General features: G+C 70.0%; 42 protein-coding genes (2 of these 42 only partly in view). 24 read left to right on the forward strand and 18 right to left on the reverse strand.

Going from position 1 to position 57,671, the window contains the following annotated elements; genetic code table 11:
* Both ACIOEW_RS30355 and xylA read right to left on the reverse strand, forming a co-directional pair.
* Positions 1-1,084 carry the 5' portion of a sugar ABC transporter substrate-binding protein gene (locus ACIOEW_RS30355; RefSeq protein ID WP_362548390.1) on the reverse strand. Its footprint begins 155 nt before the window's first position, so 1,084 of the gene's 1,239 nt are visible here — the first part of the coding sequence; it begins with the start codon at positions 1,082-1,084; its stop codon lies beyond the left edge, outside the window.
* Positions 1,085-1,260: 176 nt separating this feature from the next.
* Positions 1,261-2,430, reverse strand: a complete 1,170-nt coding sequence (gene xylA, locus ACIOEW_RS30360) for a xylose isomerase (RefSeq protein ID WP_401967584.1) — start codon at positions 2,428-2,430, stop codon at positions 1,261-1,263.
* A gap of 268 nt (positions 2,431-2,698) precedes the next feature.
* Here xylA and xylB point away from each other — a divergent pair, with 268 nt between their 5' ends.
* Positions 2,699-4,216 (forward strand): xylulokinase, encoded by a 1,518-nt coding sequence (xylB, locus tag ACIOEW_RS30365; RefSeq protein ID WP_401967587.1) that lies wholly within the window; start codon positions 2,699-2,701, stop codon positions 4,214-4,216.
* 68 nt (positions 4,217-4,284) lie between these two features.
* Positions 4,285-6,540 (forward strand): alpha-xylosidase, encoded by a 2,256-nt coding sequence (yicI, locus tag ACIOEW_RS30370; RefSeq protein ID WP_401967590.1) that lies wholly within the window; start codon positions 4,285-4,287, stop codon positions 6,538-6,540.
* Positions 6,541-6,729: 189 nt separating this feature from the next.
* Here yicI and ACIOEW_RS30375 read toward each other — a convergent pair whose 3' ends face one another.
* A complete protein-coding gene (locus tag ACIOEW_RS30375; RefSeq protein WP_401967592.1) occupies positions 6,730-7,014 on the reverse strand; it encodes a hypothetical protein in 285 nt (94 codons plus the stop codon).
* 242 nt (positions 7,015-7,256) lie between these two features.
* Here ACIOEW_RS30375 and ACIOEW_RS30380 point away from each other — a divergent pair, with 242 nt between their 5' ends.
* Positions 7,257-8,249, forward strand: coding sequence for an aminoglycoside phosphotransferase family protein (locus ACIOEW_RS30380; RefSeq protein ID WP_401967594.1), 993 nt, complete (start codon positions 7,257-7,259; stop codon positions 8,247-8,249).
* A 33-nt stretch (positions 8,250-8,282) separates the two neighbouring features.
* On the forward strand, positions 8,283-8,924 hold the full coding sequence (locus tag ACIOEW_RS30385) for a histidine phosphatase family protein (RefSeq protein WP_401967596.1): 642 nt from the start codon (positions 8,283-8,285) through the stop codon (positions 8,922-8,924).
* A gap of 33 nt (positions 8,925-8,957) precedes the next feature.
* On the opposite strand, the gene ACIOEW_RS30390 is transcribed toward ACIOEW_RS30385, so the two are convergent.
* From ACIOEW_RS30390 to ACIOEW_RS30400, 3 genes are read right to left on the reverse strand one after another with little or no spacing between them, the layout of a single operon-like run.
* The gene (locus ACIOEW_RS30390) at positions 8,958-10,442 is read right to left on the reverse strand and encodes a hypothetical protein (RefSeq protein WP_401967599.1); all 1,485 of its coding nucleotides are present in this window, start codon (positions 10,440-10,442) and stop codon (positions 8,958-8,960) included.
* A 29-nt stretch (positions 10,443-10,471) separates the two neighbouring features.
* Positions 10,472-10,681, reverse strand: a complete 210-nt coding sequence (locus ACIOEW_RS30395; protein ID WP_401967602.1) for a DUF397 domain-containing protein — start codon at positions 10,679-10,681, stop codon at positions 10,472-10,474.
* Positions 10,678-11,511 (reverse strand): helix-turn-helix transcriptional regulator, encoded by an 834-nt coding sequence (locus ACIOEW_RS30400; RefSeq protein WP_362548061.1) that lies wholly within the window; start codon positions 11,509-11,511, stop codon positions 10,678-10,680. The genes ACIOEW_RS30395 and ACIOEW_RS30400 overlap by 4 nt, the downstream gene beginning before the upstream one ends.
* Before the next feature lie 279 nt (positions 11,512-11,790).
* Between ACIOEW_RS30400 and ACIOEW_RS30405 the strand changes: the two genes are divergently transcribed.
* Positions 11,791-12,861, forward strand: a complete 1,071-nt coding sequence (locus tag ACIOEW_RS30405; protein WP_401967776.1) for a lytic polysaccharide monooxygenase — start codon at positions 11,791-11,793, stop codon at positions 12,859-12,861.
* 60 nt (positions 12,862-12,921) lie between these two features.
* Here ACIOEW_RS30405 and ACIOEW_RS30410 read toward each other — a convergent pair whose 3' ends face one another.
* Positions 12,922-16,767 carry a GH92 family glycosyl hydrolase gene (locus ACIOEW_RS30410; protein ID WP_401967604.1) on the reverse strand — a complete coding sequence of 1,282 codons (3,846 nt, stop codon included), beginning with the start codon at positions 16,765-16,767 and terminating at the stop codon, positions 12,922-12,924.
* A gap of 499 nt (positions 16,768-17,266) precedes the next feature.
* On the opposite strand from ACIOEW_RS30410, the gene ngcE reads away from it, so the two are divergent.
* From ngcE to ACIOEW_RS30455, 9 genes are all read left to right on the forward strand, one after another.
* A complete protein-coding gene (gene ngcE, locus ACIOEW_RS30415; protein ID WP_401967607.1) occupies positions 17,267-18,709 on the forward strand; it encodes an N-acetylglucosamine/diacetylchitobiose ABC transporter substrate-binding protein in 1,443 nt (480 codons plus the stop codon).
* 53 nt (positions 18,710-18,762) lie between these two features.
* On the forward strand, positions 18,763-19,686 hold the full coding sequence (locus ACIOEW_RS30420) for a sugar ABC transporter permease (protein WP_362548073.1): 924 nt from the start codon (positions 18,763-18,765) through the stop codon (positions 19,684-19,686).
* Between the two features lie 91 nt (positions 19,687-19,777).
* Positions 19,778-20,698, forward strand: a complete 921-nt coding sequence (locus tag ACIOEW_RS30425) for a carbohydrate ABC transporter permease (protein ID WP_401967609.1) — start codon at positions 19,778-19,780, stop codon at positions 20,696-20,698.
* 216 nt (positions 20,699-20,914) lie between these two features.
* Positions 20,915-22,114: an ROK family transcriptional regulator gene (locus ACIOEW_RS30430; protein ID WP_362548393.1), complete on the forward strand. Its 1,200-nt coding sequence runs from the start codon at positions 20,915-20,917 to the stop codon at positions 22,112-22,114.
* A 123-nt stretch (positions 22,115-22,237) separates the two neighbouring features.
* The gene (locus ACIOEW_RS30435; RefSeq protein WP_401967611.1) at positions 22,238-23,305 is read left to right on the forward strand and encodes a sugar ABC transporter substrate-binding protein; all 1,068 of its coding nucleotides are present in this window, start codon (positions 22,238-22,240) and stop codon (positions 23,303-23,305) included.
* Between the two features lie 232 nt (positions 23,306-23,537).
* A complete protein-coding gene (locus ACIOEW_RS30440) occupies positions 23,538-24,326 on the forward strand; it encodes an ATP-binding cassette domain-containing protein (RefSeq protein WP_362548079.1) in 789 nt (262 codons plus the stop codon).
* Positions 24,323-25,621: an ABC transporter permease subunit gene (locus tag ACIOEW_RS30445; RefSeq protein ID WP_362548082.1), complete on the forward strand. Its 1,299-nt coding sequence runs from the start codon at positions 24,323-24,325 to the stop codon at positions 25,619-25,621. Before ACIOEW_RS30440 ends, ACIOEW_RS30445 begins: the two co-directional genes overlap by 4 nt.
* A gap of 193 nt (positions 25,622-25,814) precedes the next feature.
* A complete protein-coding gene (gene dxs / locus ACIOEW_RS30450) occupies positions 25,815-27,794 on the forward strand; it encodes a 1-deoxy-D-xylulose-5-phosphate synthase (protein WP_362548085.1) in 1,980 nt (659 codons plus the stop codon).
* A 162-nt stretch (positions 27,795-27,956) separates the two neighbouring features.
* Positions 27,957-29,462 carry an amino acid permease gene (locus tag ACIOEW_RS30455; protein ID WP_362548088.1) on the forward strand — a complete coding sequence of 502 codons (1,506 nt, stop codon included), beginning with the start codon at positions 27,957-27,959 and terminating at the stop codon, positions 29,460-29,462.
* 58 nt (positions 29,463-29,520) lie between these two features.
* Here ACIOEW_RS30455 and ACIOEW_RS30460 read toward each other — a convergent pair whose 3' ends face one another.
* Complete coding sequence (locus tag ACIOEW_RS30460; protein ID WP_362548091.1) at positions 29,521-30,618, reverse strand: LCP family protein; 1,098 nt, start codon at positions 30,616-30,618, stop codon at positions 29,521-29,523.
* A 306-nt stretch (positions 30,619-30,924) separates the two neighbouring features.
* On the opposite strand from ACIOEW_RS30460, the gene ACIOEW_RS30465 reads away from it, so the two are divergent.
* The 7 genes from ACIOEW_RS30465 (at position 30,925) to galU (ending at position 42,271) form a co-directional block, all read left to right on the forward strand.
* A complete protein-coding gene (locus ACIOEW_RS30465) occupies positions 30,925-32,004 on the forward strand; it encodes a hypothetical protein (protein ID WP_401967615.1) in 1,080 nt (359 codons plus the stop codon).
* A gap of 290 nt (positions 32,005-32,294) precedes the next feature.
* The gene (locus tag ACIOEW_RS30470; RefSeq protein WP_401967617.1) at positions 32,295-33,404 is read left to right on the forward strand and encodes a hypothetical protein; all 1,110 of its coding nucleotides are present in this window, start codon (positions 32,295-32,297) and stop codon (positions 33,402-33,404) included.
* Between the two features lie 387 nt (positions 33,405-33,791).
* Positions 33,792-35,555, forward strand: coding sequence for a stealth family protein (locus ACIOEW_RS30475; protein ID WP_401967779.1), 1,764 nt, complete (start codon positions 33,792-33,794; stop codon positions 35,553-35,555).
* Positions 35,556-35,608: 53 nt separating this feature from the next.
* The gene (locus ACIOEW_RS30480) at positions 35,609-37,279 is read left to right on the forward strand and encodes a stealth family protein (RefSeq protein ID WP_401967619.1); all 1,671 of its coding nucleotides are present in this window, start codon (positions 35,609-35,611) and stop codon (positions 37,277-37,279) included.
* A gap of 3 nt (positions 37,280-37,282) precedes the next feature.
* The gene (locus ACIOEW_RS30485) at positions 37,283-39,289 is read left to right on the forward strand and encodes a glycosyltransferase (protein WP_401967621.1); all 2,007 of its coding nucleotides are present in this window, start codon (positions 37,283-37,285) and stop codon (positions 39,287-39,289) included.
* Between the two features lie 40 nt (positions 39,290-39,329).
* Positions 39,330-41,327: a glycosyltransferase gene (locus ACIOEW_RS30490; RefSeq protein WP_401967623.1), complete on the forward strand. Its 1,998-nt coding sequence runs from the start codon at positions 39,330-39,332 to the stop codon at positions 41,325-41,327.
* Positions 41,328-41,356: 29 nt separating this feature from the next.
* Positions 41,357-42,271: a UTP--glucose-1-phosphate uridylyltransferase GalU gene (galU, locus tag ACIOEW_RS30495; RefSeq protein WP_401967625.1), complete on the forward strand. Its 915-nt coding sequence runs from the start codon at positions 41,357-41,359 to the stop codon at positions 42,269-42,271.
* Between the two features lie 90 nt (positions 42,272-42,361).
* Here the strand turns inward: galU and ACIOEW_RS30500 are convergent, their stop codons facing one another.
* From ACIOEW_RS30500 to ACIOEW_RS30520, 5 genes are all read right to left on the reverse strand, one after another.
* Positions 42,362-44,491 carry a 3-hydroxyacyl-CoA dehydrogenase NAD-binding domain-containing protein gene (locus ACIOEW_RS30500; RefSeq protein ID WP_401967626.1) on the reverse strand — a complete coding sequence of 710 codons (2,130 nt, stop codon included), beginning with the start codon at positions 44,489-44,491 and terminating at the stop codon, positions 42,362-42,364.
* Positions 44,488-45,708, reverse strand: coding sequence for an acetyl-CoA C-acyltransferase (locus ACIOEW_RS30505; RefSeq protein WP_362548115.1), 1,221 nt, complete (start codon positions 45,706-45,708; stop codon positions 44,488-44,490). Before ACIOEW_RS30505 ends, ACIOEW_RS30500 begins: the two co-directional genes overlap by 4 nt.
* 243 nt (positions 45,709-45,951) lie before the next feature.
* Positions 45,952-47,226, reverse strand: a complete 1,275-nt coding sequence (locus tag ACIOEW_RS30510) for an HRDC domain-containing protein (RefSeq protein WP_401967628.1) — start codon at positions 47,224-47,226, stop codon at positions 45,952-45,954.
* A 115-nt stretch (positions 47,227-47,341) separates the two neighbouring features.
* Positions 47,342-48,004: a response regulator transcription factor gene (locus ACIOEW_RS30515; RefSeq protein WP_330829187.1), complete on the reverse strand. Its 663-nt coding sequence runs from the start codon at positions 48,002-48,004 to the stop codon at positions 47,342-47,344.
* A 261-nt stretch (positions 48,005-48,265) separates the two neighbouring features.
* Complete coding sequence (locus ACIOEW_RS30520; RefSeq protein ID WP_401967631.1) at positions 48,266-48,925, reverse strand: DUF3000 domain-containing protein; 660 nt, start codon at positions 48,923-48,925, stop codon at positions 48,266-48,268.
* A gap of 92 nt (positions 48,926-49,017) precedes the next feature.
* On the opposite strand from ACIOEW_RS30520, the gene hemE reads away from it, so the two are divergent.
* A complete protein-coding gene (gene hemE, locus ACIOEW_RS30525; RefSeq protein ID WP_362548124.1) occupies positions 49,018-50,091 on the forward strand; it encodes a uroporphyrinogen decarboxylase in 1,074 nt (357 codons plus the stop codon).
* A gap of 22 nt (positions 50,092-50,113) precedes the next feature.
* On the opposite strand, the gene ACIOEW_RS30530 is transcribed toward hemE, so the two are convergent.
* Positions 50,114-51,496 carry an FAD-dependent oxidoreductase gene (locus ACIOEW_RS30530; RefSeq protein ID WP_362548127.1) on the reverse strand — a complete coding sequence of 461 codons (1,383 nt, stop codon included), beginning with the start codon at positions 51,494-51,496 and terminating at the stop codon, positions 50,114-50,116.
* Between the two features lie 84 nt (positions 51,497-51,580).
* Positions 51,581-52,543: a DUF4349 domain-containing protein gene (locus tag ACIOEW_RS30535; protein WP_362548130.1), complete on the reverse strand. Its 963-nt coding sequence runs from the start codon at positions 52,541-52,543 to the stop codon at positions 51,581-51,583.
* A 127-nt stretch (positions 52,544-52,670) separates the two neighbouring features.
* Between ACIOEW_RS30535 and hemG the strand changes: the two genes are divergently transcribed.
* Both hemG and hemQ read left to right on the forward strand, forming a co-directional pair.
* Positions 52,671-54,158 (forward strand): protoporphyrinogen oxidase, encoded by a 1,488-nt coding sequence (gene hemG, locus ACIOEW_RS30540; protein ID WP_401967635.1) that lies wholly within the window; start codon positions 52,671-52,673, stop codon positions 54,156-54,158.
* Positions 54,159-54,162: 4 nt separating this feature from the next.
* Complete coding sequence (gene hemQ / locus ACIOEW_RS30545) at positions 54,163-54,897, forward strand: hydrogen peroxide-dependent heme synthase (RefSeq protein ID WP_362548136.1); 735 nt, start codon at positions 54,163-54,165, stop codon at positions 54,895-54,897.
* Positions 54,898-55,031: 134 nt separating this feature from the next.
* Here hemQ and ACIOEW_RS30550 read toward each other — a convergent pair whose 3' ends face one another.
* The 3 genes from ACIOEW_RS30550 to ACIOEW_RS30560 form a co-directional block, all read right to left on the reverse strand.
* Complete coding sequence (locus ACIOEW_RS30550) at positions 55,032-55,835, reverse strand: TIGR04222 domain-containing membrane protein (RefSeq protein WP_401967636.1); 804 nt, start codon at positions 55,833-55,835, stop codon at positions 55,032-55,034.
* Between the two features lie 64 nt (positions 55,836-55,899).
* Entirely contained in the window at positions 55,900-56,925 is a 1,026-nt protein-coding gene (locus ACIOEW_RS30555) for a TIGR04222 domain-containing membrane protein (protein WP_401967639.1), read from the reverse strand.
* Positions 56,926-56,930: 5 nt separating this feature from the next.
* A protein-coding gene (locus tag ACIOEW_RS30560; protein WP_401967641.1) for a DUF692 domain-containing protein crosses the window boundary here: on the reverse strand, positions 56,931-57,671 show its 3' portion. 630 nt of this gene lie beyond the right edge of the window; 741 of the gene's 1,371 nt are visible here — the last part of the coding sequence; its start codon lies beyond the right edge, outside the window; its stop codon occupies positions 56,931-56,933.

Raw genomic sequence — 57,671 nt, forward strand, 5'->3', positions numbered from 1 at the left:
GGTCGGCGAGAGCGGCCAGCTCCGGTGCCTTCGTGCGCCACACGGCGGCGGCCTTCTCGTTGGCCGGGACCATCCAGCTGTTGATCGCGTAGGTGATCTGCTCCTGCTCGCCCGACATGCAGCCGATGATCCGGGCGGACATCTTCTCCCGCGCCTCGTCACCGGTGTTCGGGACGGTCAGGATTCCCCCGCCCAGCGGGCCCACCGAGGCGTCACCCGCCTTCGGAACGGGGATCTGGGCGATGCCCCAGTTCAGCCCCTTCTTGGCGTTGAGGCTCTCGACCTGCCACGGGCCGTTGATCATCATGGCCGCGTTGCCGGCCATGAACTGGTCGTTCACATCGGCCTGGGTCCAGTTGACCGTCGACTTGGACAGCGAGCCGTCCTTGAGGAGGGCCTTCCAGTAGTCCAGCGCCCCGGCCACCTGCGGGCTGTCGAGCTTCGTCTCGTCGCCGCCGTTGGACCACATGAACGGGGTGAACTGGAAGACGCCGTCCTCCGCACCACCCGCGCTGAGCGCCAGACCGTACCGCTTGCCCTGGGTGAGCTTCTTCGCGGTGTCCTGCATCTCGGCCCAGGTGGTGGGCACCTCCAGGCCGGCCTTGTCGAGGGTGTCCTTGTTGTAGAACAGCGCCAGGGTGTTCACCGTGCGCGCCGCCCCGTAGTACTTCCCGTCGTACGAGCCGAAGTTGACGATTCCCTCGGGGATGTCCTTCGTCGTCAGACCGAGGTCCTTCAGCGGGATGAGCCCGCCCGCCTCGGCGAAGGTCGGCATTTCCGAGGCGTCCAGCTGGAGCACGTCGGGCAGCGACTTCGAGGACGCCATCCGCAGGGCCTTCGTCATCACCTGCGAGGCCGGGACGCTCTGCTGCTCGATCTTCACCCCGAGCGTCTTGCTGCACCGGGCCAGCGTCTGGGCGTCCCAGCGGTGGTAGGACTCGTCGGTCGACGAGTTCATGACGGTGTACACGTCCGGGTCCCGCTGCTGCCCGCAGCCGGACAGGACGACGCCGCCGAGCAGCGCGGAGACGACGGTGAGCGGGACGACGACCCGCCGGTGATGACGGCGGCGCGGCTGGTGCATGCCGTCCGGAGTAGGTGCTGTCACGATGGTGCCCTTGCGTGAGAGGGGTGCCGGCCCGGGGGGACCACTGTGTCCCGACGAGGTGGATCGATCCGCCCGGGTACGGGTCCGGCAGGCCCGTACCGGGGGAGTGGGGGTGTCCGGCGGCGACGGTCCGCGCCGGACACCCCGGGGCGTCAGCTGACGCCGAGCAGGTGCTCCATGGCGAGCTGGTCGAGCGCCTCGAACGCCATCGAGCGCTGGGCGGCGCCGTCCACGTCGAAGTCCTCGAACGCGGAACGGTCCGCGAGCAGGGCCTTGACGCCGTCGGCGGCGGTGGGCTGCGCCAGCTCGTCCAGGCGGGAGGCGGCGAGCGCCTCCTTGACGGCCGGGTCGGCGCGGAACGCCAGCGCGCGCTCCTTGAGGATCAGGTAGTTGCGCATGCAGTTCTTCGCGGACTCCCAGACCCCGTCGATGCCGTCGGTGCGCACCGGCTTGAAGTCGAAGTGCAGCGGGCCCGCGTAGTCCGAGTTCTCCAGCAGGTCGACGAGCCAGAAGGCCTGGCGCAGGTCGCCGGCGCCGAAGCGGAGGTCCTGGTCGTACTTGATGCCGGACTGGCCGTTGAGGTCGATGTGGAAGAGCTTGCCGGCCCACAGGGCCTGGGCGATGCCGTGGGCGAAGTTCAGCCCGGCCATCTGCTCGTGGCCGACCTCGGGGTTCACGCCGTACATCTCCGGGCGCTCCAGGCGCTCGATGAAGGCCAGGGCGTGGCCGACCGTGGGCAGCAGGATGTCGCCGCGCGGCTCGTTCGGCTTGGGCTCGATCGCGAACTTGAGATCGTAGCCCTGGTCGACGACGTAGTCGCCGAGGAGGTCGAACGCTTCCTTCATCCGGTCCAGCGCGTCCCGCACGTCCTTGGCCCCGCCGGACTCGGCGCCCTCGCGGCCGCCCCAGGCGACATACGTCTCGGCGCCCAGCTCGACGGCGAGGTCGATGTTGCGGATGACCTTGCGCAGCGCGAAGCGGCGGACGTCGCGGTCGTTGGAGGTGAAGCCGCCGTCCTTGAAGACCGGGTGCGTGAAGAGGTTGGTGGTGGCCATGGGGACCTTGAGACCGGTGCGGTCCAGGGCGCCCTTGAAGCGCGCGATGATCGCGGCGCGCTCGCTGTCCGAGGACCCGAACGGAATCAGGTCGTCGTCGTGGAACGTCACACCGTGCGCGCCGAGTTCCGCGAGGCGCTCGACGGACTCGACCGGGTCCAGGGCGGGGCGGGTGGCGTCACCGAAGGGGTCGTTGCCTCGCCAGCCGACGGTCCAGAGCCCGAAGGTGAACCGGTCGGCGGGGGTGGGGGTGAAGCGATTCGACATTCTTCTGCCTCTTGTCGACATGGCCCGGGCGGCTGCTCTGCCGTCCGACCGATTTGTTTGCTGACAGTACTAATACGGCATCCTGGCGTTTGTTTCTAGAGCATCCCTGTGACACATCCGTCACATAGGGGCAACACGGCTGCCCGTCGGGGGTCTTGCGGCCCACGTGGGGTGGGTTGTGGGCCACTTCAGGCGCTGTCGAAGCGCTTCGAAGAATTATTTGTTTTGTGTACGATCAAAATCGGGACCCACAGGAACGAGGTACGACATGCCGTCGCGACCAGCCAGCAACCCGGACACCGCACCGGTTTCGGCCGTCATCGGCGTGGACAGCTCCACCCAGTCCACGAAGGCGGCCGTCGTCGACACCGCGACCGGCCGGCTCCTCGCCGTCGGCCGCGCCCCGCACACCGTGACCGGGCAGGGCGGTGCCCGCGAGAGCGATCCCGAGCAGTGGTGGCAGGCCCTGTGTGCGGCCGTCGCCGCCGCCCTCGCGGAATCGGGCCTGGACCCGTCCGCCGTCACCGGGATCGCCGTGGCCGGCCAGCAGCACGGACTGGTCACCCTGGACGCCGAGGGCCGCCCGCTGCGCCCCGCCCTCCTGTGGAACGACACCCGCTCCGCCCCGCAGGCCGCCGCCCTCACCGCCGCACTCGGCAGGGAGAGCTGGCTGGACCGCACCGGATCGGTCCCCGTCGCCTCGATGACCGCCGCCAAGTGGATGTGGCTGCGCGACAACGAACCGGCCACCGCCGCCGCGACCGCCGCCGTCCGCCTCCCGCACGACTTCCTCACCGAACGGCTGACCGGCGCCGCCGTCACCGACCCCGGCGACGCCTCCGGCACCTGCTGGTACGACCCCGCCACCCAGGGTTACGACCCCGAGCTGCTCGCCCTCACCGGCATCCGCGCGGACATGCTGTCCACGGTCGCCGCCACCGGAGCCACCCGCGCCGGACACCTCACCGCCGAGGCAGCCCGCGCCCTCGGCCTGCCCGCCGGCATCCCCGTCGCCGCCGGCACCGGCGACAACATGGCCGCCGCGGTCGGCCTGGGCCTGGGCGCCGAAGGGCTCCTCGACCACCCGGTGGTCAGCCTCGGCACCTCGGGCACCGTCTTCGCCGCGACCCGCAACCGCCCGCACTCCGCGCTGCTCGCCGGCTTCGCCGCCACCGACGGCACCCGCCTCCCGCTGGGCTGCACCCTGAACTGCACCCTCGCCGTGGACAAGGTCGCCGAGCTGCTCGGCCTGGACCGCGAGGACGCCGTACCCGGCGGCGAGGCCGTGCTGCTGCCCTTCCTCGACGGCGAGCGCACCCCGGACCTCCCGGCCGCCTCCGGGCTCCTGCACGGGCTGCGGCACGACACGACCCGGCAGCAGATCCTCGGCGCCGCCTACGAGGGCGCGGTCGTCGCCGTCCTGCGCGCCCTGGACGAACTGCCACTCGTGCCGCTGCGGGCAATGTCTGCCGCGACACCGGACGCGCCCGACGCGCCGCTGCGCCTGATCGGCGGGGGAGCGCGGGGCACGATGTGGGTGGAGACCGTGCGCCGGCTGTCCGGCCGTGCGGTGATCCTTCCGGACTCCGCCGAGCTGGTCGCCCTGGGAGCGGCCGCCCTTGCCGCGGGCGCCGCCACCGGCCGCGACCCGGTCGCCCTGGCGACGGAGTGGGGCACCGGCGAAGGCCGCGAACTGCCTGCCGTACCGCGGGACACAGCCACCTGGGACCGGGTGACCGCGGTCCTCGACCGGGCGACGCCCGCACTCCTGACGACGCACCCCTGACGACGCACCCGCACCCCTGACGACGCACCCCGCACACCCCCTGTACCACCGGTTAAGGAAGACCCCCCATGAAGTTCACCGACGGCTTCTGGCAGATGCGAGACGGTGTGAACGCCTCGTACGCCACCGAGCTCCGCGACCTCCGCCTCGACACCGACCGCCTCACCGCCCACGCCGCCGTCAAGCGCGTGACCCGGCGCGGGGACACGCTCAACGCCCCCCTGATCACGGTGGAGGCGTACGCCGCCGCCGAAGGCGTCATCGGTGTCCGCGTCACCCACCTCTCGGGCAAGCGCCGCCCCGGCCCGGACTTCGTCCTCCCCGGCGCGACCGGGGACACCACGGCCACCACCCGCGACGCCGGCCCCACCGCCGAACTCACCAGCGGACCGCTCACGCTCCGGCTCCCCACCGAGGGCGGCTTCGGCCTGGAGTTCCTCGACGCGGACGGCCGCGTGCTGACCTCCGCCGGGCGCAAGGGCACCGCCTTCGCCACGGTGCAGGACGGCGGACACCACATGTTCGCCCAGCTCGCCATCGGCGTCGGCGAGACGATCCACGGCCTCGGCGAGCGGTTCACCCCGTACGTCAAGAACGGCCAGGTCGTCGACATGTGGCAGGCCGACGGCGGCACCAGCAGCGAACAGGCCTACAAGAACGTCCCGTTCTACCTGTCCTCACGCGGCTACGGCGTCTTCGTCAACCACCCCGGCAAGGTCTCCTTCGAGGTCGGCTCCGAAGCCGTCGGCCAGGTGCAGTTCAGCGTTCAGGACCAGACGATGGAGTACTTCGTCGTCGCCGGCCCCACGCCCAAGGACGTCCTCACCCGCTACACCGCCCTCACCGGCCGCCCGGCCCTCCCGCCGGCCTGGTCCTTCGGCCTCTGGCTGACCACCTCGTTCACCACCAACTACGACGAGGCGACCGTCACTTCGTTCGTCGACGGCATGGCCGAACGCGGCATCCCGCTCTCCGTCTTCCACTTCGACTGCTTCTGGATGCGTGAGTACCAGTGGTGCGACTTCGAGTGGGACCCGGACACCTTCCCCGACCCGGTCGGCATGCTCGCCCGGCTGAAGGAGAAGGGCCTGAAGATCTGCGTCTGGATCAACCCGTACATCGCGCAGAAGAGCGCCCTGTACGAGGAGGGTGCGGAGAACGGCTACTTCGTCCTCACCCCCGAGGGCGACATCTGGCAGTGGGACAAGTGGCAGGCCGGCATGGCGCTGGTCGACTTCACCAACCCCGAGGCCACCGCCTGGTTCCAGGCCAAGCTGAAGACCCTCCTCGACCAGGGCGTCGACGGCTTCAAGACGGACTTCGGCGAGCGCATCCCCACCGACGTCGTCTGGCACGACCGCTCCGACCCGGAGCGGATGCACAACTACTACACGCACCTCTACAACAAGGCCGTCTTCGACATCCTGGAGGAGGAGCGCGGCCAGGGCGAGGCGGTCCTCTTCGCCCGCTCCGCCACCGCCGGCGGCCAGCAGTTCCCGGTCCACTGGGGCGGCGACTGCTGGTCCTCCTTCGAGGCGATGGCCGAGTCGCTGCGAGGCGGACTCTCCCTGTCCCTCTCCGGCTTCGGCTTCTGGAGCCATGACATCGGTGGCTTCGAGGGCACCCCCGACCCGGCGGTCTTCAAGCGCTGGCTCGCCTTCGGCCTGCTCTCCTCGCACAGCCGCCTGCACGGCTCCTCGTCCTACCGGGTGCCGTGGGAGTTCGGCGACGAGGCGGTCGCGGTCGCCAAGCAGTTCACCGAGCTGAAGCACCGCCTGATGCCGTACCTGTACGGTGCCGCCGTCGAGGCCCACCGCACGGGCGTCCCCACCATGCGCCCGATGCTGCTGGAGTTCCCCGACGACCCGGCCACCCGCACGGTGGACCGCCAGTACCTGCTGGGCCCGGACCTCCTCGTGGCGCCGGTCTTCAGTGAGGACGGCCAGGTCGAGTACTACGTACCCGAGGGCACCTGGACCCACTTCCTGACCGGCGAGACCGTCACGGGCCCCGCCTGGCACCACGGCACCCACGGCTTCGACAGCCTCCCGCTGCTCGTCCGCCCCGGCGCGGTCCTGCCGCTCGGCGCGGACGCCTCCCGCCCGGACGGCGACTGGACGGAGGACCTCCAGCTGCGCGTCTACGCCCCCGAGGGCCTGGGCGACTTCACCCGCACGGTGACGGTCCCCGACCTCACGGGCGCCCCGGCCGCCACGTACGAACTGGTCCGCGAAGGCGGCACGCTCCGCGTCACGGCGGACACGGACCGGCCGTACGAGGTCGTGGTCGTCGGCGACGCGGCGCTGGACGTGGTCAAGAGCTGAGGACGGGCCCTGGCCCCTCCAACCCCTTCAACGGCCCCTTCGGGCACGGCGCCGGGTGTGCCGTGCCCGAAGGGCCGAAGGCGGGAACGCGCCGGGACGGACCACCGCATCCCACTACTCCGGCCGGGGCGAGACCGCCGCCCACACCGCTCGTGCTGCCGGCGGCGCCGGCGGAGCGGTGCGGTGCGGTCAGCCGCGGGTCAGATCCTGGAGGCCGACCACGCGCAGCAGTTCCAGCCGCTCGTAGGACTGGCTGCCCGGCCGGGCGGTGCAGACGACCAGCCGCTGGTCGTGCTCCGGATTCAGCAGCACCTCGCAGTCCAGCGCCAGCAGGCCGACGACCGGGTGCAGGAATCGTTTGACATCGGCGCGGCGTACGGCGACGTCCTGGGTGTCCCACAGCGCCGAGAACTCCTCGCTGCGGGCGCGAAGCCTGCGTACGCTCTGCCAGCCGCGCGTGGTCGGAGCAGGCATACGTGCCGCCGGCTCTCCGGCGGACGAACCTTCGCCGCCGCCCCGTCGGCGAACGCATGCCTGCCTGAAACGGCCTGGGGCCGGGGCATCCTCTCCCGTGATCCTGAGGGAGATCGAGATCTTGTCCTACTCCCATCGCGGACTGTCTCTCTGCCGGTGTTTCGGAACGGGATTGACGGGCGGATCTCCGCCGAGGTCGTATGTCTGCTGACCAGGGAGACCTCTTGATCCGGAAGGTTCCGATGAACGCAGGCAGGATGCACGCCGACGAGCCCGAGATCGACGACGCCCTGGTGCACCGCCTGATCGCCGCGCAGTTTCCGCGCTGGTCCGGCCTGCCCGTCGCACGCGTCGGTGCCGCCGGGACGTCCAACGTGATGTATCGGCTCGGTGAGGATCTCGTCGTTCGGCTCCCCCGTACCGCGGGTTCGGCCGACGACACAGCCAAGGAACACCGCTGGCTGCCGCTCCTGGCCCCGGCGCTTCCGGTTGCCATCCCCGTACCGCTGGGCGCAGGCGTGCCCGGCGAGGGCTACCCATGGCCCTGGTCCGTGTACGGCTGGCTCGACGGGAACTGCCCGGCGGTCGGCGACGCGGCCGAAGCCGCCCCGCTCGCCCGGGACCTGGCCCGCTTCATCACCGCGCTCCACCGCGTCGACCCCACCGACGGACCCCCCTCCTACCGAAGCGAAACCCTGGCCGCCCGGGACTCCGCAGTCCGCGCGGCACTTGCCGACCTTCACGCCGACATCGACACCGGGGCCGCCGCCGAAGCCTGGGAGACGGCCCTGCGCGCACCCGCACCGACCGGCCCGCCGGTCTGGATCCACGCGGACCTGCAACCGGGCAACATGCTCACGGCCGACCGGCGGCTCACCGCCGTCATCGACTTCGGCTGCCTCGGGCTGGGCGACGCCGCCGTCGACCTGATCGTCGCCTGGTACGTGCTGCCCGCCGGGGCGCGCGACACCTTCCGCGACGCGGCCGAGGCGGACGACGCCGCCTGGGCGCGGGGCATCGGCTGGGCGCTGTCCGTCGCGCTGATGGAGCTTCAGTACTACCGGGAGACCAACCTGTTCATGGCCGAAACCGCACGGCACGTCATCGCGGAGATCCTTGCCGAGCAGCGGCACGGCGCATACCCGCATCAGGTCGCTCCCGGGCGCGCCCGCCCGCCCCGACCCGGCCGGAATGCAATCGTGGACCAGGGGGTTCGAACTTCCGACAGCACGTGAGCGGTAACAGCACTGAGAGCGGATGGCCTTCACATGGGCGAGTTGATCCTGATCCGGCACGGCGAGACCGAGTGGTCCGGCAACGGACAGCACACGAGCCACACCGATCTGCCCCTGACGCCCCTGGGCGAACGTCAGGCCCGCGCCCTCGCGCCCCTGCTCGCCGACCGGCACATCGCGCTCACCCTGGTCAGCCCCTCGGTACGGGCCCGGCGCACCGCCGAACTGGCGGGGCTCGCCGCGCCCCGCATCACCCCCGAGCTGCGCGAGTGGGACTACGGCGGCTACGAGGGCATCACCACCCACGACATCCACCTCACCCGCCCCGACTGGAACCTCTGGACCGACGGCGTCACGGCCGGCCCCGAGGCGCACCCCGGCGAGACCCCGGCCGGGGTCGGCGAGCGGGCCGACCGGGTGCTGGCCGAGGTCCGGGACGCTGCCGAACGCGCCGGAGACGAGGACATCGTGCTCGTCGCCCACTCCCACTTCCTGCGCGTCCTGACCGCCCGCTACCTCGGCCTGACCCCCGCCGAGGGCACGCTGTTCCAGCTCGCCACGGGAGCCGTGTCCCGGCTCGGCAGGGAGCACGGCCAGCCGGTCATCACGGCGTGGAACGTGACTCTGCCCGAGAGCCTGTTCCCCACCGCCGTCCCGGACACTCCGCAGCTCTGAAGGGGCGGCCGCGAGGCCCGTTGCCGTCGGCTGTCAGCTTGCGTCTGCGAGCGCGTCTTCCTCGTACAGGTCTCCCAGGTCGGCGATGCACTGCTCGGCGACCGCCGCCGCGAACCGCGGGCAGGTCCAGGACGCCGCGCTACGGGACTCCTCGGCCGGCGGGAACTCCTCCGGGGCCCAGAAGTGCGCCATACCGGCGCGGAACTCCGCGCGTCCCAGCGGCGGGTGCTCGTCCTCGTGCAGGCACTCGGCCGGCAGGGGAGCCGCGGCGACGGCTCGCATGGTGGCCAGGACGCCCCGGACGACGGAGAGCGGTGGGCTCGGGTACGAATTCTTCATCGCCTGATGGGCCACGAGCAGCAGCACGGCGCGATCCCGGCCGTCGGACTGCTGGTGGCGACGGGCAGCCCACAGACCCAGATCGTCGGCGTACTGCTCGTTCCAGCTCTTGTTGTCCGTCCGCTCCACGAGCAGCTCGATGTTCAGCCGGCCGTCCGCACGAAGGTATTCGGCGTCGGCGTGCGAGGTGTCGCGCTCCCCGAAGAGGTCGTCGCGCCGCTTGCGCAGCAGCGTCAGTGTGCGGTCCGCGACCTCCGCCATGAGGACCGGGCACACCACCGCGTCGAGCGGGGCGTTCCGGCCGGATGCGATGCGCCTCCGTTCGTAGATTTCCCGTCCGCCGCTACTGCTCAGCGTGATGCCGAGTGCCGCAGCGTCCGGCCCGCTGTCCGGCAGGGACGGGTGCCCGTCATGGGCGCAGCCGCCGCCGGTGAAGTGCGGCAGCACCTCCTCCACCGCTTCGGCCAGGTCGTCGAGTACGGACTTCGTACGCACCATGCCGGAAACCGCGTACCAGGTCACCGCCCGGACCACCATCAAGCGCCCGGCGCGGTCCGCAGGGGCAGCGCCGGACAGCTCCGACGCCTGGCTGCTGATCTCGTCGTCGATGTCGGTCCACGGCTTCGGGTACCCGTGCAGCAGCGCCGACAGCGTACTGATGCTGTCCTTGGCCTCCACCGGCAGACGGGGCGGCACGTCCGTGACCGATCCGGGGTGGATGATGTCCAGCCCGATCCGCGCGAATCCGGCCGCGTTGCGCGGGCAACGCCACTCGCTCCGAGGACTGTCCTCGTTCCAGTCGGCTGTCTCGTCGGCGAGCGCGAGCACCAACTCGGCGAGGTACTCGTCCTCCTCGTCGTCGTGGCTCAGGTACGGATGCGAGTCGTGGGGGCAACCGCGGTCGCGCAAAGCCCTGTCGGCAGCTTCCAGCGCTGCCGCGGCCTGCTCTGCGACGCCTGCGCCGGGCAGCCAGGTGAGGTAGGGGGCCATCATCGTCAGCCCGATCGCCCACACATGGGCCGACTCGCCACCGGGGTCCGAGGCGAGCCGGGCGGCGCAGTCGAGCACCGCCCGGTCGTAGGCGCTGTTGTCGGATGTGTCGTAGTTCTCCCGTATTTCATCCCAGATTTCGCTGAGTTCTTCGAGCGTCACGCCGTCCATGTCCATCACGATCTTCATGACGCGCGACGGATACGGCGGAGTTCCCGTCAGAGCGAGCCGTCCGCGAGGGCCGCGACGAAGGGTGCCCAGCGAGCCCTGGCGAAGGCGATCGCCGGCCCCTCGGGGCCGGTTTTGCTGTCGCGTACGGGGACGATGCCGGGGAGGTTGTCGGCGATCTCGACGCACTCGCCGCCGTCGCCGTTGCTGTACGACGACGTACGCCAGACGGCGGTGCTCAGGTCGGGTGTGGTGCTCATGACGTCGCGAACTCCTTCGCCGCCGAGGCGATCCGGTCAAGGGACGCCTCCGGCGACAGCGCGGCAGCCCTGGCCAGATCGTATGCGGTGCTGTACTGCTCCACCAGCAGCGGTTCTTCGACGAGTTGGCCGCTGTAGGCGCCCTCCGTATACACGGCGGCGGGCGCCTCGGTGAACTGCATCAGCGTCATTGACGCATGCAGGAAGGGGTGCGCCCCGGCGGAGAACGGGAGCACCTGCGCGACGATGCGCGGGCGGGAGGCCGTCTGCTCGGCGAGGTGGGTGAGTTGCTCGGCCATCACGGCGTTCCCCCCTACCGGAAGAAGCAGAGCGGCTTCGTGAATGACCACCCAAAGCACGGGCGTGGTGGGTGAGTCGAGAAGGCTTGTGCGCTCCATGCGTGTCCGCACGTGACCTTCGATGACGTCCTGGGTGGCGAACGGGTGCGAGGCGCGGGTGAGTGCCCGCGCATACGACTCGGTCTGCAACAGGCCGAGGACGAGCATCGACGTATAGCTTCCGATGGAAGAGGCCTGTAGCTGGAGTTCAGCCGCGTCCGCGAAGTACCCCGCCACCTTCGACTTGCGTGCCAGCAGACAGAGCCGCTGAAGATGCTCGCCGCTCCCCAGCAACTCGTCCAGTGCGCGTGACAGTTCCAGCTGGGGCCTTCGTTCCCCTGCTTCGAACAGTCCGATGTACGTGCCGGAACAGAACGCCCGGGAGCCCAACTCGATCTGGGACATCCCGGCCGCCTCGCGCAGTCGGTGCAACTCGGCGCCGTAGAAGGCGCGGGGATTGGTGTAGGGGTCCAGATCCTTCGGCTGAGGCATGAGCGGAATGTAGCGACAATTCACCCTGCCGCAACGGCGAACAGCCCGGACCCACCCCCACGGGTGACCGAGGGAAAACGGAACCGAAGCGTTTACAGTCCCGCACCGGAGCGCTAGCCTCCCCGAGCAGTGGGAGCGCTCCCAAGCGTGAACCCGAGCACGGCACCGCACGAGCACGGCACCGCACAGCACGACCCGAACGTTGTTCCGCCATTCCCCCCGGACGACAGCAGCGAAGGGACGTACCTCGTGATCCACCGATCGAGCCGCCGATTACTGATCGGAGGCCGGCTCCTGGCCGGCACCCGCAGCAGAGCCCTGTTTCTCACTCTGCTCGCCCTGCTCACGACCATCCCCGCCCTCGGGCTGGTCCTCGTCACCTCCGGCGGCCGGGCAGAGGCCCACGGCACGCCGATGAAGCCCGCCAGCCGTACCTTCCTGTGCTGGCAGGACGCGCTCACCGACACGGGAGAGATCAAGCCGGTCAACCCCGCCTGCCGGGCCGCCGCACAGCAGAGCGGGACCACCCCGTTCTACAACTGGTTCTCCGTGCTCCGCTCCGACGGCGCCGGCCGCACCCGTGGCTTCGTGCCCGACGGCGAGCTGTGCAGTGGCGGGAACCCCAACTTCACCGGGTTCAACACCCCCAGCAGTGACTGGCCGCTGACCCATCTGACCTCGGGTGCGACCGTCGACTTCACCTACAACGCCTGGGCCGCGCACCCTGGTTCGTTCTACGTCTACATCACCAAGGACGGCTACGACCCGACGCAGCCGCTTGCCTGGGACGACATGGAGGAGACCCCCTTCCTCACCATCGACCACCCGCCGCTCAACGGGACTCCGGGGACGGTGGAGGCCAACTACGCCTGGTCCGGGGCGCTTCCGTCCGGCAAGGACGGCCGCAACATCATCTACATGGTGTGGCAGCGCTCCGACAGCCAGGAGACGTTCTACTCCTGCTCCGACGTCGTCTTCGACGGAGGGAACGGTGAGGTGACCGGGGTCAAGGACGGCTCCACCACCACCCCGACCGAACCGCCGCCCGGCCTGTGCTCGGCGGTGCTGAAGACCACCAACAGCTGGAGCGGCGGCTACCAGTCCGAGGTGACCGTCACCAACACCGGCGACGTACCGATGCTCGGCTGGATGGTCGGCTGGACCCAGCCGGACGGACAGAGCGTGGCCAGTCTCTGGAGCGGGGCGATGACCGTCCAGGGACAGGAGGTCATGGTCCATAACGTGGACTGGAACGGATCGCTCGATCCAGGAGAGTCCGCGACCTTCGGATACGTCTCCTCGGGCGGCGACCCCGATCCCGCCACCGAGCTCGACTGCACCGTGGGGTGAGAACGCGGACGGCCGGTACCCCCGCGAGGAGGTACCGGCCGTCCGTGGAGCGGCGCAGGGTCAGGAGATCAGCTCCACCTCCGCGAGCGTCGACTCACCGCTGAGCACCAGCCGGTAATGCGCGTACGCGCCGGGGGCGTTCACCGTGAAGGCCCTCGTCTGCTTGTCCCAGGCGAACGACTGGCCGGACCGCTTGTCGAGGTCCTTCCAGGCCTTGCCGTCCGACGAGCCCTGCAGGACCCAGCCGCTCGGAGCCTTGGCCGCGTCGCCCGACGTCAGCGTGTACTGCACCGCGTTCGTCGCCGACGGGACCGGCAGCTCCACCGTGGAGGCGGTGGCCGTGGTGGCCGAGGTGTTGTCGAACAGCGCGCCCTCGCCCTTCAGGACGTCCTTCCTCGGCGACGGCACCTTGTCGTCCTTGGTGATGGAGACCGGGGCGGCGTCCTTGCCGGTGCCCCAGGCGGACGGCTTGGAGCCCATGTCGAACTCCAGCACCCCGCCCTTGGCCAGCAGGTCGTGCGGCAGCGAGGTGGAGGTCCACTTCTTGCCGTTGACCTTCAGGCCCTGGACGTAGATGTTCTTCGCGCTGTTCTTCGGCGCCTTGACGACCAGGTCGCGGCCGTTCTCCAGGTGCACCGTGGTCTTGGTGAACAGCGGGGAGCCGATCGCGTACTCGCCACTGCCCATGACCAGCGGGTAGAAGCCGAGGGAGGAGAAGAGGAACCAGGCCGACTGCTCGCCGTTGTCCTCGTCGCCGTGGTAGCCCTGGCCGATCTCGCTGCCCGTGTACAGGCGGCCGAGGACCTCGCGGACCTTCTCCTGCGTCTTGTACGGCTGCGAGGCCGCGTCGTACATGTACGTGACGTGGTGCGCGACCTGGTTGCTGTGGCCGTACTGGCCCATCCGCACGTCACGGGCCTCCGTCATCTCGTGGATGACGCCGCCGTACGAGCCGACGAACTCCGGGCCGGCCGTCTCGGGGGTGGAGAAGTACGTGTCCAGCTTCTTGGCCAGACCGTCCCGGCCGCCGTACAGGTTGGCGAGGCCCTTGCTGTCCTGCGGAGCGGTGAAGGCGTAGCCCCAGCCGTTGGTCTCCGTGTAGTCGTAGCCCCAGACCCGCGGGTCGTACTGGTCGGACGGGAGCCGCCAGTCGCCCTTGGCGTCCTTGCCCTGGAAGAAGCCCGCCTTGTCGTCGAAGAGCTCGACGTAGTTGCGGGCCCGGTTCAGGAAGTACTCGGACTCGTCCTTGTAGTGCTGCTTGTGCGTCTTCTTGTAGAGGGCCTGGCCCATCTGCGCGATGCCGTAGTCGTTGAGGTAGCCCTCCAGCGACCAGGACAGGCCCTCGTGGGTGGAGGTGTTGGCGTACCCGGCGAACGGGGACGTCTCCATGCCCTTGCGCCCGACGCCCGAGGACGGCGGGACGACCGTGGCGTTCTTCAGGGCCGCGTCGTACGCCGCCTCCGCGTCGAACTTCACGCCCTTGACGTACGCGTCCGCGAACGCGACGTCCGAGGAGGTGCCGGTCATCAGGTCCGAGTAGCCGGGGGAGGACCAGCGGGAGATCCAGCCGCCGTCCTTGTACTGCTGGACGAAGCCGTCGACCATCTCACCGGCCTTCTTCGGGGTGAGGAAGGAGTACGCCGGCCAGGTGGTCCGGTAGGTGTCCCAGAAGCCGTTGTTGACGTACACCTTGCCCTGGACGATCTTCGCGCCGGTGTGCGTCGGGGTGTCCGAGCCGACCTGCGGGGAGAACGGCGACGCGTACGTGTCCTTGCCGTCGACCTGCTCGAAGCCCGAGTTCGGGTAGAGGTAGAGCCGGTACATGCTGGAGTACAGCGTGGTCAGCTGGTCGGCGGACGCGCCCTCGACCTCGACCTTGCCCAGCAGGTCGTCCCAGGCGTCCTGGGCCTTGTCCTCGACCCGGTCGAAGGACCGCGAGGCGGGGATCTCGGCGGCCAGGTTCTGCTTCGCCTGGTCGAGGCTGATCAGCGAGGTCGCGAGGCGCAGGTTGACGGCGCGGTCCTTGCCCGCGTCGAAGCGCAGGTAGCCGGTCACGTCGTCACCGCCGCCGCCGGAGAGCTTGCCGCTGCCGGTGACGGGCGCGTCGAAGACGCCGTAGACGAAGAGCCGGGTCGCGCCGGTCGAGCCGCCGCTCTTCACGTCGGAGAAGCCCGTGAAGGAGCTCGTCTTCGGGTCGAGGGTAAGACCGCCGTCGTTGGAGACGTTGTCGAAGACCATGCTCGCGTCGTCACCGGGGTAGGTGAACCGCATCCGCGCCGCGTGGTCGGTCGGGGTCATCTCGGCCTTGAGGCCGTTCTCGAACGTCACCCCGTAGTAGTGGGGCCTCGCCGTCTCGTTCTCGTGCCTGAACGGCAGCGCGCGTGCCGTGCGCGAGGCGTCCGGGGTGCCGGAGGCCGCCGACGGCATCAGCTGGAAGGTCTGGCGGTCGCCCATCCAGGGGCTCGGCTCATGACTGGCGCTGAAGGCCTGCAGGGTGGGCAGGTTGTCGTCGTTGTTGCCGCGCGCGTAGTCGTACAGCCAGCTGGTCGATCCGGCGTTGGTGACCGGTGTCCAGAAGTTGAAGCCGTTGGGGACCGCGGTGGCGGGGAAGTTGTTGCCCCGCGAGAAGCCGCCGCTGGAGTTGGTGCCGCGGACGGTCGAGGCGTAGTCCGAGAGGTGCTGCTTGCGCTTCTCGGGCGCCTTCGGGGCGATCTTGACGTCGTCGATCCAGCCCTGGAACTTCGACGGACCCTTGGGGGAGTCGTACGCGACGAGAATCCGGTCGACGGTCTTGCCGGCCGCGACCGTGCCGATCCGCGCGTCGACCTTGTTCCACTGGTTGACGTACAGCCGCTTGGCGTCGGCCTGGCCCCCGGGGGTCAGCAGACCGCCGTTGGAGTCGGTGGCGCGCAGATCGCTCAGGTACGTGCCGTCGGTGAACGCCAGGTCCACGGCGACGTGCGTGGCCGGGTAGGACAGATCCGTCTCGCCCATCTGGGGGTACACCAGGTAGGAAAGTTCGGTGTCCTTGGTGACGGCCGTGTTGACGTCGAAGATCTTGTTGTACGAGTAGGCCCGGCCGTCCGCCTTGTGCGTGCCCGCGTACCGCAGCGCCTTCTTTCCCGTGAAGCCCGCGCCGGCCTTGGCGGTGGGGGAGCCGGACGGGCCGCGGTCGATCTGGCTGCGCATGTCGTCGGGGGCCGGGGCGGAGGTGTCCCCGTCGGAGAACTGGACGTCGGCGAGCTGGGTCGCGTCGTCGGCGCCGTTGTTCTTCGTGATGTTCAGACGGAAGTGCTGGTAGGCCTTGTCCGCGGTGAAGTCGTACGACTTGGTCTGGAAGCGCTCGCTGAAGGTCTGGCCGGTCCGGGTGTCCAGGTCCGTCCAGGCCGTGCCGTCCTCGGAGCCCTGGAGGGTCCAGTCCTTCGGGTCCCGCTCGTCGTGGTCGTCGGCGGATGTCAGCGCGTACGTCACGACCTTGACCGGCTCGACGAGATCGAACTCGACCCAGGCGGTGGGCTCGAACGACAGCCACTTCGTACCGGATTGGCCGTCGACGAGGTTTTCCTTCACCTCGCCGCCGCCGGTGTTCTCGTCGCTGGCGCGGACATCTGTGACCTTGTCGGTCACATTGCCCGGTATTCCGGCGGAGAAGCCGCCATCGATGCCCGATGCCCGCTTCTTGCCGTCAGAGTCTTCTTCAACGGTATTGCGCCAGTCCGGCTGCTTTTCGTCCGCCTCGAAGGACGAACTGAAGGTCCGGTCGCCGGCGGGCTTCTGGCCCTTCGCGCCCGCGCCGGCCGAGGTGGCCGCGGCAGCGGTGGGGGCTGTCACGAGCAGGACGAGTGAGGCCGCAATCAGTGCGGCCGTGCTGCTTTGTCTCTTGCGAGAACCATGTCGGGGCTGCATGCCGAGCCATTCCTCCCGAGGAAGTGCGCTTGGACAACGTTGTCAGAGGGGGGCGCAGGAACCAGTAGGGAGTGAAGTTGCGGTTGATGTCAAGGGTGTTGGATCAGAGCCGGTGTTCGAATCGACCGGAATGCGGAAATCGTTACATCCGAAGGAGGCCGTGCGGTGCCGAGGTATCCGCGAGGTCTCAACTCGGGAAAGACTGCCGCTCAAACCTGCATTCGATCTTGCTCAGTTGGCGACAAGTGGACTATACCTGTCGGCGTCTGCACAGCTTCTTTCCAACTGTGCGGTCAGGGAGACACGGGGGCAGGACAACAGGGCGCCGCAGGTGCGTCCGGTGTCAGGTCTCCTCGTGCCCCCCACTGCATTGATCCAGCCAGAAATCTGCACCACCCAAGCGCAACTGACCGCGGTGGCGGGGCCCTTCGCCTGAGGCGAATATCGACGGGCGACCGGTACACACCGCCTGAGTCCTGGAGAAGGCGAGGACTTGAGCATGGGATCCACCTCCGGCCACAAGAATGAGGGCCTTGGCCGTCGCGATGTGATCAAGCGTTCTGCCGCACTCGGTCTGATCACCGTCCCGACGATGAGCTTCCTGTCTGCCTGCGCGAGCAGCGACGACGGCGGCGACAAGCAGGTCGAGAAGGGCAAGACCAGCGCGAAGAACCCGCTGGGCGTCAACGAGACGGCCGCACTCGACGTGGTCATCTTCGACGGCGGCTTCGGCCAGCAGTACGCCATCGACGCCGAGAAGAAGTACACCGCGGCCTTCCCCAAGGCCAAGGTCAAGCACGCCGCGACCCAGAAGATCCAGTCGCAGCTGCAGCCCCGCTTCAACGGCGGTACCCCGCCGGACCTGATCGACAACTCGGGCGCCGAGCAGATGGACATGGGTGTCCTCGTCGGCAAGAAGCAGCTGCTCGACCTGACGCCGCTGATGGACGCCCCGTCCATCGACGACCCGAGCAAGAAGGTCCGCGACACCCTGCGCCCGGGTGTCCTGGAGATGGGTCAGTTCGACGGCGACCCGGTCTGGATCATGTACTACGCGTACACCGTGTACGGCGTCTGGTACTCGCAGACCAACCTGGAGAAGCTGGACGCCGAGTATCCCGAGGACTGGGATGCCATGCTCGCCCTGTGTGCGAAGGCGAAGAAGCAGGGCATCGCGGGCTGGACGTACCCGGGCAAGTACCCGTACTACCTGCCGTTCTCGCTCTACCCGTTCATCGGCAAGATCGGTGGCCGGGAGGTTCTCGACAAGATCGACAACCTGGAGCCGAACGCCTGGAAGGACCCCGCTGTCAAGGCGGCGTTCGAGGCGTACTACGAGCTCTACAAGAAGGGGTACATCCTCAAGGGCACCCCGGGCCTGACCCACATCCAGTCGCAGACCGAGTGGACCAAGGGCAAGGCGCTCTTCATCCCGAACGGTTCGTGGGTGGAGAACGAGGCGGCGCCGACCACGCCCAAGGACTTCAAGATGATGGTCGCGGCCCCCTCCGGCCTCGACTCGTCGGACAAGATGCCGTTCGGCACCATCTGGGCGTCCGGCGGCGAGCCCTTCGTCGTCCCGGCCAAGGCGAAGAACCCCCAGGGCGGCATGGAGCAGCTGCGCATCATGCTCTCCGAGGAGTCCTCGAAGAACTTCACCAAGCAGGTCAAGTCCCTCAGCGCCTTCAACGGCGGCACCGACGGGCTGACCCTCTCCACGGCCATGCAGGCCGGTGTCGACGCGCTGAAGAAGGCCGGCGACAACGTGGTGAACCCGCGCCTGCAGGACTGGTACGTGAAGCTCCAGAAGGAGCAGATCGGCACCGCCGGCATCGGCGAGATGATGGCCGGGCGTCTGACGCCCGCCGAGGCCATCAAGAAGATCCAGGGCTACGCGGACGCCGCGGCCAAGGACCAGTCCATCAAGCACTACCAGCACTAGTGAGTAACCGTCACCAGCGGCGGCACCCGCGGAAAGATCGGGGTCGGTAAACGATGCAGCACGGCAAGTACCGGTTCATTGTGGGGTTCTTGGTAGCCCCACTGGCGTTGTACGCGGTCTTCGTCATCTGGCCGTTCATCCAGTCCATCTACTACTCGTTCACGGACTGGACCGGCCTGAGCCCGGACTTCAAGATGGTCGGCCTCGACAACTACACGAGGATGCTCAAGGACGACATTTTCTGGAAGTCGCTGCAGCACAGCGTGCTGCTCGTGCTGTTGCTGCCGTTGGTGACGCTGGGCCTCGCGCTCTTCTTCGCCTTCATGCTCAATGTCGGAGGCCGGCGGCGTAAGAACGCCGCGGTCTCCGGCGTGCGGGGCTCGGGGTTCTACAAGATCGCCTATTTCTTCCCGCAGGTGCTCTCGATCGTCATCGTCGCCCTGCTGTTCCAGTTCGCGTACAACCCGCGCAGTGGAATGCTGAATTCGGCTCTCAAGGGAGTCGGGCTCGACTCCATCCAGCCGGACTGGCTGGGTGACCCGAATCTGGCGCTCATCTGCGTCATGGTGGTGCTGGTCTGGTCGACGGTCGGATTCTTCGTCGTCCTCTTCTCCGCCGGAATGGCGTCCATTCCGAAGGACTTCTACGAGGCGGCGCTCCTGGACGGGGCCAGCCGCGTCACGACGTTCTTCAAGATCACTCTGCCGCTGCTCTGGGACACGGTGCAGTCGGGGTGGGTCTACATGGGCATCCTGGCGCTCGGGGTCGAGGCGTTCACGGCCGTACAGGTCATGACCGTGGGCCCCGGTGGCCCCGACTACGCGACCTCGGTCCTGCCGCTGTACGTCTACCAGACGGCGTTCCGCGACGGTCAGGCCGGATACGCGACCACGATCGGTGTGGGGCTGCTCATCGTCACCATGGTGTTCGCCGCCATCGTGATGCGCCTGGGCCGGCGCGAGCGGCTGGAGTTCTGATGCTGTGCTTCCCGGGACGCGTCGCCCGGATCCCCAGCAGGCAAGAAAGCCCGGTCCCGGCGACCGGCTCGACAGTTCGAGGTGAGCGCGCGTGAAGGCCACTGAAACCCCTCCCCCCGTGGTCAAGGTGACGGAACCGTCCCCCGTGTCCAAGTCGCCCGCACCGGGCGGCAAGGAGAAGAGCAGCGAGGGCAAGGTCCTCAACGTCTTCTCGCACGGTGTGCTGATCATCTGGGCGGTCCTGGTGGTCATGCCGCTGCTCTGGGCGATCATGACCTCGTTCAAGACCGACGACTCGATCCTGTCGACGCCGTGGGCGCTGCCGGACAAGCTCCACTTCGAGAACTGGTCACGCGCCTGGGGCCAGGCGCACATGAGCGAATACTTCTTGAACACGGTCGTGGTGGTGGGCGGTTCGCTCATCGGCACGCTGCTGCTCGGCTCTATGGCGGCGTACGTACTGGCGCGGTTCGACTTCCCGGGCAACCGCTTCGTGTACTACCTGTTCATCGGCGGGATGAGCTTCCCGATCATCCTGGCGCTGGTCCCCCTGTTCTTCGTGATGAACAACATGGGGCTCCTGAACACGACGCACGGACTGATCCTGGTCTACATCGCCTACTCGCTGCCGTTCACCGTCTTCTTCCTCACCTCCTTCTTCCGGACGCTGCCGGGCTCCGTGGCGGAGGCGGCGATGCTCGACGGGGCCTCGCACACCCGGACGTTCTTCCAGGTGATGCTGCCCATGGCGAAGCCCGGCCTGATCAGCGTCGGTATCTTCAACTTCCTCGGGCAGTGGAACCAGTACATGCTGCCCACGGTGCTGAACAGCGACCCCGACCACCGGGTGCTCTCCCAGGGGCTGGTCGAACTGGCCAACAGCCAGGGCTACAAGGGCGACTGGTCCGGACTCTTCGCAGGCCTGGTCATGGCGATGCTCCCGGTCCTCGCGGCCTACATCGTCTTCCAGCGCCAGGTCGTGGCCGGTCTCACCGCTGGAGCGGTGAAGTAGTACCGCAAGCGCCTTCTCCACGGAACCACCGAACCGCCCGCCGGCAGTCCTGCCGACGGGCGGTTCGTCTGTGTAAGGGGGAGTTCGCGGAGCGTGCCGTGCGAGGGTCCGGTGCTCATCCGAGGCTTCGACTGCTCAAGGTCTTGACGGGGCGCACCCCAAAACGGTCAGCTTAGGGTTCACATGTTGGAGAATATGGCAGGAGTGAGAGAGTCGATGGAGACTCCGGGGTCGCAGACATCTCTGCATCGCGCCAACCTTGAGCGGGTCGTGCGCGCCGTACGTATGGCGGGCTCGCTCACCCAGGCGGAGATCGCAAGGAGCACGGGCCTCTCCGCGGCCACCGTCTCCAATATCGTTCGCGAACTGAAGGAGGGCGGCACCGTCGAGGTGACCCCCACCTCGGCCGGCGGCCGCCGGGCCCGCAGCGTCTCGCTCAGCGGGGACGCGGGCATCGTCATCGGCGTCGATTTCGGACATACGCACCTACGGGTGGCGGTCGGCAACCTGGCCCATCAGGTGCTCGCCGAGGAGTCCGAGCCGCTGGACGTGGACGCCTCGTCGGCCGAGGGTTTCGGACGGGCGGAACAGCTGGTCAACCGGCTGATCGAGACCACGGGGATCAGCCCCGGCAAGGTCATCGGGGTGGGCCTCGGTGTTCCCGGCCCGATCGACGTCGTGTCCGGCACGCTGGGCTCCACGTCGATCCTGCCGGGCTGGACGGGCATCAACCCCAGCGAGGAGCTCGCCGGACGCCTCGGCGTGCCGGTGTACGTCGACAACGACGCCAACCTCGGGGCCCTGGGTGAGCTGGTGTGGGGCAGTGGGCGCGGGGTCCGCGACCTCGCGTACATCAAGGTCGCGAGCGGTGTCGGCGCCGGTCTGGTGATCGACGGGCACATCTACCGGGGCCCCGGCGGCACGGCCGGCGAGATCGGCCACATCACCCTCGACGAATCGGGGCCTGTCTGCCGCTGCGGCAACCGCGGGTGCCTGGAGACCTTCACGGCCGCGCGGTACGTCCTGCCCCTGCTCCAGCCCAGCCACGGGCCCGATCTCACCATGGAGCGGGTGGTCCAGCTGGCCCGCGAGGGAGACCCGGGATGCCGCCGGGTGATCGGCGACGTCGGGCGGCACATCGGCAGCGGGGTGGCCAACCTCTGCAATCTGCTCAACCCGAGCCGCGTGGTGCTCGGCGGCTCACTCGCGGAGGCCGGCGAGCTGGTCCTCGGACCCATCCGCGACTCCGTGTCGCGCTACGCCATCCCCAGCGCCGCACGGCAGCTCTCGGTGCTCCCGGGTGCCCTCGGCGGACGGGCGGAGGTACTGGGTGCCCTGGCCCTCGTTCTGAACGAGATGGGTGATTCAACCCTTTTGGAGAGCACCCTCCCCGCAGCGACGCCTGCCTTCACTTAGATAACGAATGGCACCGTTGTCATCTCGTTAAGAATTTACTCCTTGACGCCACGCCTGCGGCCGAGTTGACTCCAACCCACCTCGGCCGCAACGTTGCGGCCTCGTCAGGGAGGCACACCCGCAATGAACGCAATGACGCGACGCATCGTCATAGGCACGGCCGCCGTTTCGATGGCCGTCTCCCTCGCCGCCTGTGGCAAGGCGGGCGACGACAAGAAGGACTCGGCGGACTCGGGCAGCAAGACCAAGATCGGTCTGCTGCTCCCGGAGAACAAGACCGCTCGCTACGAGACGCTGGACAAGCCGCTGTTCATCGAAGCGGTCAAGAAGGACTGCGCGGACTGCGAGGTTGTCTACAACAACGCGGCCGGTGACGTCAGCCAGCAGAAGCAGCAGTTCGAGCAGCAGATCGCCGACGGCATCAAGGTCATCGCGATCTCCTCGGTCGACTCCGAGAAGTCCGCCTCCTGGATCGCCGACGCGCACAAGAAGGGCGTCAAGGTCGTCGCGTACGACCGCGCCATCGTCGGTGCCGACGCCTACGTCAGCCACGACAACGAGAAGATCGGCAAGCTCCAGGGCCAGGCGATCCTCGACGCCCTCGGCTCCAAGGCGGCCGACTCCAACCTCGTCATGATCAACGGTGACGAGAAGGACCCGAACGCCGGCCTGTTCAAGAAGGGTGCTCACGCGTCCCTCGACGGCAAGATCAAGGTTGCCTACGAGGCGTCCGGCGAGTGGGACCCGAAGATCGCCGGTGAGAAGATGACCGCCGCGATCTCCTCGGTCGGCAAGGGCAAGATCAACGCCGTCTACTCCGCCAACGACGGCATGGCGGGCGGCATCATCACGTCCCTGGACAACGCCGGCATCAAGGACATCCCGGTGGGTGGCCAGGACGCCGAGCTCCCCGGTATCCAGCGGCTCATCGCCGGTACGCAGACCTTCACGATCTACAAGTCGCCGAAGCAGCTCGCCCCGACGGCCGCCCAGTTCGCCGTCAACCTGCTCCAGGGCAAGGACATCGGCGCCGCAGGCGAGACGGACGGTGTTCCCTCCACGCTGCTCGAGCCGACCGTGGTGAACAAGGACAACATCCAGTCCACCGTGATCAAGGACGGCATCTACAAGGTCGCCGATGTCTGCGTCAAGGACATCGCCGCCAAGTGCACCGCACTGGGCATCAAGTAGTCCCTCCTGGCGCCAGGGCCAACGAGCCCTGGCGCACACGGGTTTGATTCGCGCCGCATGGCGGAGTCAGCCCGCCCCATGACTGTCCGGCCCCGATCGGCCCACACCCCGCTGCCGGCCGGGTGCCGGACATTGTTCCTCCAGTACTTCCAGTACGTCGACGCTGCCCCGCCATGGCGCGGCGTCTCCGCCGGTCAGGCGGCACATCCCCGCCGGTCAGGCGGCGAAGGAGATGGTTCACGTGTCACAGACGCCCGTGCTGGCGTTGCGTGGAGTCTTCAAGCGATTCGGAGCGGTCCAGGTCCTCTCCGGTGTCGATCTCGAAGTCCACGCCGGAGAAGTGGTCGCCCTGGTCGGCGACAACGGTGCAGGAAAGTCCACGCTGGTCAAGACGATCGCCGGCGTGCACCCCATCGATGAGGGCGTCATCGAGTGGGAAGGCGCGAAGGTGGAGATCAACCGTCCGCACGACGCCCAGAACCTCGGCGTCGCCACCGTCTACCAGGACCTCGCGCTCTGCGACAACCTGGATGTCGTCGCCAACCTCTTCCTCGGTCGCGAGATCAAGAAGGGTGGCGTCCTCGACGAGGTCGCCATGGAGAAGCGGGCACAGGACCTCCTGTCCACGCTCTCCATCCGTATCCCCAGCGTCCGTATCCCGGTCGCCGCGCTCTCCGGCGGCCAGCGCCAGGTCGTGGCCATCGCCCGCGCCCTGGTCGGCAACCCCAAGATCGTGATCCTGGACGAGCCCACCGCGGCCCTCGGCGTCGAGCAGACCGCACAGGTGCTCGACCTGGTGGAGCGGCTGCGCGAGCAGGACCTCGGCGTCATCCTCATCAGCCACAACATGGCCGATGTGAAGGCTGTCGCCGACAAGGTCGCCGTGCTGCGACTGGGCCACAACAACGGCGTCTTCCCTGTGGCGACGACCAGCCACGAAGAGATCATCGCCGCGATCACGGGCGCCACGGACAACGCCGTGACCCGCCGCAAGTCCCGCAGCGCGGAGGCATCCAAGTGAGCAACATCAACAAGACTTCGGCCAAGGTCCCGGCCCAGGCAGAGGCCACCGAGGCTCCCGCGGCAGCAGCCGGCGCAGTCAAGGTCGTCGACCCCCGTCTGCTCATCCGTGAGCAGGGCTTCAAGGGCTACTGGACCGAGTTCAAGCGCAAGGTGCGCTCGGGCGAGATCGGTTCGCTGCCTGTCGTGGTGGGCCTGATCATCATCGGGATCGTCTTCCAGCTCGAAACCGGAAACTTCCTCACCTCGTACAACCTCGACCAGATCACGCTGTACGCGGCGGGTCCCGGCATCATGGCCGTGGGCATCGTCTTCGTACTGCTGCTCGGCGAGATCGACCTCGCGGTCGGTTCCGTCGCGGGTCTCGCGGGTGCGGTCTGGGCCGTGGTCGGCACGGACATGCCCGACTCCCTCGCCATCGTGGTCGGCATCCTGTCCGGCACGGTCGTCGGCGCCTTCCACGGCATCGTCTTCGCCAAGATCGGCGTGCCCGCGTTCGTCGTGACCCTGGCAGGCTTCCTGGGCTGGGCCGGTCTGCAGACCTGGGTGATGGGCGACAAGTCCACCATCACCACCCCGCTCGGCAGCTTCGTCCGCGAACTGACCAGCTACTACTTCGCCGACGTCGCCGCCGCCTACGGTCTCGCCGTGGTCGTGATCGTCGCCTTCTACCTCGCGCAGTTGCGCGACTCGAGCCGCCGCAAGGCCGCAGAGCTGCCGCACCGCCCGCAGAGCGAGATCATCCTGCGCACCGCGCTGCTCGCCGTCCTGTGCCTTCTCGCCGCGTACGCGTTCAACCAGGAGCAGGGCCTCCCGCTCTCCCTGGTGATCTTCCTCGCGATCCTGGTCATCACCGACTTCGTTCTGCGCCGCACCACCTACGGCCGTCAGATCTTCGCGGTCGGCGGTGGCATCGAGGCAGCGCGTCGTGCCGGTATCAACGTGTCCTGGATCCGCATCTCGGTGTTCATGATCTCCGGCACGCTCGGTGCGGTCGGCGGTCTCTTCCTGGCCTCCGCGACCGGCGGCGCCGACCGTTCGCTCGGTGGCGGCAACCAGCTCATGATGTGCATCGCCGCAGCCGTCATCGGCGGTACGTCCCTGTTCGGCGGACGCGGCAAGGTCTGGTCCGCGCTGCTGGGCATCCTGGTCATCCAGTCGATCGTCCAGGGCCTCAACCAGATGAACCTGTCGTCGAACGCGATCCAGTACATGATCACCGGTGGAGTACTCCTCATCGCCGTGATCATCGACTCGGTCTCGCGCAAGACCCAGAAGACCGCAGGCCGCGCGTAACCTCACCGGGCCCGGCGGGGCCCGGTGACACGCAACGCCCGACAGTGCCCGGCGCCCTTTTCCAGGGCTCCGGGCACTGTCACGTACCGGCCCGGGTGGGACAGCACACCCCCGCCCGATGCCCGCGGCGGCGGACGGAACATTAGACTCATCGGATCGGCATGCTCGACCAGCACAATCGCAAGGAGGCACGGTGACACAGCCGCGCGAAGCGCGTCATGCACGGGCGGTGGCGGGCGAGGGATGGGATCTGCTGAACCGCATCGGCGGACCGCGTGATCTGGACCGGCTCACCCCCGAGCAGCTGGAGCAGCTCGCCGAAGAGATCCGGACCTTCCTCGTCGACGCCGTCTCCAAGACCGGCGGCCACCTCGGACCCAACCTCGGCGTGGTCGAGCTGACCATCGCCCTGCACCGGGTCTTCGACTCGCCGAAGGACAAGGTCCTCTTCGACACCGGCCACCAGAGCTATGTGCACAAGCTCCTCACCGGCCGGCAGGACTTCTCGAAGCTCAAGAGCAAGGGCGGCCTCTCCGGCTACCCCTCGCGTGCCGAGTCCGAGCACGACGTCATCGAGAACTCGCACGCCTCCACCGTGCTCGGCTGGGCCGACGGCCTCGCCAAGGCCAACGAGGTGCTGGGCAAGGACGACCACGTCGTCGCGGTCATCGGTGACGGAGCTCTCACCGGCGGTATGGCCTGGGAGGCGCTGAACAACATCGCCGCCGCCAAGGACCGCCCCCTCGTCATCGTCGTGAACGACAACGAGCGCTCCTACGCCCCGACGATCGGAGGCCTCGCCAACCACCTCGCGACCCTGCGCACCACGGACGGCTACGAGCGCTTCCTGGCCCGTGGCAAGGACCTCCTGGAGCGCACCCCCGTCGTCGGGAGGCCGCTGTACGAGACGCTGCACGGTGCCAAGAAGGGCCTGAAGGACTTCATCGCCCCGCAGGGCATGTTCGAGGACCTCGGCCTGAAGTACGTGGGCCCGATCGACGGACACGACCTGGAGGCCCTGGAGTCCGCGCTCCAGCGAGCCAAGCGCTTCGGCGGGCCCGTGATCGTGCACTGCCTCACGGAGAAGGGCCGCGGCTACACCCCGGCCCTGCTGGACGAGGCCGACCGTTTCCACGCCGTCGGCAAGATCCACCCCGACACCGGGCTGCCCGTCGCCACCTCCGGCCTCGACTGGACCTCCGTCTTCGGCGAGGAGATGGTCAAGCTCGGCAAGGAGCGCGAGGACATCGTCGCGATCACCGCGGCCATGCTCCAGCCGGTCGGCCTGACCAAGTTCGAGAAGGCCTTCCCGGACCGGATCTACGACGTCGGCATCGCCGAGCAGCACGCCGCGGTCTCCGCGGCAGGCCTCGCCACCGGCGGCCTGCACCCCGTCTTCGCGGTGTACGCCACCTTCCTCAACCGCGCCTTCGACCAGGTCCTGATGGACGTCGCCCTGCACAAGTGCGGTGTGACGTTCGTGCTCGACCGGGCCGGGGTCACCGGTACGGACGGCGCCTCGCACAACGGCATGTGGGACATGTCGATCCTGCAGTGCGTGCCGACGCTCCGGATCGCCGCCCCGCGCGACGCCGACCAGGTCCGCGCCCAGCTGCGCGAGGCCGTCGAGGTCGACGACGCCCCGACGGTCGTGCGCTTCTCCAAGGGTGCGGTCGGCCCGTCGGTCAAGGCCGTCGGCACGGTCGGCGGCATGGACGTGCTCCGCGAGCCGGACGCGGCCCGGCCGGACGTCCTGCTGGTCTCCATCGGGGCGCTCGCCCCGATGTGCCTGGAGATCGCGGACCTGCTCGATGCCCAGGGCATCTCGACGACCGTCGTCGACCCGCGCTGGGTCAAGCCGGTGGACGAGGCCATGGCCCCGCTCGCCGCGAAGCACCGGGTCGTCGTGACCGTCGAGGACAACAGCAGGGCCGGCGGTGTCGGCTCCGCCGTCGCCCAGGCGCTGCGCGACGCCGACGTCGACGTGCCGCTGCGCGACTTCGGTATCCCGCCGGTCTTCCTCGACCACGCCTCCCGCAAGGAGGTCATGGCCGAGATCGGACTGACCGCGCCGGACATCGCCCGCCAGGTCACCGGTCTGGTCGCCAGGCTCGACGGCCGTTACGACGCGGACGCGGCGAGCAGCTCGGTGGCGGAGCCGGTGCGCGACTGACGCGTACCACCGCAATGCCGATTGGGCCGGTCGCCCACCCTGTACGGGTGGTCCGATCGGCCCATTCGCGTGAAATGCCGCCGTGCGCGGCGTGCTGCGGGCGGCCGGGAGGCCGGCGGGTCCGAATCATGGCGTGCACGACGAGTGCGTGGAGGTACGCCGGTGAGCACCCAGCAGGACCTGCCCCCCAGCGGAGACGGACTGTTCAGGACCAAGACGGTCGAACAGTCGATCCGCGACACCGAGGAGCCGGAGCACGCCCTCAAGAAGTCCCTCTCCGCCCTGGACCTCACGGTCTTCGGGGTGGGGGTCATCATCGGAACCGGAATCTTCGTGCTCACCGGCAAGGTGGCCAAGGAGACGGCGGGCCCCGCCACCGCCATCGCCTTCGTGGCCGCGGGTGTCGTCTGTGCCCTGGCCGCGCTCTGCTATGCGGAATTCGCCTCCACGGTCCCGGTGGCCGGCTCGGCGTACACCTTCTCCTACGCCTCGCTCGGCGAACTGGTCGCCTGGATCATCGGCTGGGACCTGGTCCTGGAGTTCGCGCTGGGTACGGCGGTGGTGGCGGTCGGCTGGTCCGGCTACGTCCGCTCACTGATGGACAACGCCGGCTGGCACCTGCCCGACGCGCTGTCCGGCCCCGATGTGTCGGACGGATTCGGCTTCGACATCCTCGCCTTCGTCCTGGTGCTGGTGCTGACCGTCATCCTGGTGCTCGGGATGAAGCTCTCCGCCCGGGTCACGACGGTGGTGGTGGCCATCAAGGTGGCCGTCGTGCTGATCGTGATCATCGCGGGGCTCTTCTTCATCGACACCGCGAACTACTCGCCCTTCATCCCCGAGGCCCAGCCCCAGCCCGCCGGATCGGGCCTGGACGCCCCGCTGGTCCAGCTGATCTTCGGATACGAGCCCACGAACTTCGGCGTCATGGGCATCTTCACCGCCGCCTCCGTCGTCTTCTTCGCCTTCATCGGCTTCGACGTCGTGGCCACAGCCGCCGAGGAGACCAAGCTCCCGCAGCGCGACATGCCCCGCGGGATCATGGCCTCGCTCTTCATCTGCACCACGCTGTACGTCGCCGTATCGATCGTCGTCACCGGAATGCAGCACTACACCGAGCTTTCCGTGAGCGCCCCGCTCGCCGACGCCTTCAAGGCCGTCGGGCACCCCTTTTACGCCGGGATCATCAGCTTCGGCGCCGCCGTCGGCCTCACCACGGTCTGCATGATCCTGCTCCTGGGCCAGACCCGGGTGTTCTTCGCGATGAGCCGCGACGGCCTGCTCCCGCGGTTCTTCTCGAAGACGCACCCGCGGTTCCGGACCCCGTACCGCCCGACGATCCTGCTCGGCGTGATCATCGCGGTCATCGCGGGCTTCACCAGCATCAACGAGCTGGCGACTCTGGTGAACATCGGCACGCTGTTCGCCTTCGTGGTCGTCGCCCTGGGCGTCATCGTCCTGCGCCGCACCCGCCCCGACCTGCACCGCGCCTTCCGCACCCCCTTGGTTCCGCTGATCCCGATCCTCTCGGTCGCCGCTTCGGTCTGGCTGATGCTCAACCTGCCGGCGGAGACGTGGCTGCGGTTCGGTATCTGGATGGTCATCGGCGTGATCATCTACTTCGCGTACGGGCGCGGGCACAGCCGGGTGAACCGCACCAGGGTGTGACGCCGACGGCCCCGCCTGCCCTTCCGGGCCGGCGGGGCCGGTCTGTCCGCGGTTGCCGTCAGCCGCCGGTGGCGGGGGACTTCTTGGCGGACTCGGGGATCGTGGCGTCCTCGCGGATCGCCTTCCAGAGCGTGCCGGCCTGCGGCTGCGCGGCGATCACCCGGTTCGGGTCGATCTTGTCGTAGGCGACCGGGAGCATGATGGTCTCCATCGAGGCCGGGTCGACGCCGTTCATCGAACGGGCGAACTCGGTCAGCGACTTGAGCGAGGCGAGGCCCTCATCCGTCGTCAGCGATTTGGTGGCGGAGTTGGCGATCTTGTAGGCGCTGGTCGGACTGCCCAGCAGATCCTGCTTCTTGACCTCGCTGAGGAGGGCGAACAGGAACTGCTGCTGCAGGCCGATGCGGCCGAGGTCGCTGCCGTCGCCGATGCCGTGCCGGGTGCGGACGTAGGCGAGGGACTGGGTGCCGTCGAGCTTGTGGGGCCCGGCGGTGAGGTCGAGACCGGAGGACGTGTCGTGGATGTCCTGCGGGACGTCGACGGTGACTCCGCCGATGGCGTCCACGAGCCCCTTGAACCCGGCGAAGTTGATCTCCAGATAGTGGTCGATGCGTACGCCGGACATCTTCTCGACGGTCTTGACCACGCAGGCGGGACCGACCTGGGAGTAGACGGAGTTGAACATCCTGCGGTCCGCGGAGGGCACCACGGTCCCGTCGGCCTTGGTGCACTCGGGGCGGGTCACCAGGGTGTCGCGGGGGATGGAGACGGCGACGGCCTTGCTGCGGCCCTCGGGGATGTGCACGACCATCGCGGTGTCGGAGCGGGCTCCACTGACGCTGCCGCCGCCGCCCAGTTCCTTGTTCTCGGCTCCGGCGCGCGAGTCCGAGCCGAGGACCAGGAGGTTCTGTCCGCTGGTCGGGAGCTTCTCGGGGCGGTCTTCTCCGAGCGCCTTGTCGATGTCGACACCCTTGATGTTCCCGTCCAGTTGGCTGTACAGCCAGTAGCCGGTGCCGCCCGCCGCGATGACGAGAACCAGAACGGACAGCAGGACGGCCCGGCGTATGCGCTGGCCCCGTGTCCGCACACGCTTGCGCCCGCGGGAAGGGTTCTCCGGGGGGCCTTGGTGTTCGGGCGTGATGGCGTCTTGGCTCATCCTGAGTGAGTCCTCACAACTTATGGCCTGGTCGGGGCGCAGGTGATGGGGTGGGACTCGGGTGGGGGGTGGAGCCGGTCCGCGTTTTGCTGATGAGTGAGCACTATAGACAGTCGCTCTGGTGTACGTACGAAGTCTGTGGCGTGACTGTGACGCAGCGGGCGGACGGCGGAGCCGGTGAGCGGCGGCGGATCGTACGCCGGTGAGGCCCGGGGGAGGCGTCCGTGCTGGGGCTTTAGGATGTGACAGCTTCGAAACGCTGTACGAGGTGTCGGAAGTCAGTTCTCGGAAAGGTGATCGCGAACCATGCCCGGACAGGATGCCCGTGCGGCCTCGAAGGCCGTGCCTGAAGCCGAGGCGCTCCGAGGTATCTGGCTCACCCGGGGGAAGGACGGCAGGCTCACCGCGTACGTCCCCGGCGACGGCGGTCTGCGGCGCTGGACCGAGAGCCGTCCTGGAGGCCCCGGATGGGGCGCTCCGGACGTCGTGCCGGTACCGCACCTCACGCATCTGTCCGTGACGCAGAGCGCCGAGGCCTATGTCCACTTCGTCGGCCGCCGTGAACAGGCAGCGGCGGACGGCGGTGTCACTGTCGACATCGTGCACGCGATCCAGTACCAGACGGGCCGCCCCCCTTCGGCCTGGCAGTCGTTGGGTACTCCGCACAAGGAACCCCACCTGGGCGGCGCTCTCGGTGCGCCCGTCGCCGTCGTCAGCCGGCCCGGCGAGGTGCACGTCGTTGTCCGCGACGGGGACGGCACCATGCGATTGCGCCGGGAGATGCCAGGTGGCAAGTGGGGTATCTGGGGAGTCCTGCACGGCAAGCACGTCAAAGGTGAACCCGCCGTGGTTCCGCTCGGCTCCGGATGCGTCTCGGTCCTCGCCGCGACGGACGAGGGCGCGCTGCTCTGGCAGCAGGAGAAGCCCGGCGGCCGCTGGGGCGCGTTCCAGCGCTTGGGAATCACGCTGAGGCCCAGCTCGCCGGCCGTACTGGAGACGGCCCCCGGCCGTGCCACGTACTACGGGACCGATCCGGCGGGCGGTGTCGTCGCCTACCGTGCCGATGCCGGTCCCATGCCCCTCGGCGGCGCCCCGGGCGACGGTGCGCACGCTGTGATCCGCACGGTTCTGGACGGCCTCGACTGCACGGTGCTGGCCCACCGCGGCGTGAACGGCTGCGCGATCGTCGGCGTCGGGGTGACCGAGAACGAGGCCGACGGCCTGTGGTGGTCCGACACCGGTGTGTCCTGCCTGACCACTCCGGTCCTGACCCACGATGCCCAGGGGCGGGTGGTGATGGCGGTGGTCGGTACGGACGGCGCCCCGCGCGTGGCGCGGCAGACGGACGGGCCGGGGCTGAGCTTCGAACAGTGGCGCGAGCTCTGACCGGTTCGGTCCGTTGCCACGCGGCGGACGGTGCGTCCCGGCACCGCACATGTCCCCGAGTGACTACCCGTTCGCGACTTGGCCGTTCGCGACTCGGCTGATCGGGAGTGGGCCGGCTCCGGCGGTGCGTATGCCGTCCACGCGACGCGCGAGGCCGGTGAGCGACGCCGGTGATTGACCGGGTGTGGGCCGACGGCCTGCCGGGGGCGGCGCGGCGCTGAGCATATGATGTTGTCGGCCCTGTGTGGGCATGATGAAGAACCGGTGAAGCAGAGAGGGTGTCACGGGTCATGCGGAGAAGAGGATCGGACTCCGCGAGCAGTGCCCGCCCTCCCGCCCCGTCGTCCGGGAACCACCAGGTCCGCGGTACGCCGCGGGGCCGCTGGATGCCGCTCGGCAAGGACGGCAGGCTCACGCTCTACGCCCGCACGGACGGCGGCCTGTTGCGCTGGACGGAGCGGAGCCCCGGCGAGGACCGTTGGCGCGGACCGGACTTCGTGTCGATCGCGGATCTGACGGACCTGACCGTCGTTCAGGGTGCCGACTCATATGTGCACTTCCTCGGGCGGCGCGAGCGCAGTGGTTCCGACGGGCCGGGCGTGGACTTCGTGCACGCCGTCCAGTACCAGACCGGCCGTCCCGTCACCGCGTGGCGTTCCCTCGGCAACTTCCACCGTGACCGGGAGGAGGGCCGGAAGGCCGGTGCGCCGGCCGGGGCCGTCGACGCGCAGGGGGCGCTCTTCGTCTTCGCGCGCAACGCGGGTCGCGGACTGCAGCTGCGCCGCGAAGGGAAGAGCGGCAAGTGGGGAGCCTGGCAGGACCTCAAGGGTTCCGGGCTCGCCGCCGAAATCGTGCCGTCGGTGACCTCGGGCGGGCTCGTGGAGGTCTTCGCGCTCACCGATCGCGGGGCGCAGCAGTGGCGTCAGGGTGACGCGGGCGGCCCGCTGGTGATCGCGCCGCCCTCGCCGTTCCACGCTCTGGAGGGGTCCGTGGCGGCGCTGGAGACCGCGCCCGACCGCCTCACCTACTACTGGACCGATGCGAACAGGACCGGGGTCGTCTCCTACCGGGAGGGCGCCTGGCCCGTGCCGGTGGGCGGGCAGCCCGGGGACGGCGCCGTCGTGGCCCTGCGCGCCACGCTCGACGGTCAGGACTGCACGGTTCTCGCGCAGCGCGGGGCGGGCGGCACCCTGCTGATCGGGCTCTGCGGTACCGAGGGGGAGCAGGGCGGCGTCTGGTGGTCGGACACCACCGAGGAGTGCGTGGGTGATCCCGCACTCGCTCTCGACGGGCACGGTCGCGTCGTCGTGGCGGTTCGCGGGCGGGACGGGTCCGTGTCCGTCGCCCGGCAGGAAGCGGGCCCGGGGCTCACGCTCTCGCCGCACTGGCACCGGCTGTGATCTGACGACACGTTCGGGAGCACTGGGCGACACCGGCCCGTCGCTTCGATTTCATGTGGCGTTCCCGTGAAGTCGTAAAAGGTTGTACGAGCAACCGGTGGGATTCATCACGAGCATATGACGCATATGTCCGCCTTTTTGGCTGGACGTTGATCGGCTCTTTATGTGAAGGTTCTGTGACTTGCCTGCGGGTGAGCAGGTGTGACCGTCCAGTGGGGCGGTCTCCATGGGGATGACAGGTTTCGGTCTCATACCGTCCGTCGCCCGGGCACGAGGGGGTGCCTGGTTGCGGCAGACGCTGGACCGCAGTGGCGTGGGTGGGGATGCCTCGTGGCCGGTTCGGGTAATCCGGAGGCGGGATCGCTCGTTTCGGCGTACCGGTCCGTGATGCCGGCGGGCGCGCGAAGGGGCATCGTCCGCAAGGTGCCGGCCCCGCTGCGCTCCGCCGTGAAGTCCTCGTTCACCTCCGTCGACGCCGTCCGTTCGGCGACGGTCGTCTGGGCGATGGGCGGCCGCCGCAACGCGGCCCGGCACAGTGCCGCCTCCACCCGCCGCGTGGTGCGCGTCAAGGGCAGGCACATGCACGCCCTGCTCGTCGAGGGCGCCACGGCTTGGGCTGCCCGGGCCCGCAATCTGCACATTCTCATCGCCGCGCTGGAGGCCGGGGGTATCGAGTACTTCTGCGTCCGCGGGACCACGCAGGACGTCCCGACGGTCGCGGTGCCCGCCGGGCTGCGCGAGCCGGCCCAGGAGATGCTCCAGATCGCCTTCGAACAGACGCCGGGCTACGTGGGCGCGGCCACCGCATCGGAGTCGGGCATGCGGCCCGGCGACGACGACAGGTCCTGGCGCCAGCTGCGCAGACACGACACCCTCCGGGTCGCCTGGTACGTCACCGACCCCACCCAGGAGCTCGTCTTCGGCGCCGATCAGGGCTGCGACCTGGAGTTCTGGCCGGAGCGGGAGGGCCTGCTCCAGGCACCCCGGCCCAACCGGGTGGTGGACGAGGTGCCGGTCGACGCACCACGGCACACCGTCCCGCAGGCCCTGTTCGCCCTGGTGCCCGGCTCCTACACCACGGGTAGCGCGCGCACCGTGGCGGAGTTCACCCAGCCCCTGGCAGAGGACCACCTCTTCCCCATCGACGTCGTCTACACCTGGGTCGACGACTCCGACCCCAAGTGGAGCGCCGAACGCGACGCCGTCCGCGCGGGACGGATGGGCGGCACTCCGCAGGCCCTGCATGCCCAGGCGGCCAACGACGCGCGCTTCACCAGCCGTGACGAACTGCGTTACTCCCTGCGCTCCCTGCACCAGTACGCACCCTGGGTCCGTACCGTCTATCTGGTCACCGCCGGCCAGGTGCCCAGCTGGCTGGACACCGACGCCCTGGGCCTCCAGGTCGTCGACCACCGCGAGATCTTCTCGGACGCCGATGCTCTGCCCACGTTCAACTCACACGCCATCGAAAGCCAGTTGCACCACATCGACGGCCTGTCGGAGCACTTCCTCTACCTCAACGACGATGTGTTCTTCGGCCGTCCGCTCGGCGCGGAACGCTTCTTCCACACCAATGGCCTGACCAAGTTCTTCCAGTCCAAGGCGCTCATACCGAGCGGCCCCGCGGGCACGAACGACCTGCCGGTGAACGCGGCGGGCAAGAACAGCCGGGCACTGATCGAGCGGTCCTTCGGCACCCGTATCGCGCAGAAGATGAAACACACCCCGCATCCGTTGCGCCGCAGCATCCTCGCCGACATCGAGCTGGTCTACAGCGAGGAGCACCACCGCACCCAGCACTCCCGGTTCCGGTCCCCCGAGGACGTCCCGATCGCCTCGTCCCTGCACCACTACTACGGCTTCCACACCGGCCGTACGACCGCCGGGAACCTGCGCTACCAGTACATCGACCTTGCCGCCGACCAGGCCCGGCGCCGCCTGGACAACCTCCTCGCGCACCGGAACTTCGACACGTTCTGCCTGAACGACACCGTCGAGCATCCCGACCCGGAGGCCCAGGAGCACATGGTCAGGAGCTTTCTCGACGCGTACTTCCCCGTCCCCAGCCGCTTCGAGCGGGTGGACTCGGACGAGTACCGCAACGCGAGCCGGTCGCAGGACCGGTCAGGGAAGGCCGAAATCAGACGGTGAGCGAACCGCTCCTCCTGCCGCAGTACCCATCCCCCGTAACGAAAGTGAACCGCGTGTTTGACACCTCCAGCCGAGAAACGGCTGGCGAGACCTCCATGGGCACCGGCCCTCGCCCGGAGCCCACGCCGCCGCAACTGCGCAGGAGCCGCACGGAGCGGCAGGTCATCGTGGACATGCACAAGCGTGTCGCGCTGGTGCACGACCGGCTCACGCCGCTCGCCGCGCGCGAGCTGAACAACCTGGAAGTCCGTCGCGCCCTGGAAGCCGAGCGGATCGACTGGTTCGCGGTGCCGGGCCTCGACGACACGGCCTCCGCGGTCGGCGTCGACGCGCGCCGGCGCACCCAGGCCCTGGCGGCGCTGCGCGCCCGCCTGTCCGGCAGCCAGGGCTACATCGCCCGCCCCAAGGCCGGGATGGCCCCCGGTGACGGCGCGTGGGAGGGCTCCTCGGACAGGACCTGGGAGCGGGCGAAGGGCCTGTCCGTCGTGCGCGCCTTCTGGTTCCGCACCACGGAGGAAGGTCACCTGACGCATGGTGCCGACACGGGCTGTGACATCGAGTTCTGGGAGCCCGAGGAGAGCGTGCCCGGCCAGGGAGTCGACCGCCTCGTCGCCCCCCGCCGCAACCGCGCCAGCGAGCACGTCTCCCTCGGCCGCGAGCAGCTTGTCGTCCCCGGAGAGCAGATGACCAGACTCGTGGGCCGGGCCCACGAGTCCGAGGTGCCGCCGCTGCGCCCGACCCGCACCCGCCCCGAACTCGACATCCTCTTCCCGGACGAGCACCCCTTCCCCATCGACGTCGTGTACACCTGGGTGGACGGCGACGACCCGGCCTGGCAACGGCGCCGCGCCGAGAGCCGCGGTGAGGTCTTCCACGCGGAGGCGGCCAGCCTCGCCCGCTACGTCTCCCGCGACGAACTGAAGTACAGCCTCCGCTCGGTGCGGATGTTCATGCCGTGGGTGCGGAACATCTACATCGTCACCGACCGGCAGACCCCGCAGTGGTGGGACGACGGCGACGGCAGGGCCCGCGTGGTGGACCACCGGGAGATCTTCGACGACCCCTCCCACCTGCCCACCTTCAACAGCCATGCGATCGAGTCCAGGCTGCACCACATCCCCGGACTGTCGCGCCACTTCGTCTACTTCAACGACGACATGTTCATCGGGCGGACCCTCACCCCCTCCGCGTTCTTCCACCCGAACGGCATCGCCAAGTTCTTCCCGTCCCCGGCCCAGGTCCCCTACGGCCCCCCGGAGCCCGACGAGGTGCCCACCTCGGTCGCCGCGAAGAACAACCGCCGGCTCATCCAGGAGCGGTTCGGCCGCACGCTCGTGCAGAAGATGAAGCACGTGCCGTACGCGCTCAACCGGGACATCCTCACCGCCATCGAACAGGACTTCCCCGAAGAGCACCGGCGCACCTCCGCCAGCGCCGTGCGCAGCGTCACCGACCTGTCCATAGCCTCCTCGCTGCACCACTACTACAGCTACTACTCCGGCCGCAGCCTGCCCGGCGAGCTCCGGTACGGCTACTTCGCGCTGGACGACCCCGAGCTGGAGCACAAGCTGGAACTGCTGCTGCTGCGACGGGACCGCGACACCTTCTGCCTCAACGACTCCGCGAGCGACCCCGCCGAGATCGAGCACCAGAGCCAGCTGCTCCACCGATTCCTCGAGGCCTTCTACCCGGTGCCGAGCCCGTACGAGAAGACGGCGGCCTGAGCCATGAACATCGAGATCCTGGTCCATACCCTGGCCACCGATTCCATCGGCGCGCGGGCGGCAGCCCGGCTCGCCCAGTCCCTCGTCGCCGGTCACCGGGTGACCGTCGTCACCGTGCGTGGCGCCGCCGCACCGCACCCGGCGCTGCGGCTCCCGAAGAACGTCGGCGTCCTGGCCCTGGCCCCCTCGGTCGCGGCCGGCGACCGGGACGACGACAACACCTCCCAGCTCGTCATCGCCGGCGACCCCGAGTTCCGGCGCTACAACCGCGCCGACGACGGACGGCTCCGCAAGCACCTGACCGCGAGCGGCGCCGACGCGGTGGTCGCACTCAGCTCCGCGCTCGGCGCGGTCCTGGCCCAGTGCCGGGTACCCCACGCGAAGCGCATCGCCCGCCAGCCGGCACCGGTCGAGCGGCTCCCGGAGTCGGTACGCGCCCGCTGGACCGAGCTCTACCGCGAACTGGACGCGGTCGTCCCGCTGACCCAGGGCGACGCCGCCGCCCCCGAGTACCAGGCGCTGCGCGCCGCCGGCGTCGCGGTGCGCCACATCGCCGAGCCGGTGCTCCTCGCCGAGGGCCCGGACAAACCGACGACGGGAGTGGTGATCAGCGCCGGGCGGCTGGTCTCGCACCGTCGCGTCGACCTGGCGCTGCACGCCTTCGCCCGGACCCGGGCGGCTCAACCGGGCTGGCAGCTGAGGGTGTTCGGCACCGGGCCGCTGCGCCACGAGACCCGCGAACTGGTCACCGCGCTGGGACTCCACGACGACGTGCTGCTGTTCGACCGGGAGGCCGGCGAAGAGGACTTCTACGACGCCGACATCGCGCTGGTGACCGCGGAGCGCCTGGACAGCGCTCGCCCGGTGCTGGAGGCGCTCGCCCAGGCCACGCCCGTGGTCGCCACGGAGGTGGCTTGCGGAGCTCCCGAGGTGCTCGCCGACGGCCACGGCGGGCTGCTGGTGCCGGTCGGTGACGTCGATGGCACGGCCCGCGCCCTGGAGCGCTACATGGCGGACGAGGGACTGCGCTCCGCGCATCGGGCCCAGGCCCTGCGGGCCGCGCAGTCCGCGGGCACGGAGCAGGTCGGCGAGGCGTACGAGGAACTGTTCAGGACGGTCAAGGCCGGGGTACGCGGCCGCTGGGGCAAGGGGCGGCGTACAAGCGGCGGCGCTCCCGAAGAGGACCGCCCCCTCCCCACCGCTGAATGCCGGGTGCTGCCGAACGGCGCATGGGAGGTCACCGTGCGGGGCGTGTCCGGTGCGCGCACCGTGCGCGTCAAGGAACAGGGCAAGGGCCGTGAGGAAGTGGTCGACTTCGCCGTCGAGGGCGGCGGTACCCGGGCCCTGATCGACGCTCGCGCGCTTGCCGTGCTCGGCGAGGGCCGCGCCGACTTCTACGTGGTGGACGGAAAGGGCAAGGAGAGACGCCTGCGCTACGGGCGGTGCACACTCGGCGGGGCACGCGACGTCGGACACCTCGGCGACCTGAACCACTTCCACTGGGTGCTGCCGTACGCGACCGAGGGCGGCTATCTGCGTCTGCGTGTCTGGTCCCGCCCCAGCCACGCCGAGCTGGTGACCGTCGACTACAGCGACACCAGCCTGCGGCTGACGGGCTGGCTGCACGGGGAGTGGCAGCTCGGCGGCGAGCTGTCGTTGCTGCTGCGCCGCCGCCAGGAGCCCGCGCGCACGATGGCGGCCGGCCGGGTGCGCTTCGAAGACGGCTGGTTCGGCGCGGAGCTGAACATGGAAGAGGCCATGAGGGCCCGGCTGCTCATGCGCGAGAACTGGGACGTGCTGCTCACCGACAGCGGCGGCGGCGAGCCGGTCAGAGTGGCCCGCATCGCCGACGACCAGGTGGTGAGGCGCGATGTGCAGCGCTTCCCGGAGCTGGTGCGGGAGGAACCGGCGGACCTGTTCGGCCCCGACGTCGGCCGTGCCGTCGTCGGACTGCGCCCCTACTTCACCGCGGACAACGAACTCTCGCTCGTATTGACCGAGCATCACTGACCGCGGCCCCTACGGACCTCGAGAATCCCAGAGGACACTTGTGCGGATCTCCTTCCTGCTCCACAGCATCGACAATTTCGGCGGGGTACCGCGGGCGACCAGCAGCCTGGCCTCCGCGCTGGCGGTCCACCACGAGGTGGAGATCGTCTCGGTCTTCCGTACAGCGGACCGGCCGTCCTTCCTGCCGTCCGGCGACGTGACCCTGCGCTATCTGGAGGACCGGCGCAAGGGGGCGGCGAAGGCCAAGCGTGGCAAACCGTCCCGGATCATGCCGAAGGAGGACAGCTGGGTCGACCAGTACACCGAGGAAGTCGATGATCTGATCCTCGGTCACCTCGGCAGCTCCGGCGCCGATGTCGTGATCGCTGCCCGGCCGGCGTTCGCCGCGTATCTCATCGCCCATGGGCGGCACGGCTACGGGCGCGTGGTCATCGACCACGAGGGCTCGATGGTGCCCTCCCAGGAGCTGCGCGAGCGCACGCTGGAGCTGTACCGCGAGATGGACGGCGTGGTCTGCCTCACCCAGGCCGATCTGAACAACTACCAGCGACAGCTGGGCGACCGGGCGCCCCTGCTCGCCGGCATCGGCAACATCGTGCCGCCGCCGGCCCGGCACGCCCCGGTGCGCGGCCTGCCGCTGATCGCCGCCGCGGGACAGCTCGTGCCGCGCAAGGGCTTCGACACGCTGATCAACGCGTTCGCCCAGGTCGCCCCCCACCACCCGCAGTGGCGGCTGCGCATCTTCGGCCGCGGGCCCGAGCACGCACGCCTGCAGGACCTCGTGCACGCGCACGGGCTCAGCGACGCCATCCGTCTCATGGGCGCGCTGCCCGACCTCACAGCGGAGTGGGACAAGGCCGCGTTCGCGGTGAGCGCGGCCCGCCACGAGTCCTTCGGTCTGACCCTGGTGGAGGCCATGCACCACGGGCTTCCGGTTCTCGCGGCCGATGCGCCCTTCGGCCCCGGCGAGATCGTCGTCCCCGGCCGCAACGGCATCCTGGTGCCGGTCGGTGACGAGGAGGCCATGGCCCAGGCGATGCGCTACCTCATCGAACAGCCGACCGAGCGGGAGAAGCTGTCGCAGGGCGCCTACGCCACGGCCCCGCTCTACAGCGCCGAGCGCATCGCCTTCCGCTACGACGAGTTCCTGCGGGATGTGGCGGCCTCGATACCGAAGGAGCGTACCGCCGCGGTCCCGTCCGTCGTCCCGTCCGGTGTCCCGGCGGAGGTACTGGTGCGCGGCGACGGCACTATCGAGGTCCGCGCCGTGCTGAACCCTGGCACAGAGCCCCCCGCGCTGTGTGTCACCCTGCGCAAGGCCGAGACACTGGTCAGGCTGGCTGCCCTCGGGACGTCGGTGGACGAGGCGACGGGCACTGTGCGGTCGGTGTACACGGTCCCCGCCGAACCACCGGTCCTCGCCGAGGGCCGTTATGACATCGACCTGGAGCTGCCGGACGGCCGACGCCAGCCCCTCGCCGTGGAGGGCGTCCACACCGGTGGACTGCTGATCCGCCGGATTCCGGCGGAAGGTCCCGCGTACTGGCCCTTGCCCTACCGCGCCGCGGACGGCCATCTTTCGATTCTCGTGCGTCATCGCGTGGAGCATGCCGAGGTGCATTCCGTACTGGTGGGGCAGGACGGCTGGCTCGTGCGCGGTGGCCTGGTCGTTCCGCCGGGCACCAACCTCTCCGGGCTGCGGCTGGGAGCCATGCCCCGTAAGGGGAGCCTCGCGTCCACTGTGTCGGGCCAGGTATCCGTGGGACACGACGGCGCGTTCGAGGCGCATCTTCCGTTCGCCGGGGTGGTTGCCGCCTCGTCGGGCGGCCACGACGACTGGGACCTGTGGCTGGAGCGTGAACCCGGTCAACCGCTTATCCGTCTGGCGCGTTTCTTCGACGACATCCTGGAGCGCAAGCGGATCGACGTCTATCCCACACAGCGCTGGCACCACCCGACGCAGGGACCGGCACGCGGACGGGTCTTCTTCACGCCCGGCAACGAGCTGTCCTTCACCGTCAGCCCCGACGAGGCCTGACACCCCTTCTCTCCGGAGTGCACACCTTCATGTCTACGCACCACCGCCGCACCCGCAAGGCCGTCATCCCGGCCGCGGGTCTCGGCACCCGGTTCCTCCCCGCGACCAAGGCGACTCCCAAGGAGATGCTCCCGGTCGTGGACCGGCCCGCCATCGAGTACGTGGTGGCGGAGGCCGTTCGCAGCGGACTCGACGACGTGCTCATGGTCACAGGCCGTAACAAGCGGGCCCTGGAGGACCACTTCGACCGTGCCTACGAACTGGAGCACCTGCTGGAGCTGAAGGGCGACACCGGCAAGCTGCGCCAGGTCCGTGAGTCGAGCGAACTGGCCGACGTCCACTACGTGCGACAGGGTAACCCGCTCGGCCTGGGCCACGCCGTCCTCTGTGCCGAACCGCATGTCGGTGACGCCCCGTTCGCGGTGCTGCTCGGCGACGACCTCATCGACGAACGCGATCCGCTGCTCGCCCGGATGCTGGAGGTCCAGGAGCAGCGCGGCGGTAGCGTCGTGGCGCTCATGGAGGTCGAGGACGATCGGACGCACCTGTACGGATGCGCAGCCGTGGCCCCCTCGGACGACGAGGCGGGCGACGTCCTGGCCGTCACCGATCTCGTGGAGAAGCCCGAACCCGGCACCGCGCCCAGCAATCTCGCCGTGATCGGGCGCTACGTCCTCGCCCCGCAGATCTTCGACGTCCTGCGCAGGACCCCGCCGGGCCGCGGTGGTGAGATCCAGCTGACCGACGCTCTGCGCCAGTTGGCCCTCGACCCGGCTCTCGGTGGTCCCGTGCACGCGGTGGTCTTCGGCGGCCGCCGCTACGACACCGGGGATCGCGGCGACTATCTGCGTGCCGTCGTCCGGCTGGCCTGCGAGCGCGAGGACCTCGGCCCGGACTTCCGTGCCTGGCTGGGCGAGTTCGTGCAGGAAGAGGGCATCCGCTAGCAGGCTGCCCCGTGCCCTGGGGAGGCGGAATCAATGAGGGCCGTACGGGAGCGATCCCGTACGGCCCTCACCGCGTTCACCGTGACGGTGTTACGCCGGAACGCTCGCCACGCCCTGCGCCAGGAACTTCTTGCCGTTGACCCGCTCGGAGACGCCCTCGCGGTCCAGGTACGGCGTGATGCCGCCCAGGTGGAAGGGCCAGCCCGCGCCGGTGATCAGGCAGAGGTCGATGTCCTGGGCCTCGGCGACGACGCCCTCGTCCAGCATCAGACCGATCTCCTGCGCCACAGCGTCCAGGACGCGGTCGCGGACCTGCTCCTCGGACAGGACGGAGTCGCCCTGCTTCAGGAGTGCGGCGACCTCCGGGTCCAGCTCCGGCTTGCCGGAGTCGTAGACGTAGAAGCCACGCTTGCCGGCCTTGACGACCGCCGCCAGGTTCTCGGAGACGGTGAAGCGCTCCGGGAAGGCGCGGTTCAGGGTCTCGGAGACGTGCAGGCCGATCGCCGGGCCGACCAGCTCCAGGAGCACCAGCGGGGACATCGGCAGGCCGAGCGGCTCGATGGCCTTCTCCGCGACCTCGACCGGGGTGCCCTCGTCGATGACGTTCTGGATCTCGCCCATGAAGCGGGTGAGGATGCGGTTGACGACGAACGCCGGGGCGTCCTTCACCAGCACCGCGGTCTTCTTCAGCTTCCGCGCGACACCGAAGGCCGTGGCCAGCGAGGCGTCGTCGGTCTGCTCGCCGCGGACGATCTCCAGGAGCGGGAGGATCGCGACCGGGTTGAAGAAGTGGAAGCCGACGACCCGCTCGGGGTTCTTCAGCTTCGACGCCATCTCGGTGACCGAGAGGGACGAGGTGTTGGTGGCGAGGATCGCGTGCGCCGGGGCGACCGCCTCGACCTCGGCGAACACCTGCTGCTTGACGCCGATCTCCTCGAAGACGGCCTCGATGATGAAGTCGGCGTCGGAGAAGCCCTCCGCCTTGTCCAGCACACCGGAGACCAGGGCCTTCAGGCGGTTGGCCTTGTCCTGGTTGATGCGGCCCTTGCCGAGGAGCTTCTCGATCTCGGCGTGGACGTAGCCCACACCCTTGTCGACCCGTGCCTGGTCGATGTCGGTCAGGACGACCGGCACCTGCAGACGGCGGAGGAACAGCAGGGCGAGCTGCGAGGCCATCAGGCCCGCGCCCACCACGCCGACCTTGGTGACCGGGCGGGCCAGGGCCTTGTCCGGGGCGCCGGCCGGGCGCTTGGCGCGCTTCTGGACCAGGTTGAACGCGTAGATCCCGGAGCGCAGCTCCCCGCCCATGATCAGGTCCGCGAGGGCCTGGTCCTCACGGTCGAAGCCGGCGCCCAGGTCGCCGTCCTTCGCCGCGGCGATGATGTCCAGCGCGCGGTACGCGGCCGGGGCGGCGCCGTGCACCTTGGAGTCGGCGATGGCCTTGCCACGGGCGACGGCCTGGTCCCAGGCGTCACCGCGGTCGATCTCGGGGCGCTCCACCGCGAGCGTGCCGTTCAGCACGTTCGCGGTCCAGATCAGCGACTGCTCCAGGAAGTCGGCGCCCTCGAAGAGGGCGTCGGCGATCCCGAGCTCGAAGACCTGCTTGCCCTTGAGCTGGCGGTTCTGGTTCAGCGAGTTCTCGATGATCACCGAGACCGCGCGGTCGGCGCCGATCAGGTTGGGAAGCAGCGCGCAGCCGCCCCAGCCGGGAACCAGACCGAGGAAGACCTCGGGCAGCGAGAACGCCGGCAGCGCCTTGGAGACGGTGCGGTACGAGCAGTGCAGACCGACCTCGACACCGCCGCCCATCGCCGCGCCGTTGTAGTACGCGAACGTCGGGACCGCGAGACCGGACAGGCGGCGGAAGACGTCGTGGCCGCCCTTGCCGATGGCGAGCGCGTCCTTGTGCTCCTTCAGCAGCTCGACGCCCTTGAGGTCGGCGCCGACCGCGAAGATGAACGGCTTGCCGGTGATCCCGATACCGGTGACCGCACCCTCGGCGGCCTCCTTCTCGACCTGGTCGATCGCGGCGTTCAGGTTCGCCAGCGACTGCGGTCCGAAGGTGGTCGGCTTGGTGTGGTCCAGGCCGTTGTCCAGCGTGATGAGGGCGAAACGGCCCGCACCGGCCGGAAGGTCCAGGTGGCGTACGTGCGCCTGGGTGACGACCTCGCCGGGGAACAGCTCGGCCGCGCCCTTCAGAAGCTCAGTGGTGGAGCTCACTTGTTGCCTCCGTCGAAATTCGGGTTCTCCCAGATGACCGTGGCGCCCATGCCGAAGCCGACGCACATGGTCGTCAGGCCGTAGCGGACCTCCGGCTGCTCCTCGAACTGGCGGGCCAGCTGGGTCATCAGCCGGACACCGGAGGAGGCCAGCGGGTGGCCGTAGGCGATCGCGCCGCCGTACTGGTTGACGCGGGCGTCGTCGTCGGCGATGCCGTAGTGCTCCAGGAAGGCGAGCACCTGCACGGCGAACGCCTCGTTGATCTCGAAGAGACCGATGTCCGAGATGGACAGGCCGGCCTTCGACAGAGCCTTCTCCGTCGCCGGGATCGGGCCGTAGCCCATGACCTCCGGCTCGACGCCCGTGAAGGCGTAGGAGACGAGGCGCATCTTGACCGGGAGGCCCAGCTCGCGGGCGACGTCCTCGGCGGCGAGCAGCGAGGCGGTGGCGCCGTCGTTGAGACCCGCGGCGTTACCGGCCGTCACGCGGCCGTGGGCGCGGAACGGGGTCTTCAGACCGGCCAGGGACTCCATCGTGGTGCCCGGACGCATCGGCTCGTCGGCGGTGACCAGGCCCCAGCCCGTCTCGCCGGCCTCGGGGTTGGTCCGGCGCACGGAGACCGGCACCAGGTCCTGCTGGATCTTGCCGTTGGCGTACGCCTTGGCGGCCTTCTCCTGCGAACGCACCGCGTACTCGTCGGCGCGCTGCTTGGTGATCGTGGGGTACCGGTCGTGCAGGTTCTCCGCGGTCATGCCCATGAACAGGGCGGACTCGTCGACCAGCTTCTCCGACACGAAGCGCGGGTTCGGGTCCACGCCTTCGCCCATCGGGTGGCGGCCCATGTGCTCGACACCGCCGGCTACGACGACGTCGTACGCGCCGAAGGCGATGGAGCCGGCCGTCGAGGTGACGGCGGTCAGGGCGCCCGCACACATGCGGTCGATCGAGTAGCCGGGGACCGACTGCGGCAGCCCGGCCAGGATTCCGGCGGTGCGGCCGAGCGTGAGGCCCTGGTCGCCGATCTGCGTGGTCGCGGCGATGGCGACCTCGTCGATCTTCGCGGGGTCCAGGTCCGGGTTGCGGCGCAGCAGCTCCCGGATGGCCTTCACGACGAGATCGTCGGCGCGGGTCTCGTGGTAGATGCCCTTCGGGCCCGCTTTGCCGAACGGGGTGCGGACGCCGTCGACGAAGACGACGTCCCGGATGGTACGAGGCACGGTGGCTCTCCTCCAGGGTGCGGGATGGCACTGCTGCGGGGCACGCCCAGGAGCGCGCCGCCACCCTCATGCTACTTGCGGGTAACCAGACTGCCCAGTCCTTGTGGCGGGAGCGGCGAAGGTCACACCCGCGAAAAGGCCCGGACGGCCCCCGAATGGGGCCGTCCGGGCCGTGGGCGGAACGTGATGAGCGGCCGTGGGCCGCGCCAACCTGGCGTGAATACGCCCCTGGCCGATGCCCTCTCAGGCCTCCGAAGCGAGCGCGCGCAGCAGGATCGGGGCCACTTGGCCGATCTGCCAGTGCCGTGCCCCGTATCCGAGGAGCGCGTTCTCGACCGTGTCCGGCGTCAGGTTCTTCGGCGGTTCCCAGCACACCCGGCGGACGGTGTCGGGGGTGATGAGGTTCTCCTGCGGCATGTTCAGCCGCTCCGCGAGCTCGGACACGGCCGCGCGGGCGGCCGACAGCCGGGCTGCGGCGACCGGGTCCTTGTCCGCCCAGGCGCGCGGCGGCGGCGGTCCGGCCAGGGGTGCGCCGGGCTGTGGGAGCTCCGAGTCGGGCAGCTCCTTCGCCCGGTCCACGGCCGCCTGCCACTGCTCCAGCTGGCGCCGGCCCATGCGGTGGCCGAAGCCGGGCAGCGCGGTCAGTGCCTGGGCGTTGGGCGGAAGCGAGAGGGCGGCCTCCACGATCGCGGCGTCCCCGAGCACCTTGCCGGGTGAGATGTCGCGGCGCTGGGCGATCTGGTCACGCATGGTCCACAGTTCCCGGACCACCGCCATCTGCCGTCGCCGTCGGACCTTGTGCATGCCTGACGTGCGACGCCACGGGTCCTGGCGCGGGGGAGCGGGCGGCGCCGAGGCGATGGCGGAGAACTCCTCCTGCGCCCACTCCAGCTTGCCCTGCCGGTCGAGCTCGTCCTCCAGGGCGTCGCGCAGGTCGATCAGCAGCTCGACGTCGAGTGCCGCGTAGCGCAGCCAGGGCTCGGGGAGCGGACGCGTCGACCAGTCGACGGCCGAGTGGCCCTTCTCCAGGGAGTAGCCGAGCACGCTCTCGACCATCGCGCCGAGGCCGACCCGCGGGAATCCGGCCAGCCGTCCGGCCAGCTCGGTGTCGAAGAGCCCGGTCGGCGTCATCCCTATCTCGCGCAGACAGGGCAGGTCCTGGGTCGCCGCGTGCAGGATCCACTCGGTGCCGCGCAGCGCCTCGCCGAGACCGGACAGGTCCGGGCAGCCCACCGGGTCGACGAGCGCGCTGCCCGCGCCGTCACGGCGCAGCTGTACGAGATACGCGCGCTGCCCGTACCGGTAGCCGGAGGCGCGCTCGGCGTCCACGGCCACCGGGCCGGAGCCCGCGGCGAAGGCCGCGATCACCCTGGCCAGGGCGTCGTCGGAGGCCACCACCGGTGGGATGCCCTCGCGAGGTTCGAGCAAGGGGGTCGGCGCCGGGGCGACGTCGTCCGGGGGGGCGCCCCCGGTGGTTCGCAGTGAAGTGTCTGCTGCGGTCTCTTGGGCGTCGGTCACGTATCAAGGGTATCTGTGTATGTACGGCGCCCGTCGACGGAATGATCCGTCGACGGGCGCCGATGCATGTAATCCAGCCGGTTCCGCATCTCTGCACACCGGCGGGGGTGCGGAATCAGTGGATGATGCCCGTTCGCAGGGCGACGGCGACCATGCCTGCGCGGTCTCCGGTGCCGAGCTTGCGGGCGATTCGGGCGAGGTGGCTCTTGACGGTGAGGGCGGACAGCCCCATGGAGACGCCGATGGCCTTGTTGGACTGCCCTTCGGCGACGAGCCGCAGGACCTCCACCTCGCGGCCGGACAGTTCGCGGTAGCCGCCCGGGTGGCTCGGGGTGCCGGGGGGCCGGCGGTGCATACGGGCGGCGGTGGCGCCGATGGGTGCGACGCCGGGACGGGTGGGGTGGCCGATGTTGGTACGGGTGCCGGTGACGACATAGCCCTTGACGCCGCCCGCGAGGGCGTTGCGCACCGCGCCGATGTCATCGGCGGCGGAGAGGGCGAGGCCGTTCGGCCAGCCGGCGGCTCGGGTTTCGGACAACAGGGTCAGCCCGGAACCGTCGGGCAGGTGGACGTCGGCTACGCAGATGTCGCGCGGGTTGCCGACGCGGGGACGGGCCTCCGCGATGGACGACGCCTCGATGACGTCACGTACTCCGAGTGCCCACAGATGGCGGGTGACGGTGGAACGGACGCGCGGGTCGGCCACGACGACCATGGCCGTCGGCTTGTTAGGGCGGTAGGCGACCGGGCTTGCGGGCTGCTCTAGGAGAACGGACACCAGGCCTCCTGGGGAGTGGCGGGACGGGCCGGCTCGGGGATGAAGCCGGGGCGAACCGTGCTTGAAGGGTCACTGACTCCTTCGGCAGTAGACCCCTGCTCCTTTAGAGGAAGATCACGATTTCGTGAGTAACAATTCGGGCAAATAGGACGCGCGATCGATTGTACGAAAAGAGAGCCGGTAAATGCACGAGGTTCCGTGACGCAGCGTCACGGAACCCTGGGACCGACGGAGAGCGCGGGGAGCGCGGGGGAGTGCGCCTTACGAAACCTGTGGCCCGCGCCGCTGCGGCAGCGTCACCACCGCCGCGTCCACATGCTCCGACGGCGGCAGACCGGCGATCTGGCACAGCAGGTCGCCCCACGCCATCAGATGCGCCGCCGTGTCCGGCACACCACCGCGGCCCTCGCGCGGCGTCCATGACGCCCGGATCTCGATCTGCGTCGCCGGACGCCGTGTCGCCAGCGCACCGAAGTAGTGCGAACCTGCCCGGGTGACCGTGCCGCCCGCCTCCCCGTACGACAGGCCGCGCGCCTCCAGCGCGCCGGTCAGCCACGACCAGCACACCTCCGGCAGAAGTGGATCGGAGGCCATCTCCGGCTCCAGCTCGGCGCGCACCAGCGTCACCAGCCGGAAATTTCCCTGCCAGGCCTCGTGCCCGGCAGGGTCGTGGAGCAGGACGAGCCGCCCGTCGGCAAGATCGTCCTCGCCGTCGACGACGGCCGCCTCCAGTGCGTACGCGTACGGAGCCAGGCGTTTCGGCGGCCGCGTCGGCTCCACCTCGAGCTCGGGCCGGAGCCGCGCCGAGCGCAGTGTGTCCACCGCCGAACGGAACGCGGGCGGGACGGAGTCACCCTCCGCACTGTCCGTGCTGTCAGCACCATCGGATTGATCGGAGAAGTGTCCCTGCGCCGGAGCCATGCGGGGAAGAGTAGGCGGAACCGGAGCCGCGCGCGCGGAAGGACACCCGTGCAGGGCAGGGCTCCTTCCGCGTGCGTGCGAAGATTCTGTGCGTGAGCGCTATTGACCGCCCCTCGGGCCACCAGACGAAGACCTCCGCCACCCACGACTCGGCGTTCCTGAAGGCGTGCCGGCGCGAGCCCGTGCCGCACACGCCGGTCTGGTTCATGCGCCAGGCGGGGCGCTCGCTGCCCGAGTACCTGAAGGTGCGCGAAGGCATCCCGATGCTCGACTCCTGCATGATGCCGGAGCTCGTCGCCGAGATCACGATGCAGCCCGTGCGCCGCCACAAGGTCGACGCCGCCGTCTACTACAGCGACATCGTCGTCCCCCTCAAGGCGATCGGCATCGACCTCGACATCAAGCCCGGCGTCGGACCGGTGATCGCCGAGCCGATCCGCACCCGCGCCGACCTGGCCCGGCTGCGCGACCTCACCCCCGAGGACGTCTCGTACGTCACCGAGGCCATCGGTCTGCTCACCGCCGAGCTGGGGTCCACCCCGCTGATCGGTTTCGCGGGCGCCCCGTTCACTCTCGCGAGCTACCTCGTGGAGGGCGGCCCGTCCCGCAACCACGAGCACACCAAGGCTCTGATGTACGGCGACCCGGAGCTCTGGGCCGATCTGATCGACCGCCTCGCCGAGATCACCAGCGCCTTCCTCAAGGTCCAGATCGAGGCCGGCGCCTCCGCCGTGCAGCTCTTCGACTCCTGGGTGGGCGCGCTGGCACCCGCCGACTACCGCCGCTCGGTGCTGCCCGCCTCGGCGAAGGTGTTCGACGCCGTCGCGTCGTACGGGGTCCCGCGCATCCACTTCGGCGTCGGCACCGGCGAGCTGCTCGGCCTCATGGGCGAGGCCGGCGCGGACGTCGTCGGCGTCGACTGGCGGGTCCCGATGGACGAGGCCGCGCGCCGCGTCGGCCCCGGCAAGGCGCTCCAGGGCAACCTCGACCCCGCCGTGCTGTTCGCCCCGACCGCCGCGGTGGAGGCCAAGACCCAGGAGGTGCTGGACGCGGCCGCCGGTCTGGAGGGCCACATCTTCAACCTGGGCCACGGCGTGATGCCGAACATGGACCCGGACGCTCTGTCGCGGCTCGTCGAGTACGTGCACACCAGCACCGCCCGCTGAACGACGGGCAGGCGGGCGCCGCTCAGGCGGTTCCCGCCTTCCGCAGCACGGTCACCGTCTTGCGGGCCGCCACCAGGACGGGGTCCCAGACCGGTGAGAACGGCGGGGCGTACCCCAGGTCCAGGGACGTCATCTGCTCGACCGTCATCCCGGCCGTGAGAGCCACCGCTGCCACGTCCACCCGCTTCGCCGCCCCGTCACGGCCCACGATCTGCACGCCCAGCAGCCGCCCCGTGCGGTACTCCGCGAGCATCTTCACCGTCATCGGCTGCGCCCCCGGGTAGTAGCCCGCCCGGCCCGTCGACTCGATCGTCGCCGTGACGAAGCGCAGACCCACCGCGCGGGCGTCCTTCTCGCGCAGACCGGTCCTGGCGATCTCCAGGTCGCAGACCTTGCTCACCGCCGTACCGACCACGCCCGGGAACGTCCCGTAACCGCCGCCGACGTTGGCCCCGATGATCTGGCCGTGCTTGTTGGCGTGCGTGCCCAGCGCGATGTGGCGCGTGCGGCCCGCCACCAGGTCCAGCACCTCGACGCAGTCCCCGCCCGCCCAGATGTTGTCGTGGCCCACGACCCGCATCGACAGATCGGTGAGCAGCCCGCCGTGCGGGCCGAGCGGCAGCCCGACGGCGCGGGCCAGCGTGGTCTCCGGCTCGACGCCGATGCCGAGCACCACCACATCAGCCGGGTAGGACGCGTCCGCCGTCTCGACGGCGGCGACCCGGCCGTCCGGCCCGGTACGGATCGCGGTGACCGCGGCCCGGTTCACCGTGGTGATCCCGAGCCCGTCCATCGCGTCGTGGACGAGGCGCCCCATGTCCGGGTCGAGCGTCGCCATCGGCTGCTCGCCCCGGTTGAGCACGGTCACCTCGAAGCCGCGCTTCAGCATCGCCTCGGCCATCTCGACCCCGATGTAGCCCGCGCCGACGACGACCGCGCGCCGCCCCGTCGCCCGGTCCAGGGTGTCCAGCAGGGCCTGCCCGTCGTCCAGGGTCTGCACGCCGTGCACCCCGGCCGCGTCCATGCCGGGCAGCGCGGGCCGCACCGGACGGGCGCCCGTCGCGATCACCAGCTTGTCGAAACCGGTCCAGGAGGTCTCGCCCGAGTCCCGGTCCAGTGAGCGCACCCGCTGCCCCGCGACATCGATCTCCGTCACCTCGGTACGCATCCGCAGGTCGATGGCGCGGGCCCGGTGCTCCTCGGGGGTCCGTGCGATCAGGTCGTCCCGCTCCAGGACGTCGCCACCGACCCAGTAGGGGATGCCGCAGGCGGAGTACGAGGTGAAGTGGCCCCGCTCGAAGGCGGTGATGCTCAGCTCCTCCGGGCCCTTGAGCCGGCGTGCCTGGGACGCGGCGGACATGCCCGCCGCGTCACCGCCGATGACCACCAGTCGTTCCGCCGCCATGCCAGGTCCCTTCGACGCACAGTCCGAGGGGCCCACGCTACGGCGCCGGGGACAGCGGGGGTGCCGCGGCGCCCCCGCTGCCGCCTACTCGGCGGCCGGCGGCTGCTGCCCGGCCTTCCCGCCCCGGCGGCGCAGCAGCCGCCACAGGACCAGCAGGACGGCCGCAGCGGCCAGGAACGGGGCCGTGGCACCCACCGCCATCGCGAGCCACCGCAGCATCGTCAGAAAGGCGTGCCAGCCGCCGCTCAGCGCGTCCACGAACCCCGGATCGTCGTTGTCGTCCTCGGGAGCCGCCTCCGGCTCCGTCAGGTCGAGTGTGATCGTGGCCAGCGTCGTACGGTCCTTCAGCGAGGCCTGCTGGGCGAGCAGCGACTCCAGAGAGGCCTGACGGCTGCTCAGCTCGCCCTCCAGGGTCACCACGTCGACCAGCCTCTCGGCCTGGTCCATCAGCTTGCGTACCCGCGTCACGCTCGCCCGCTGCGTGGCGATCCGGCTCTCCACGTCGACGACCTGGTCGGTGACGTCCTTCGCGGTCGACGTACGGGAGAGCAGCTTCCCCGCCCCGGAGAGCTCGCGCAGCACAGCGTCGTACTCGCCCTGGGGCACGCGCAGGACGAGATGCGAGGAGTCGTGCGTGTCGTCCACCTGCTCGGTGGACTCGTTGGCGACCAGCCCGCCCGCGTTCTGCGCGACCGTACGGGCGGCGGCCGCCGCCCTGGACGCGCTCTTCACCTCCACGGACAGTGACGCGGTGCGGATGACGTGCGCGGCGGTCACCGGATTCGGCTTGCCCGGCGCCCCCGACTTCGCCGCGCCCTCCTTGGAGTCGGCTGCCGCCTCCCCGGCGGCGGCAGCCTTGTTCTGATCGCCGTTCTGTTCGCCGGCGGACAACGCGCGCTCGTCGGAGGCCGAGCCGGAGTCGCTGCTGTCCCCGGCCGCGCCGCAGCCGCTCAGCGCGAGGACTGCGGTGAGCAGCCCGGCGGCGAGCGCGGTGCGTGTGCGGCGGCGGGATCGTCTGTCGGTACGGGTGATGGGTGCTGCCTGCATAACTGTCCCCCCAGGACGGGTGATTGATGGCGCCGGTTCGACGTACGAGGTGGTGGTCCGGGTTTCGACAACCCGGTTTCGAAGCGGTCACGGTCAGGACTCGGATGAGGTTTGAGAGAGTGGGGGCATGCAGCGTTCAACACACCGCGCGGACAGGGTCCCCGGCCACGTCGTCGTCATCGGCGGCGGCATCGCCGGACTCGCGGCCGCCCACCGACTCCTCGGCACCGGGCTGAGGGTCACCCTCCTGGAGGCGACCGACCGGCTCGGCGGCAAGCTCATGACCGGTGAGGTCGCGGGCGTGCGGGTCGACCTCGGCGCCGAGTCGATGCTCGCCCGGCGGCCGGAGGCGGTCGGCCTGGCCCGTGCCGTCGGCCTCGGCGAACGGCTCCAGCCGCCCGCCACGGCCACCGCCTCGCTGTGGACGCGCGACGCTCTGCGCCCCATGCCCAAGGGCCATGTGATGGGCGTACCGGGCGACCCGTCGGTCCTCGGAGACGTGCTCTCGCCCGAGGGCCTCGCCCGTATCGCGCAGGAACGCGACCTGACCCCGACCGCCGTCGGCGACGACGTGGCCGTCGGCGCGTACGTGGCGGACCGGCTCGGCCGCGAGGTGGTCGACCGGCTGGTCGAGCCGCTCCTGGGCGGGGTGTACGCGGGTGACGCCTACCGGATCTCGATGCGCGCCGCCGTACCGCAGCTCTTCGAGGTCGCCCGGCAGGCGGGCTCCCTGCTCGACGGGGTCACCCGCATCCAGGAGCAGGCCGCCGCCCGGCAGCAGACCGGACCGGTCTTCCAGGGGATCGACGGAGGCCTCGGCACCCTGCCGGGCGCCGTGGCCGACGCCGTACGCGCCGGGGGAGGCGAGATCCTCACCGAGACCCCCGTGCTGGGCCTGACCCGAAGCGCCGACGGCTGGGACGTACGCACCGACGCCCGGGTGATCTCCGCCGACGGCATCGTCCTCGCCGCCCCCGCCTGGTCCGCCTCCACCCTGCTCGCCGCCGAGTCGCCGGCCGCCTCCGCCGAGCTCGCGGGCGTCGAGTACGCGTCGATGGCCCTGGTCACCATGGCCTTCCGCCGATCCGACGTGACGGGCTCCAAGGCCTTCGACGGCCGCTCCGGCTTTCTGGTGCCCCCGGTCGACGGCCACACCATCAAGGCCGCCACCTTCTCCACCCACAAGTGGCAGTGGGTCTCCGACGCGGCACCGGACCTGTTCGTCCTGCGGACCTCGGTGGGCCGCTACGGCGAGGAGGACCATCTGCACCGCGAGGACGGCGAACTCGTCGACGTGTCGCTGAGCGACCTCGCCGCGGCGACCGGACTGGCCGCGAAGCCGGTCGCCACCGAGGTCACCCGGTGGATCGGCGGACTGCCCCAGTACCCCGTGGGGCATCTCGGCCGCGTCGCCCGGATCCGCGAGGAGGTCGCCAAACTGCCCGCGCTGCGCGTCTGCGGCGCGGTCTACGACGGGGTCGGCATCCCCGCCTGCATCGCGAGCGCCCACCGCGCGGCGGACGAGATCGTCCGGGACATCGCAGGAGAGAACGGCGGAGAGATCATCGCCACCCCCACCCTGGTTCAGGGCACACGGAGCGAGGCGGGACAATAGCCGTATGAGTGCTCCCGAGACTGTGACATCAAGCAAGGGCCCCAACGCCGGCAAGAAGGCGAAGGACCTCAACGACGTCGTCCGCTACACGCTGTGGTCCGTCTTCAAGCTTCGCGACGTGCTGCCCGCGGACACGGACCGCGCGGCGTACTCCGGTGAGGTCCAGGAGCTGTTCGACCAGCTCGCGGCCAAGGACATCACCGTGCGTGGCACCTATGACGTCTCGGGGCTGCGCGCCGACGCCGACGTCATGATCTGGTGGCACGCCGAGACCTCGGACGCGCTGCAGGAGGCGTACAACCTCTTCCGGCGCACCCGGCTCGGCAAGAGCCTCGACCCGGTCTGGTCGAACATGGCGCTGCACCGCCCCGCCGAGTTCAACAAGTCGCACGTCCCGGCGTTCCTCGCGGACGAGACGCCGCGCGACTACATCAGCGTGTACCCCTTCGTGCGCTCCTACGACTGGTACCTGCTGCCCGACGAGGACCGTCGCCGCATGCTCGCCGACCACGGCAAGATGGCCCGCGGCTACCCGGACGTGCGCGCCAACACCGTCGCCTCCTTCTCCCTCGGCGACTACGAGTGGGTGCTGGCGTTCGAGGCCGACGAGCTGCACCGCATCGTCGACCTCATGCGCCACCTGCGGGCCTCCGAGGCGCGGATGCACGTCCGCGAAGAGGTCCCCTTCTTCACCGGCCGGCGCAAGTCGGTCGCAGACCTGGTGGCCGGGCTCGCGTAGCGAGCGGGTTCCGACCACCCCAACCCGGAAGATCAGACGGCGGAATCCGCGGCACCATGTGCCGGCTGCCGTTCCAGCGACACCGGGTTCGGCTCCCGGTGCGGCGCGCTACCAGCGCGCCGCACCGGTGTCATTCACAGGATCCGCGCGGCGCCGCCACGGCCGCCGAGCGCGGCCCGCAGCGCCGGATCGGCCACCGCGCCCACGCCCCGCACGGCGACCGCCACCAGCACATCGCCCTCCGGGCCACCCGCCGACGCCGTGCGCGCGTTCAGCAGCCGCAGTCCGGCGGGGGAGGCCCACGCGCTGTACGGATGCACTTCCATCCGGGCGATGGCCAGACAGCCCAGGGTCAGTACGAGCGGCAGCCCGAACCACACGAGCACCGGCACGCCCGAGCCGCCCGGACCCTGCTCCCGGCCTGGCGTGAGCAGCGCGGCGGTGCCCATCGCGGTCACCAGCAACGCCGCCCCGCGCACCGCCCGCACCGCCGACACGATGTCCGTCCCCGCCCCGCCCGGCAGCGCCAGGCCCGCGGAGACGAGCCGGTCGGCGAGGGCGCGTACGGCATCGGCGGCGGCCGCCGCCGAGCGGACCGGCGGTATGGGTGACTGGCCCTGCGGGCCGATCGCGCGGATCACCGTGCGCTCCACCTCGTCCCGGCCGTCCGGGTCGACCACCGTTGCCCAGCCGGTGTGGGCGAGCAGCAGCCGACGGCGCAGATGCATGGTGACGAGCGCGAGATCGGCGACCCGGTGCGGGCCGCCGGCCAGGAACGCGGTCTCGTACAGGGTGAGTTCAGGGCCGTCCGCCGCGCCCGGCACCTCCTGGGAGGAGGTGCCGCGCGGCGGGGCCAGGCGGGCGGCCGCGAGACAGAGACGGACACAGGAGATGGCCGCCGCACCCCATGCGACCAGCAGGAACAGAACCCAGAGCATGGCGGATTTCTATGCGAGACGGGCCCGGGGCGCCAGGGGGTTTCATGATGCGGACGGCGACCGCTCAGGAACTGCTGCCGCAACTGGACCCGGAACTGCCACAGCTGGACCCGGAACTGCTGCCGCAGCTCGATCCGGAACTGCAGCTGGACCCCGAGCCGCAGCTTGACCCGGAGCCGCAACCCGACCCCGAGCCGCACCCGCCGCCTCCGCTCCCGCCGCTGTTTCCGGCGGAACTGCCGCAGCCGCCGTCGCCGGGGCTCGATCCGGCGCACCACACCGTCGGCACCAGCAGCAGCCCCGAGGAGTCCGCCGCGTGGTGAGAGGGCGCGGGCGACCCCGCGGGCCGCAACCGGGCCGCCGTGACCAGGTGCGTACGCACCACGGGGTCGGGGAGCGCACGGGGTCCGGCCGTCGCCACCAGATGGGCCGCGTCCGTCCGGGACGTGTGGGCGAAGCGGAACTCCGCGGCGGCCCTGCGGCCCGCCTTGGTGATCCGGGAGCGGGCGGCGGCCGCGCGGACCAGCCCGATCACGGTGCCGGCGGCCAGGGCCGGGAACACCATGAGGAAGAACGGGAAGTCCGCGTCGGAGGAGCCGTCATCGCCGATGAACCGGGTGATGGTCAGCACGAAGGAGACCGGGAAGCCGAGCAGGCAGACGAGCCCCTGCGTCGTGCCCCAGCGGCGCCACTTCCGGTTCGCCCCGGGCGCGTTCAGCAGACCACGCTCGGCCAGGCCGTCGCCGAGCTCCTGCACGGCGGGATGGTGCATCACCGCGTACCGCAGCGTGTGCAGGGCACCGCTCGGCGCCGCGGCCTGCTCCTGGAGCACGGCCCGTTCCACCGGGTCGTGGGCGACCGGCCGTTGGACCGCGACGATCCCGGGCCCGCCGACGACCAGCCGGCCGTCCTCCAGCATCGCGGCGAGCGCGGTGTCCACCACCCGGCCGGGCCCGCCGTTCAGGAACGCAACCTCGGACAGGTCGTGGACGGGGCCGCCGGGCCTGCGGCGGGCACGGCCCGACCCCACGATCAGGAGCGTCGAGGAGACCGCCACGGCAAGTGTCAGGACCAGGGCCAGTGCGTTCATCCCGGTCACCTCCCTACGAGAACGGAACGGGCCGCCCGGACCAGCCGGACGGTGCGGCGGGGCGGCCGGGGAGCCGCGCGGTCCTGCCACCAGTGGGTCAGCCGGCGGCGGGCCGCGGCGTCCGCGGGGCGGCCGGCGATGAGCAGCTGCTCGGCGAAGTCCAGGGCGTCACGCCGGTATCCGGCGGACATCGGACGGTTCCTGGCGTACGCGAGGAAGGCGCCCCGGTAGTCGCGGCCCAGGATCTCCGGGAGCTCGGGGGCCACCTTGGCGACGACATCGGCGCGCTTGGCGGCCAGGGCACGGCTCTGGATGCCGAGCCGGCGGTGGTCGAAGCCCTCGGGGGCGGGGGTGCCCGCGACGAGGGCGGACAGCAGCGAGGCCTGCGCGACCGCGACCCGGTCACGAAGGGACTCCGACGCCGCGTCCGTCGGGGCTTCGCCCGCCGGGGCCGCGTCCGCCGGTGCCGCGCCCGTCGACGCCGCGTCCGCCGCGGCTGTGGTCTTCGACGGGCCGGACGCCGCGCCCCCGTGGACCGGCCGCGGCCGGGAGCCGCTTCCGGCGTCGAGCGTGGCGCGGATCGCGTCCAGTTCGCCCGCCAGCTCGGCGGCCGGCGGGAAGTCGTCGTCGCGCTCCAGCAGTACGCCGGGAGGGGCGATTCGGGAGCGCAGCTCGGCGAGGACGCCGAGCACCGGAGCGGTGACCGGGTGGGCGTGCGTGTCGTGCCAGACGCCGTCCTTCTCCAC

It is taken from the genome of Streptomyces sp. NPDC087901, from assembly GCF_044742205.1.
Lineage (GTDB): Bacteria > Actinomycetota > Actinomycetes > Streptomycetales > Streptomycetaceae > Streptomyces.

Coding starts and splice junctions, on each gene's coding strand:
- ACIOEW_RS30460 (WP_362548091.1), bottom strand. CDS start 30,618: ATGAGCCAAGACGCCATCACGCCCGAACACCAAGGCCCCCCGGAGAAC.
- ACIOEW_RS30465 (WP_401967615.1), top strand. CDS start 30,925: ATGCCCGGACAGGATGCCCGTGCGGCCTCGAAGGCCGTGCCTGAAGCC.
- ACIOEW_RS30535 (WP_362548130.1), bottom strand. CDS start 52,543: ATGCAGGCAGCACCCATCACCCGTACCGACAGACGATCCCGCCGCCGC.
- ACIOEW_RS30470 (WP_401967617.1), top strand. CDS start 32,295: ATGCGGAGAAGAGGATCGGACTCCGCGAGCAGTGCCCGCCCTCCCGCC.
- ACIOEW_RS30385 (WP_401967596.1), top strand. CDS start 8,283: ATGGGCGAGTTGATCCTGATCCGGCACGGCGAGACCGAGTGGTCCGGC.
- ACIOEW_RS30420 (WP_362548073.1), top strand. CDS start 18,763: ATGCAGCACGGCAAGTACCGGTTCATTGTGGGGTTCTTGGTAGCCCCA.
- ngcE (WP_401967607.1), top strand. CDS start 17,267: ATGGGATCCACCTCCGGCCACAAGAATGAGGGCCTTGGCCGTCGCGAT.
- ACIOEW_RS30530 (WP_362548127.1), bottom strand. CDS start 51,496: ATGGCGGCGGAACGACTGGTGGTCATCGGCGGTGACGCGGCGGGCATG.
- ACIOEW_RS30520 (WP_401967631.1), bottom strand. CDS start 48,925: ATGGCTCCGGCGCAGGGACACTTCTCCGATCAATCCGATGGTGCTGAC.
- yicI (WP_401967590.1), top strand. CDS start 4,285: ATGAAGTTCACCGACGGCTTCTGGCAGATGCGAGACGGTGTGAACGCC.
- ACIOEW_RS30475 (WP_401967779.1), top strand. CDS start 33,792: ATGCCGGCGGGCGCGCGAAGGGGCATCGTCCGCAAGGTGCCGGCCCCG.
- hemG (WP_401967635.1), top strand. CDS start 52,671: ATGCAGCGTTCAACACACCGCGCGGACAGGGTCCCCGGCCACGTCGTC.
- ACIOEW_RS30430 (WP_362548393.1), top strand. CDS start 20,915: ATGGAGACTCCGGGGTCGCAGACATCTCTGCATCGCGCCAACCTTGAG.
- ACIOEW_RS30435 (WP_401967611.1), top strand. CDS start 22,238: ATGAACGCAATGACGCGACGCATCGTCATAGGCACGGCCGCCGTTTCG.
- hemQ (WP_362548136.1), top strand. CDS start 54,163: ATGAGTGCTCCCGAGACTGTGACATCAAGCAAGGGCCCCAACGCCGGC.
- ACIOEW_RS30390 (WP_401967599.1), bottom strand. CDS start 10,442: ATGAAGATCGTGATGGACATGGACGGCGTGACGCTCGAAGAACTCAGC.
- galU (WP_401967625.1), top strand. CDS start 41,357: ATGTCTACGCACCACCGCCGCACCCGCAAGGCCGTCATCCCGGCCGCG.
- ACIOEW_RS30395 (WP_401967602.1), bottom strand. CDS start 10,681: ATGAGCACCACACCCGACCTGAGCACCGCCGTCTGGCGTACGTCGTCG.
- xylB (WP_401967587.1), top strand. CDS start 2,699: ATGCCGTCGCGACCAGCCAGCAACCCGGACACCGCACCGGTTTCGGCC.
- ACIOEW_RS30410 (WP_401967604.1), bottom strand. CDS start 16,767: ATGCAGCCCCGACATGGTTCTCGCAAGAGACAAAGCAGCACGGCCGCA.
- ACIOEW_RS30380 (WP_401967594.1), top strand. CDS start 7,257: ATGAACGCAGGCAGGATGCACGCCGACGAGCCCGAGATCGACGACGCC.
- ACIOEW_RS30550 (WP_401967636.1), bottom strand. CDS start 55,835: ATGCTCTGGGTTCTGTTCCTGCTGGTCGCATGGGGTGCGGCGGCCATC.
- ACIOEW_RS30485 (WP_401967621.1), top strand. CDS start 37,283: ATGAACATCGAGATCCTGGTCCATACCCTGGCCACCGATTCCATCGGC.
- ACIOEW_RS30440 (WP_362548079.1), top strand. CDS start 23,538: ATGGTTCACGTGTCACAGACGCCCGTGCTGGCGTTGCGTGGAGTCTTC.
- ACIOEW_RS30400 (WP_362548061.1), bottom strand. CDS start 11,511: ATGCCTCAGCCGAAGGATCTGGACCCCTACACCAATCCCCGCGCCTTC.
- xylA (WP_401967584.1), bottom strand. CDS start 2,430: ATGTCGAATCGCTTCACCCCCACCCCCGCCGACCGGTTCACCTTCGGG.
- ACIOEW_RS30555 (WP_401967639.1), bottom strand. CDS start 56,925: ATGAACGCACTGGCCCTGGTCCTGACACTTGCCGTGGCGGTCTCCTCG.
- ACIOEW_RS30375 (WP_401967592.1), bottom strand. CDS start 7,014: ATGCCTGCTCCGACCACGCGCGGCTGGCAGAGCGTACGCAGGCTTCGC.